General features: G+C 74.9%; 55 protein-coding genes (1 of these 55 running past the window's edge). 42 read left to right on the top strand and 13 right to left on the bottom strand.

Translation table 11 applies throughout. The annotated features are described in order from the left end of the window. From ACRYR8_RS09015 to ACRYR8_RS08995, 5 genes are all read left to right on the top strand, one after another. On the top strand, positions 1-674 hold the 3' portion of the coding sequence (locus ACRYR8_RS09015) for a phosphatidylinositol mannoside acyltransferase (RefSeq protein WP_432484072.1). It extends 274 nt beyond the left edge of the window; the window shows 674 of its 948 coding nt (coding positions 275-948); the start codon falls outside the window, past its left edge; the stop codon is at positions 672-674. Continuing rightward, positions 671-1,816: a glycosyltransferase family 4 protein gene (locus ACRYR8_RS09010; RefSeq protein WP_432484071.1), complete on the top strand. Its 1,146-nt coding sequence runs from the start codon at positions 671-673 to the stop codon at positions 1,814-1,816. The genes ACRYR8_RS09015 and ACRYR8_RS09010 overlap by 4 nt, the downstream gene beginning before the upstream one ends. After that, complete coding sequence (locus tag ACRYR8_RS09005) at positions 1,813-2,406, top strand: hypothetical protein (RefSeq protein ID WP_432484070.1); 594 nt, start codon at positions 1,813-1,815, stop codon at positions 2,404-2,406. Before ACRYR8_RS09010 ends, ACRYR8_RS09005 begins: the two co-directional genes overlap by 4 nt. Before the next feature lie 136 nt (positions 2,407-2,542). Then, on the top strand, positions 2,543-3,418 hold the full coding sequence (gene pdxS, locus ACRYR8_RS09000; protein WP_432484083.1) for a pyridoxal 5'-phosphate synthase lyase subunit PdxS: 876 nt from the start codon (positions 2,543-2,545) through the stop codon (positions 3,416-3,418). Between the two features lie 4 nt (positions 3,419-3,422). After that, positions 3,423-3,950, top strand: coding sequence for an NUDIX hydrolase (locus ACRYR8_RS08995; RefSeq protein ID WP_432484081.1), 528 nt, complete (start codon positions 3,423-3,425; stop codon positions 3,948-3,950). A gap of 3 nt (positions 3,951-3,953) precedes the next feature. On the opposite strand, the gene ACRYR8_RS08990 is transcribed toward ACRYR8_RS08995, so the two are convergent. After that, positions 3,954-4,805, bottom strand: a complete 852-nt coding sequence (locus ACRYR8_RS08990; protein WP_432484069.1) for a PIG-L deacetylase family protein — start codon at positions 4,803-4,805, stop codon at positions 3,954-3,956. Between the two features lie 193 nt (positions 4,806-4,998). Here ACRYR8_RS08990 and ACRYR8_RS08985 point away from each other — a divergent pair, with 193 nt between their 5' ends. The 5 genes from ACRYR8_RS08985 (at position 4,999) to ruvC (ending at position 9,515) form a co-directional block, all read left to right on the top strand. After that, positions 4,999-6,111 (top strand): lysylphosphatidylglycerol synthase domain-containing protein, encoded by a 1,113-nt coding sequence (locus ACRYR8_RS08985; RefSeq protein WP_432484067.1) that lies wholly within the window; start codon positions 4,999-5,001, stop codon positions 6,109-6,111. Beyond that, on the top strand, positions 6,108-7,358 hold the full coding sequence (locus ACRYR8_RS08980; RefSeq protein WP_432484066.1) for a glycosyltransferase family 4 protein: 1,251 nt from the start codon (positions 6,108-6,110) through the stop codon (positions 7,356-7,358). Before ACRYR8_RS08985 ends, ACRYR8_RS08980 begins: the two co-directional genes overlap by 4 nt. A 26-nt stretch (positions 7,359-7,384) precedes the next feature. Then, a complete protein-coding gene (gene pdxT / locus ACRYR8_RS08975) occupies positions 7,385-8,032 on the top strand; it encodes a pyridoxal 5'-phosphate synthase glutaminase subunit PdxT (RefSeq protein ID WP_432484065.1) in 648 nt (215 codons plus the stop codon). Between the two features lie 49 nt (positions 8,033-8,081). Beyond that, on the top strand, positions 8,082-8,843 hold the full coding sequence (locus tag ACRYR8_RS08970) for a YebC/PmpR family DNA-binding transcriptional regulator (RefSeq protein ID WP_432484064.1): 762 nt from the start codon (positions 8,082-8,084) through the stop codon (positions 8,841-8,843). Between the two features lie 63 nt (positions 8,844-8,906). Beyond that, on the top strand, positions 8,907-9,515 hold the full coding sequence (gene ruvC / locus ACRYR8_RS08965; RefSeq protein WP_432484063.1) for a crossover junction endodeoxyribonuclease RuvC: 609 nt from the start codon (positions 8,907-8,909) through the stop codon (positions 9,513-9,515). Positions 9,516-9,559: 44 nt separating this feature from the next. On the opposite strand, the gene ACRYR8_RS08960 is transcribed toward ruvC, so the two are convergent. Both ACRYR8_RS08960 and ACRYR8_RS08955 read right to left on the bottom strand, forming a co-directional pair. Beyond that, the gene (locus ACRYR8_RS08960; protein WP_432484062.1) at positions 9,560-10,618 is read right to left on the bottom strand and encodes a hypothetical protein; all 1,059 of its coding nucleotides are present in this window, start codon (positions 10,616-10,618) and stop codon (positions 9,560-9,562) included. A gap of 96 nt (positions 10,619-10,714) precedes the next feature. Further along, entirely contained in the window at positions 10,715-11,419 is a 705-nt protein-coding gene (locus ACRYR8_RS08955) for a dienelactone hydrolase family protein (RefSeq protein ID WP_432484061.1), read from the bottom strand. A 137-nt stretch (positions 11,420-11,556) separates the two neighbouring features. Between ACRYR8_RS08955 and ruvA the strand changes: the two genes are divergently transcribed. The 7 genes from ruvA to ACRYR8_RS08920 all read left to right on the top strand — a co-directional run bounded on the left by ruvA (position 11,557) and on the right by ACRYR8_RS08920 (position 20,022). Continuing rightward, positions 11,557-12,165: a Holliday junction branch migration protein RuvA gene (gene ruvA, locus ACRYR8_RS08950; protein WP_432484060.1), complete on the top strand. Its 609-nt coding sequence runs from the start codon at positions 11,557-11,559 to the stop codon at positions 12,163-12,165. Positions 12,166-12,196: 31 nt separating this feature from the next. Next, positions 12,197-13,258 carry a Holliday junction branch migration DNA helicase RuvB gene (gene ruvB, locus ACRYR8_RS08945; RefSeq protein ID WP_432484059.1) on the top strand — a complete coding sequence of 354 codons (1,062 nt, stop codon included), beginning with the start codon at positions 12,197-12,199 and terminating at the stop codon, positions 13,256-13,258. A 184-nt stretch (positions 13,259-13,442) separates the two neighbouring features. After that, positions 13,443-13,844, top strand: coding sequence for a preprotein translocase subunit YajC (gene yajC, locus ACRYR8_RS08940; protein WP_432484058.1), 402 nt, complete (start codon positions 13,443-13,445; stop codon positions 13,842-13,844). Positions 13,845-13,972: 128 nt separating this feature from the next. After that, positions 13,973-15,904, top strand: coding sequence for a protein translocase subunit SecD (gene secD, locus ACRYR8_RS08935; RefSeq protein ID WP_432484057.1), 1,932 nt, complete (start codon positions 13,973-13,975; stop codon positions 15,902-15,904). Next, positions 15,904-16,917 carry a protein translocase subunit SecF gene (secF, locus tag ACRYR8_RS08930; RefSeq protein ID WP_432484056.1) on the top strand — a complete coding sequence of 338 codons (1,014 nt, stop codon included), beginning with the start codon at positions 15,904-15,906 and terminating at the stop codon, positions 16,915-16,917. The genes secD and secF overlap by 1 nt, the downstream gene beginning before the upstream one ends. Then, the gene (locus ACRYR8_RS08925) at positions 16,914-17,471 is read left to right on the top strand and encodes an adenine phosphoribosyltransferase (protein WP_432484055.1); all 558 of its coding nucleotides are present in this window, start codon (positions 16,914-16,916) and stop codon (positions 17,469-17,471) included. The genes secF and ACRYR8_RS08925 overlap by 4 nt, the downstream gene beginning before the upstream one ends. A 331-nt stretch (positions 17,472-17,802) precedes the next feature. After that, positions 17,803-20,022, top strand: coding sequence for a RelA/SpoT family protein (locus ACRYR8_RS08920; RefSeq protein WP_432484079.1), 2,220 nt, complete (start codon positions 17,803-17,805; stop codon positions 20,020-20,022). Between the two features lie 35 nt (positions 20,023-20,057). On the opposite strand, the gene ACRYR8_RS08915 is transcribed toward ACRYR8_RS08920, so the two are convergent. Together ACRYR8_RS08915 and ACRYR8_RS08910 are read right to left on the bottom strand one after the other, a co-directional pair. Further along, complete coding sequence (locus ACRYR8_RS08915) at positions 20,058-20,657, bottom strand: type IV toxin-antitoxin system AbiEi family antitoxin (RefSeq protein ID WP_432484053.1); 600 nt, start codon at positions 20,655-20,657, stop codon at positions 20,058-20,060. A gap of 106 nt (positions 20,658-20,763) precedes the next feature. Then, the gene (locus ACRYR8_RS08910) at positions 20,764-22,476 is read right to left on the bottom strand and encodes a DUF349 domain-containing protein (RefSeq protein WP_432484052.1); all 1,713 of its coding nucleotides are present in this window, start codon (positions 22,474-22,476) and stop codon (positions 20,764-20,766) included. Between the two features lie 156 nt (positions 22,477-22,632). Between ACRYR8_RS08910 and ACRYR8_RS08905 the strand changes: the two genes are divergently transcribed. Further along, positions 22,633-23,307 carry an MBL fold metallo-hydrolase gene (locus tag ACRYR8_RS08905; protein WP_432484051.1) on the top strand — a complete coding sequence of 225 codons (675 nt, stop codon included), beginning with the start codon at positions 22,633-22,635 and terminating at the stop codon, positions 23,305-23,307. 17 nt (positions 23,308-23,324) lie between these two features. Here ACRYR8_RS08905 and ACRYR8_RS08900 read toward each other — a convergent pair whose 3' ends face one another. After that, positions 23,325-23,990 carry a pentapeptide repeat-containing protein gene (locus tag ACRYR8_RS08900; protein WP_432484050.1) on the bottom strand — a complete coding sequence of 222 codons (666 nt, stop codon included), beginning with the start codon at positions 23,988-23,990 and terminating at the stop codon, positions 23,325-23,327. Between the two features lie 111 nt (positions 23,991-24,101). Between ACRYR8_RS08900 and aspS the strand changes: the two genes are divergently transcribed. Next, positions 24,102-25,883 (top strand): aspartate--tRNA ligase, encoded by a 1,782-nt coding sequence (gene aspS / locus ACRYR8_RS08895; RefSeq protein WP_432484049.1) that lies wholly within the window; start codon positions 24,102-24,104, stop codon positions 25,881-25,883. Continuing rightward, positions 25,876-26,568 (top strand): phosphatase PAP2 family protein, encoded by a 693-nt coding sequence (locus ACRYR8_RS08890; protein ID WP_432484048.1) that lies wholly within the window; start codon positions 25,876-25,878, stop codon positions 26,566-26,568. The genes aspS and ACRYR8_RS08890 overlap by 8 nt, the downstream gene beginning before the upstream one ends. Here ACRYR8_RS08890 and ACRYR8_RS08885 read toward each other — a convergent pair. The 6 genes from ACRYR8_RS08885 to ACRYR8_RS08860 all read right to left on the bottom strand — a co-directional run bounded on the left by ACRYR8_RS08885 (position 26,552) and on the right by ACRYR8_RS08860 (position 33,539). After that, entirely contained in the window at positions 26,552-26,833 is a 282-nt protein-coding gene (locus tag ACRYR8_RS08885; RefSeq protein WP_432484047.1) for a hypothetical protein, read from the bottom strand. The two genes, ACRYR8_RS08890 and ACRYR8_RS08885, sit on opposite strands and share 17 nt — an antisense overlap. Before the next feature lie 127 nt (positions 26,834-26,960). Next, positions 26,961-29,120 carry an ArnT family glycosyltransferase gene (locus ACRYR8_RS08880; RefSeq protein WP_432484046.1) on the bottom strand — a complete coding sequence of 720 codons (2,160 nt, stop codon included), beginning with the start codon at positions 29,118-29,120 and terminating at the stop codon, positions 26,961-26,963. Then, entirely contained in the window at positions 29,117-30,520 is a 1,404-nt protein-coding gene (locus ACRYR8_RS08875) for a glycosyltransferase (protein WP_432484045.1), read from the bottom strand. The genes ACRYR8_RS08880 and ACRYR8_RS08875 overlap by 4 nt, the downstream gene beginning before the upstream one ends. An 88-nt stretch (positions 30,521-30,608) precedes the next feature. Beyond that, a complete protein-coding gene (locus ACRYR8_RS08870; RefSeq protein ID WP_432484043.1) occupies positions 30,609-32,129 on the bottom strand; it encodes a sensor histidine kinase in 1,521 nt (506 codons plus the stop codon). 49 nt (positions 32,130-32,178) lie between these two features. Then, on the bottom strand, positions 32,179-32,922 hold the full coding sequence (locus tag ACRYR8_RS08865; protein ID WP_432484042.1) for a response regulator transcription factor: 744 nt from the start codon (positions 32,920-32,922) through the stop codon (positions 32,179-32,181). A 101-nt stretch (positions 32,923-33,023) separates the two neighbouring features. Then, positions 33,024-33,539 (bottom strand): STAS domain-containing protein, encoded by a 516-nt coding sequence (locus ACRYR8_RS08860; protein ID WP_432484040.1) that lies wholly within the window; start codon positions 33,537-33,539, stop codon positions 33,024-33,026. Between the two features lie 148 nt (positions 33,540-33,687). Here ACRYR8_RS08860 and ACRYR8_RS08855 point away from each other — a divergent pair, with 148 nt between their 5' ends. From ACRYR8_RS08855 to aroB, 20 genes are all read left to right on the top strand, one after another. Then, positions 33,688-35,085, top strand: coding sequence for a replication-associated recombination protein A (locus ACRYR8_RS08855; protein ID WP_432484039.1), 1,398 nt, complete (start codon positions 33,688-33,690; stop codon positions 35,083-35,085). Positions 35,086-35,217: 132 nt separating this feature from the next. Continuing rightward, positions 35,218-37,899, top strand: a complete 2,682-nt coding sequence (alaS, locus tag ACRYR8_RS08850; RefSeq protein WP_432484038.1) for an alanine--tRNA ligase — start codon at positions 35,218-35,220, stop codon at positions 37,897-37,899. Between the two features lie 91 nt (positions 37,900-37,990). Further along, complete coding sequence (gene ruvX / locus ACRYR8_RS08845; protein WP_432484036.1) at positions 37,991-38,500, top strand: Holliday junction resolvase RuvX; 510 nt, start codon at positions 37,991-37,993, stop codon at positions 38,498-38,500. Continuing rightward, positions 38,500-39,588 carry an endolytic transglycosylase MltG gene (gene mltG / locus ACRYR8_RS08840; RefSeq protein ID WP_432484035.1) on the top strand — a complete coding sequence of 363 codons (1,089 nt, stop codon included), beginning with the start codon at positions 38,500-38,502 and terminating at the stop codon, positions 39,586-39,588. Before ruvX ends, mltG begins: the two co-directional genes overlap by 1 nt. Positions 39,589-39,620: 32 nt before the next feature. Further along, a complete protein-coding gene (locus ACRYR8_RS08835; RefSeq protein WP_432484034.1) occupies positions 39,621-40,505 on the top strand; it encodes a shikimate dehydrogenase in 885 nt (294 codons plus the stop codon). Positions 40,506-40,626: 121 nt separating this feature from the next. Further along, entirely contained in the window at positions 40,627-41,997 is a 1,371-nt protein-coding gene (locus tag ACRYR8_RS08830; protein ID WP_432484033.1) for a type IV pilus twitching motility protein PilT, read from the top strand. Positions 41,998-42,009: 12 nt separating this feature from the next. Beyond that, positions 42,010-43,311: a type II secretion system F family protein gene (locus ACRYR8_RS08825; RefSeq protein ID WP_432484032.1), complete on the top strand. Its 1,302-nt coding sequence runs from the start codon at positions 42,010-42,012 to the stop codon at positions 43,309-43,311. Next, entirely contained in the window at positions 43,308-43,721 is a 414-nt protein-coding gene (locus tag ACRYR8_RS08820; protein ID WP_432484031.1) for a prepilin-type N-terminal cleavage/methylation domain-containing protein, read from the top strand. Before ACRYR8_RS08825 ends, ACRYR8_RS08820 begins: the two co-directional genes overlap by 4 nt. A gap of 215 nt (positions 43,722-43,936) precedes the next feature. After that, on the top strand, positions 43,937-44,398 hold the full coding sequence (locus tag ACRYR8_RS08815) for a type IV pilin protein (protein WP_432484030.1): 462 nt from the start codon (positions 43,937-43,939) through the stop codon (positions 44,396-44,398). Between the two features lie 81 nt (positions 44,399-44,479). Then, on the top strand, positions 44,480-45,721 hold the full coding sequence (locus tag ACRYR8_RS08810; protein ID WP_432484029.1) for a prepilin-type N-terminal cleavage/methylation domain-containing protein: 1,242 nt from the start codon (positions 44,480-44,482) through the stop codon (positions 45,719-45,721). Then, a complete protein-coding gene (locus ACRYR8_RS08805) occupies positions 45,718-46,386 on the top strand; it encodes a prepilin-type N-terminal cleavage/methylation domain-containing protein (RefSeq protein WP_432484028.1) in 669 nt (222 codons plus the stop codon). Before ACRYR8_RS08810 ends, ACRYR8_RS08805 begins: the two co-directional genes overlap by 4 nt. Positions 46,387-46,396: 10 nt before the next feature. Beyond that, the gene (locus ACRYR8_RS08800; RefSeq protein WP_432484027.1) at positions 46,397-47,983 is read left to right on the top strand and encodes a hypothetical protein; all 1,587 of its coding nucleotides are present in this window, start codon (positions 46,397-46,399) and stop codon (positions 47,981-47,983) included. Next, positions 47,970-48,779, top strand: a complete 810-nt coding sequence (locus ACRYR8_RS08795; RefSeq protein WP_432484026.1) for a prepilin peptidase — start codon at positions 47,970-47,972, stop codon at positions 48,777-48,779. The genes ACRYR8_RS08800 and ACRYR8_RS08795 overlap by 14 nt, the downstream gene beginning before the upstream one ends. Positions 48,780-48,894: 115 nt before the next feature. Next, positions 48,895-49,944: a type IV pilus assembly protein PilM gene (pilM, locus tag ACRYR8_RS08790; protein WP_432484025.1), complete on the top strand. Its 1,050-nt coding sequence runs from the start codon at positions 48,895-48,897 to the stop codon at positions 49,942-49,944. Continuing rightward, positions 49,941-50,606, top strand: coding sequence for a PilN domain-containing protein (locus tag ACRYR8_RS08785; RefSeq protein ID WP_432484024.1), 666 nt, complete (start codon positions 49,941-49,943; stop codon positions 50,604-50,606). Before pilM ends, ACRYR8_RS08785 begins: the two co-directional genes overlap by 4 nt. A 19-nt stretch (positions 50,607-50,625) precedes the next feature. Further along, a complete protein-coding gene (locus ACRYR8_RS08780; protein ID WP_432484022.1) occupies positions 50,626-51,336 on the top strand; it encodes a type IV pilus inner membrane component PilO in 711 nt (236 codons plus the stop codon). Between the two features lie 11 nt (positions 51,337-51,347). Continuing rightward, positions 51,348-52,424 carry a hypothetical protein gene (locus ACRYR8_RS08775; protein WP_432484020.1) on the top strand — a complete coding sequence of 359 codons (1,077 nt, stop codon included), beginning with the start codon at positions 51,348-51,350 and terminating at the stop codon, positions 52,422-52,424. Then, positions 52,408-53,838 carry a cell wall-binding repeat-containing protein gene (locus tag ACRYR8_RS08770; protein WP_432484018.1) on the top strand — a complete coding sequence of 477 codons (1,431 nt, stop codon included), beginning with the start codon at positions 52,408-52,410 and terminating at the stop codon, positions 53,836-53,838. The genes ACRYR8_RS08775 and ACRYR8_RS08770 overlap by 17 nt, the downstream gene beginning before the upstream one ends. A gap of 111 nt (positions 53,839-53,949) precedes the next feature. Beyond that, positions 53,950-54,465: a shikimate kinase gene (locus ACRYR8_RS08765; RefSeq protein WP_432484016.1), complete on the top strand. Its 516-nt coding sequence runs from the start codon at positions 53,950-53,952 to the stop codon at positions 54,463-54,465. Further along, positions 54,462-55,580, top strand: a complete 1,119-nt coding sequence (gene aroB / locus ACRYR8_RS08760) for a 3-dehydroquinate synthase (RefSeq protein ID WP_432484014.1) — start codon at positions 54,462-54,464, stop codon at positions 55,578-55,580. The genes ACRYR8_RS08765 and aroB overlap by 4 nt, the downstream gene beginning before the upstream one ends. A gap of 33 nt (positions 55,581-55,613) precedes the next feature. Here aroB and ACRYR8_RS08755 read toward each other — a convergent pair whose 3' ends face one another. Then, positions 55,614-56,159 carry a type IV pilin protein gene (locus tag ACRYR8_RS08755; protein ID WP_432484012.1) on the bottom strand — a complete coding sequence of 182 codons (546 nt, stop codon included), beginning with the start codon at positions 56,157-56,159 and terminating at the stop codon, positions 55,614-55,616. 231 nt (positions 56,160-56,390) lie between these two features. Here ACRYR8_RS08755 and efp point away from each other — a divergent pair, with 231 nt between their 5' ends. Together efp and nusB are read left to right on the top strand one after the other, a co-directional pair. Next, complete coding sequence (gene efp / locus ACRYR8_RS08750; protein WP_432484010.1) at positions 56,391-56,951, top strand: elongation factor P; 561 nt, start codon at positions 56,391-56,393, stop codon at positions 56,949-56,951. 1 nt (position 56,952) lies between these two features. Continuing rightward, positions 56,953-57,363: a transcription antitermination factor NusB gene (gene nusB, locus ACRYR8_RS08745; RefSeq protein WP_432484008.1), complete on the top strand. Its 411-nt coding sequence runs from the start codon at positions 56,953-56,955 to the stop codon at positions 57,361-57,363. Positions 57,364-57,527: the final 164 nt, after the last annotated feature.

The raw sequence follows: 57,527 nt of genomic DNA, 5'->3' as shown, positions 1-57,527 counted from the left end.
GCGAGCGCGTCCTGGCGGACGTGCGCGCGGTCGGTGCCGAGCCGCTGCGCGAGCACCTGCGCTCCGGGCGCGGCGCGGCCGTGTTCCTCGGCCACCTCGGCAACTGGGACCACGGAGCCGCGTGGTCGGCCACCGAGCTCGCGCCCGTCGTGACCGTGGCCGAGCGGCTGCGGCCCGAGGCGGTCTTCGAGCAGTTCCTCGCCTTCCGGCGGCGGCTGGGCATGGAGGTCCTGCCGCTGGGGGACCCGGGCACCTTCCCCGCCCTGGTCCGCCGCGCCCGCGCCGGCGCGCTGGTGCCGCTGCTCGCCGATCGCGACCTCTCCGGCAGCGGGGTCCCGGTGCGCTTCCTGGGGGAAACGGTGCGCATGGCCGCCGGGCCGGCCGTCCTGGCACTGACCGCGCGGGTGCCGCTGTTCCCCATCTCCGTCTGGTACGAGGGCCCGGCGGCCCGCCCCCGCACCCTCGTGGTGGAGGTGGGGGAGGAGGTCCGGCGGCCGCCCGCCGACCCGGCGCGCCCGGCGCGCGAGGACCGGGACGCCGCCGTGGCGGCCATGACGCAGGCCTGCGCGGACGTGCTCGCTGCCGCGGTGCGGGCCCACCCGCAGGACTGGCACGTGCTGCAGCCGGTGTTCGCCGGGGATGCACCCGCGGACGCGCCGGGGGACGCGCCGTGAGGATCGGCATCGTCTGCCCCTACTCCTTCGACGTGCCCGGTGGCGTGCAGTTCCACGTGCGCGACCTCGCCGAGCACCTCATCGGCCTCGGGCACGACGTGCGGGTCCTGGCGCCCGCCGACGACCCGGCCACCCTGCCCCCGTTCGCCGACGCGGCCGGCGGGGTCGTCGCCGTGCCCTACAACGGCTCCGTCGCGCGGCTGTCCTTCGGGCCGCTGACCGCCGCGCGGGTGCGCCGGTGGGTCGTCGAGGGGGACTTCGACGTGCTGCACGTGCACGAGCCGCTGTCGCCGAGCACGTCGCTGCTGGCCCTGTGGGCCGCGCAGCGCTCCGTCGTGGCGACCTTCCACACCGCCAACCTGCGCTCGCGCGCCATGCAGGCCGCCCACCCGCTCCTGCGGCCCAGCATGGAGAAGATCGCCGCCCGCATCGCCGTCAGCGAGGACGCCCGCCGCACCGTCGTCGAGCACGTCGGCGGCGACGCGGTGGTGATCCCCAACGGCGTCTTCACCGACCGGTTCGCCCGCGCAGCACGGCGCCCCGAGTGGTGCGGCACCCCGCAGCGGCCGGTCGTCGCCTTCGTCGGCCGCCTCGACGAGCCCCGCAAGGGCCTGGGCGTGCTGTGCGAGGCCGTGCCGCTGGTGCGCGCCGCCGTCCCCGGGGTCCGCTTCCTCGTCGCCGGCCGCGGCGACGCCGAGGCCGCGCGCGCCGCGCTGGCGGACCCGGGGGCCGTGGAGCTCCTCGGCGCCGTCGACGACGACGCCAAGCGCTCACTGCTGGCCTCCGCCGACGTGTACCTCGCGCCGCACACCGGCGGCGAGAGCTTCGGCATCGTGCTGGTGGAGGCCCTGGCGGCCGGGGCCGCGGTCGTGGCCAGCGACCTGGGCGCCTTCCGCCGCGTCCTGGACGACGGCGCGCACGGGCGGTTGTTCGCCACGGGGGACGCGGCGGGCGCCGCCCGGGCCCTGGTGGAGCTCCTGGGCGAGGCGGACGAGCGGGCACGGCTGGCGCGCGCCGGGCAACTCGCCGCCCACCGGTACGACTGGTCGGTCGTGGCCGCCGACGTGCTCGCCGTCTACGAGACGGTCCGCTCGGGGGAGTCCGCGCACCCGCCGGGCGAGCAGCGCCGGGGGGCCGTGTGAACCCCCTGGGCTGGACGCTGGCGGGGTTGCTGGTCCTGTGCCTGCTGGCCTGGTACCTGTCGGGCACGGCGCAGCGCCTGGACCGCCTGCACCGGCGGGTGGAGACCAGCCGGGCCGCGCTGGACGCCGAGCTGACCCGGCGGGCCTCGGCGGCGCTGGAGCTGGTGACGTCCGGGTTGCTGGACCCGGCCGCCTCCCTGCTGCTGGCCGACGCCGCCACCGCGAGCCTGGACGCCCCCCGCACCCCGGCGGCGCTGCGGGACGCCACGGACGCCGACGACGCGCAGCGCTGGCGCGCCGAGAGCGACCTGACGCGCGCGCTGGCCGCGGCCCTGCCGGCCGCGGGGGAGCGGGCCGGGGCGGCCGGCGGTGCGCTGCCGCAGGGCGGCGAGAGGCTCGCGCGCGTCCTGGCCGCCTCGCAGCGCGTGGGGCTCGCGCGCCGGTTCCACAACGACGCCGTCGTGCAGGCGCGGCGGCTGCGCGCCCAGCGGGTGGTCCGCTGGGGGCGGCTGGCCGGGCACGCGCGGCTGCCCGAGACGGCCGACTTCCACGACGGGACGGCGGACGGCGACGTCCTGCCCGGCTCGTAGGATGCTCCTCGAGATCCGGCTCGTCCGGAGCACCCCCCCGACACGAAGCGCGAGGACCGTGAGCACCGACCAGAGCACCCGCAGCGCCGGCAGCACCGCCCCCCGGGCGGAGACCACCGCCGGCGCGGGGCCCGTCGTGGGCACCGACCGCGTCAAGCGCGGCATGGCCGAGATGCTCAAGGGCGGCGTCATCATGGACGTGGTCACCGCCGAGCAGGCCCGGATCGCCGCCGACGCCGGCGCCGTGGCCGTCATGGCCCTGGAGCGGGTCCCCGCCGACATCCGCGCCCAGGGCGGGGTCTCGCGGATGAGCGACCCCGACGTGATCGACTCCATCGTCTCGGCGGTGTCCATCCCGGTGATGGCCAAGGCGCGCATCGGCCACTTCGTCGAGGCGCAGGTCCTGCAGTCCCTGGGCGTGGACTACATCGACGAGTCCGAGGTCCTCACCCCGGCCGACTACGCGCACCACATCGACAAGCACGCCTTCACCGTGCCCTTCGTGTGCGGGGCGACCAACCTCGGCGAGGCGCTGCGGCGCATCACCGAGGGCGCGGCGATGATCCGCTCCAAGGGCGAGGCCGGCACCGGGGACGTCTCCAACGCGGTGACGCACATGCGCACCATCCGCGCCGAGGTCAACCGGCTGCGCTCGATGGCGCCGGAGGAGCTGTACGTGGCGGCCAAGGAGATGTCCGCCCCCTACGAGCTGGTCCGCGAGGTCGCGGAGAACGGGAAGCTGCCCGTCGTGCTGTTCACCGCGGGCGGCATCGCCACACCGGCGGACGCGGCGATGATGATGCAGCTGGGCGCCGACGGCGTGTTCGTCGGCTCGGGCATCTTCAAGTCCGGCAACCCCGCGCAGCGCGCCGAGGCGATCGTGAAGGCCACCACCTTCCACGACGACCCCGACGTCGTCGCGAAGGTCTCCCGCGGGCTGGGTGAGGCCATGGTGGGCCTGAACGTCGAGGCCATCCCCGAACCGCACCGCCTGGCGCAGCGCGGCTGGTGACCCGCTGAGCGAGCAGGACCCGCTGGGGCCCGAGTGGGCCACCGCGCCCGACGGGACCCGCACCCGCAGCGCGGCCCGCGTCGTCGTCCTGGACGGCGCGGGCCGCGTCCTGCTCGTGCGCGGCACGGACCCCACCGTCCCCGGTGAAGCGTGGTGGTTCACCGTCGGCGGCGGCCGCGCCCCGGGGGAGCCCGCGCGCGAGGCCGCGGCTCGTGAGCTGCTGGAGGAGACCGGCCTGGTCGTCGCGCCCACGGACCTGATCGGCCCGGTGTGGGTGCGCGTCGCCGACTTCCCCTACCTCGGCGAGCGGTGCCGGCAGCACGAGGAGTTCTTCGTCCACCGCCTGAGCGGTGCCGCCGTCCTGCACCGCGACGGGTGGACGCCCCTGGAGGTCGAGACGATCACCGACGTGCGGTGGTGGGACGTGGGTGAGCTCTCCAGGACGGGCGACACCGTCTACCCCGAGGACCTGGCCCGGCTCGTCGCCGGACTGCCGCCCGTGTGGAGCGGCCCGGCGCAGTGCATCGACTGAGGCTCAGCGACCGCGCACCCCGGCGAAGACGTCGTCCAGCGGCCGTCCGCCCGGCGCCCGGCCGCGCTCGACGAACCACTCCCGGCCCAGCAGCCGCCGGAACAGCGGCCGCGGCAGCAGCAGCAGCAGGCCGATGCCGCGCACGCCGCGCACGCCCCCCGTCTCCGACTGGCTGGCGTGCGCCGTCAGCGCCGCCCGCTTCGCCGCGGTGTGCGCCCGCACGTCGACCCGGTGCGTGATCTCCTGCCGCGCCGTGAACCCCTCGCCGACCCGTCGAGCCGTCACCTCGCCCACCACCCCGGGCAGCAGACCCACCACGCGCAGGGCGGCACGCACCAGGGTGCGGTCCACGGTCGCCTCCAGGACGACCGGCGTCCCCGCCAGGGCCGCCGCCGCCGCTCCGCAGCGGTGCACGTGCACGTGGTCCGGGTGCCCGTAGCCGCCGCGTGCGTCGTAGCTCGTGAGGACGTCGGCGCCCTCCTGGCGCAGGACCTGCGCCAGCTCCGCGGCGACCCGCTCGACCGGCAAGCGGCTGAACACCGGCCCGTCGGCCCGGTCGTCGGCCCGGTCCTCGACAGGTGCCGCGTACCCGCTGTCGCGGTGGCCCAGCCGGACCACCCGCGCCACGCCCAGCGCACGAGCGGACCGTTCCAGCTCCCGCGCCCGGCGCTGCGCCAGCTGCCGGCCCCCCGGCCCGTCGGACAGGCCGGCGGCGCCGTCGGTCGCCACGACGAGCACCACGCGGTGACCCTCGGCCGCTGCACGCGCCAGGGTCCCTCCCGTGAGCAGGGCCTCGTCGTCCGGGTGGGCGTGGAAGGAGACCAGCACGAACCGCTCGCCGCCCGTCCGCTCCACCCGGCCAGCCTGGCACAGCCGATCGGCGGACCCGTCTCCCCCCGCGGGTGGACGCGCGGGGGCCGTGGACGGCCGCGGCCCACCCCCGGGGGGGGTGCGCCGTTCAGACCGGGGATCGACGCTCCCGGAACCGGGGGGACGCCACCCTGGTCCGGCAGCTGGGGCGGGACGACAGGACGCGGAGGGTGGTCAGGTGGCGGTGGAGCAGAGCGCGCCGACGGCGGGCGCGGGGTCGAGCCGGGGGGTGCGGGCGGCGCCGGCCCTGCCCGTGGGGCGGTTCGCCGCGGGACTGGCCGCCACCGCCGCCGCCGCGCTCGCCGTCGCGCTCCTGCCGTCGCTGCTCGGCACCACCTGGGGCGACGTGCGGGCGGTGGTGACCGAGCTGCACCCGGCGCAGCTCACCGGCCTGCTCCTGGTGTGGGTCCTGGGCCTGCTGAGCTGCTCGTGGGTGCTCACCGGTTCGCTGCCGGGGCTGTCGCGGCGCCGGGCCCTGCTGCTCAACCTCTCCGGCAGCGCGGTCTCCGGCGCGCTCCCGGCGGGCGGCGCGGTCGGGGTGTGGCTCAACACCGCCATGCTGCGCGGCTGGAGCTTCCGCGGTCGCGACATCGCCTCGTTCACCGTCACGAGCAACGTCGTGGACGTGGCCGGCAAGCTGGCCTTCTGCGTCCCCGCGCTCGTGCTCTCCCTCGCCCTCGGCGGGGTCCCGCAGCTGCCCGGTGCGGGCGCCTGGGCGGCGGCGCTGAGCGCAGCGGGTGCCGCGGGCGCCGCCCTGGCGGTCCTGGCGATCACGGCCCCGGGTGCGCGGGCGCTCGCGGGCGCCGCCGCCGCCCTCTCGCGGGCCCGGCGCGGCCGGCCCGCTCGCGCGGCTGGCGCGGCGACCAGCAGCGACGACTGGCGCGAGCGCATCGACGGCGTCCGTGCCGCCGTCGCCGGACGCCTGCGCACCGCCTGGCCGCAGCTGTCCGTCGCGGTCCTCGTCTACGTGGCGCTCCAGGCGCTGCTGCTCGTGCTGTGCCTGCGGGCCGGTGGCGTGCGGCTTCCGCTGGTGACCGTGCTGGCGGCCTTCGCCCTGGACCGCCTGGCCAGCACGCTGGCCCTGACGCCCTCCGGTGCCGGCGTGGCCGAGGCGGCCGCGTGCGCCGTCCTGGTGGGTGCCGGGGCCCCCGCCGGGCCGGTCCTGGCCGGGGTCCTGCTGTACCGGCTCCTGCTCGTCGTGCTGGAGGTGCCGGTCGGTGCGCTCGTCCTGGGCGGCTGGCTGCTGACCCGGCGCCCCGGCTCGGCCGTGTCCGCACGGGGCCCGCGGTGAACGCCGCGGTGGCGCTGCGCCCGGCCCCGGCGCTCGCCCCTCCCGGCGCCCGGCTGCGGGGGCCGCGCCCCCTGCGCGTCGTCCTGGTCAGCGACAGCTACCTGCCCCGGCTGGGGGGCATCGAGCTGCACGTGCGGGACCTGGCGACCCGGCTGTCCGCCGCCGGTCACGACGTCCACGTGCTCACCGCCACCGGTGACCTGCCCGGCGCACCGGCCGCGCCGTTCGCCGTGCACCGGCTGCAGCCGGCGGGCGTCGCCGCCCCCGTCGACCCGGTGCTGTGGACGGGCGCCGACCGCTCCGCGGTCCCCGGGCTCCTCGCCGGCGCCGACGTCGTGCACGCCCACTCCTCGGTCCTCTCGCCCCTGGCCTGGACGGCCGTGCGCCAGGCGCACCGGCTGGGCGTGCCGGCCGTGGTCACCGTGCACTCGATGCTGCCGCGCGGCAGCGCGCTGCCGCTGGCGGCCGCGCTGAGCCGCCGCCGCGCCGGCGCGGTGCGCTGGACAGCCGTCAGCGGGGCCGTCGCCGCACCGTTGCGTGCCGCCACCGGCTGCCCGGTGGACGTGCTGCCCAACGGCGTCGACCCGCTGCCGTGGCGCGAGGCGGTGCGCTGCTCGTCCCCCGGCGGTGGCGGTACCTTCACCGTCGTCACCGCCGGGCGGTTCACCGCGCGCAAGCGCCCGTTGGCGATGGTGCGGGCCCTGCGCTCGGTGCGGGCCCGGGTGCCCGCGCACGTGCGGCTGCGGGCGGTGATGGTGGGGGAGGGACCCCAGCGCGAGGCCGCCGCCGCTGCCGTCGTGCGGCACGGCCTGGCCGGCTGGGTCGAGCTGCCCGGCAGCGTGTCGCGCGGCGAGCTGGCCCGGCTGTTCGCCGCGGCGGACGCCTACGCCGCGCCGGCGGTGTGGGAGTCCTTCGGGTTGGCCGCCCTCGAGGCCCGCTGCGCCGGCCTGCCGGTGGTCGGCATGGCCGGCAGCGGGCTGGCGGAGTTCGTGACCCACGGCGTGGAGGGCGCGCTGGCCGCCGACGACCGCGACCTGGCGCGGGTGCTGGCGCGCTGGGCCGTGGACCGCGACGAGGTGCGGCGCATCCGCCGGCACAACACCGCGACGGTGCCCGCGGTCACGTGGGAGCGGGTGCTGCCCGCCGCGGTGGCGCAGTACGAGGCGGCGCGCTCCGCCCCGCTCGGGGCGGTGCCGCACGCCGCGGTGCTGCGACTGCCGTCCACGCAGGCCCCCCTGCCGGGGTGAGCGGTGCCGGTCCCTACGCTCGCCCGGTGACCCGCGAGGAACCGACGATCGGTGTGCTGGCCCTGCAGGGCGACGTCCGCGAGCACCTGGCCGCGCTGACGGCCGGCGGGGCGCGCGCGGTGGCGGTGCGCCGGGAGCGCGAGCTGGCCGGGGTGGACGGCCTCGTGCTGCCCGGCGGGGAGTCCACCACCATCGACCGCCTGCTGCGCGCCTTCGAGCTGCGTGAGCCGCTGCGCGAGCGCATCGCCGGCGGCCTGCCGGTCTACGGCTCCTGCGCGGGCATGGTCCTGCTGGCCGAGCGCGTGCTGGACGGTGCGCACGGGCAGCAGACGCTGGGTGGGCTGGACGTCACGGTGCGCCGCAACGCCTTCGGGCGGCAGGTCGAGAGCTGGGAGGAGGACCTGCCGGTGGAGGGGGTCACCGGCGCCGGGCCCGACGTGCGCGCCGTCTTCATCCGCGCCCCGTGGGTGGAGGAGGTCGGTGAGGACGTCCGGGTGCTCGCCAGGGTGGGCTCCGGCCCGGCCGCGGGTAGGATCGTCGCCGTGCGTTCCGGCGATCTGCTGGCGACGTCGTTCCACCCGGAGATCACCGGGGACGACCGGGTGCACCGGTACTTCGTGGACCTCGTGCGTGAGCGGGTCCGCGGCCGGGTGCACGAGGAGCGGCGGGTCTGAGGTCTGCCGGCAGTCAACGAGGCAGCGAGCGAACGGCGGAGGGAACAGCATGTCCGGCCACTCCAAGTGGGCGACGACCAAGCACAAGAAGGCCGTCGTCGACGCCAAGCGCGCCAAGAGCTTCGCTCGGCTGATCAAGAACATCGAGGTCGCGGCCCGCACGGGCGGCGGTGACCCCGCCGGCAACCCGACGCTCTACGACGCCATCCAGAAGGCCAAGAAGACGTCCGTGCCCGCGGACAACATCGAGCGCGCCGTCAAGCGCGGCTCGGGCGCCGAGGCCGGCGGGGCCGACTGGCAGACGATCATGTACGAGGGTTACGGCCCCAACGGCGTGGCGATGCTCGTCGAGTGCCTCACCGACAACAAGAACCGCGCGGCCATGGAGGTCCGCACGGCGATGACGCGCAACGGCGGCTCGATGGCCGACCCCGGCAGCGTGGCCTACATGTTCAGCCGCAAGGGCGTCGTCGTCATCGGCAAGGAGGGCACCGACCTCACCGAGGACGACGTCCTCGCCGCCGTCCTGGAGGCCGGCGCCGAGGAGGTCACCGACCAGGGCGACACCTTCGAGGTCGTCTGCGAGCCCACCGACCTCGTCGCCGTGCGGGAAGCGCTGCAGGCCGCTGGTGTGGACTACGACTCCGCCGACGCCAGCTTCGTGCCCAGCGTGCAGGTGCCGCTGGACGCCGAGGGCGCCGCCAAGGTGTTCCGCCTCGTCGACGCCCTCGACGACTGCGACGACGTGCAGAACGTCTTCGCCAACTACGACGTCTCCGACGACGTGATGGCGGCCCTCGAGGACGCCTGAGCCGCTCCCCGCGCCCGCGGGCCCGGCACGGCCCCCACCTCGCCGCGTGCGAGGCTGGGGGCCGTGCGCGTCCTCGCCGTCGACCCCGGCCTCACCCGTTGCGGGCTGGGGGTGGTGGAGGCCGTCGGCACGGGGCCGGGCGCCGCGAGCGGCCGGCGGGTGCGCATGGTCGCCGTCGGGGTCGTGCGCACGCCCTCCGTCGATCCGGTGCCGCAGCGCCTGCTCGCCGTCGCCGAGGGGCTGGAGCGGTGGCTGGACGAGCACGCCCCCGACGTGGTGGCCGTCGAGCGGGTCTTCGCCCAGGCCAACGTCCGTTCGGTGATGGGCACCGCCCAGGCCGCCGGGCTCGTGCTGGTCGCCGCCGCCCGCCGCGGGCTGCCGGTGGCGATGCACACCCCCAGCGAGGTCAAGGCCGCCGTCACCGGTTCCGGGCGCGCCGACAAGGAGCAGGTGACGGCGATGGTGACCCGCATCCTCGGCCTGGACAGCCCGCCCCGGCCGGCCGACGCGGCCGACGCCCTGGCCCTGGCCCTGTGCCACCTGTGGCGCGGGTCCGCCACGACCCGGCTGGAGGCCGCCGCCCACGGGGCGCTGGTCACCGGGCGCCGCAACGGCTATGCCGAGGCCGCCCGGGCCGCGGCCCGTCGACCGGTGGCTCGCCGGCCGCGCTGAACGCCGCCGGAGCGGTCCGGCGACCGACGGACCGGGAGAGGGGTTCAGCCGCGGCGGTGCGGCAGCGCGGCCGCCAGGGTCAGGGCGGCGGCCACCACGTCCTCCACCAGGGCGGCCTCCACGTCCGGCACCCGCTGCCCGGCCCACGCGCGCCAGGCCGCCCCCGCGTACGAGCCGGCCACGGCGCCCGTCACCCCGGCCAGCGCCGGCAGCACCGCCCGGGCGTGCTCGCGCCGCGCCAGGGCGGCCCCGCCCACCAGGCCCGAGGCCAGTCGGACGGGCAGGCCGGCGGCGCTGAGCCGGCTGGGCGTGGTGGGCAGCTTGTCGGCCAGCAGTTCACCGCCCACCGCCAGGGAGCTCAGCGCCGCCGCCGGCGCGCCGCCGGGCAGCGCGCCGGCACCGGTGGACAGCAGCAGCGGCCCGGCCAGACCCAGGGAGCTGCGCCCGCCCGCCGCCACGCCCAGCAGCGCGCTGCGCAGCAGCAGGCCCGCCGAGGCGTGGGAGCGGCCCTGCGCGGCGGGCTCCTGCCCCCGGGGGTGCCGCGCGGTCGAGCTGCGACCCCCGAGGGACGGCAGGTCCAGGACCGCGGTGCGTCCGGGCCGGGGAGCGGGGTCCAGCGCGCGCAGCGTCGCGTGGGTGGTCAGGCCGTACGCGAGGTGCGGCACGGCGTCGGAGACCCAGTCCGCCCTCGTCCAGGTGCGCAGGTCGGTGACCCCCAGGGCGTGCGCCGGCAGGTCGGTGGCCGCCATCGCCAGCGCCCCGGTGACCACGCCGCCGATCCCGGCGGGCATCCGCAGCCCCGCGGCCCGGGCGAACCCGACGAGCTTGCCCACGCCGACACCGGCGGCGTAGCCGGACAGCGCGCCCAGCGCGGTGGTGCGGTGCTCGCGCTCGGGACCGCGGCCGCCGATCGGCCGGTCCAGGCGCTCGGCGAGGGCGGTGACCGTCTGCTCGGGCACGGTGCTCGGCGCACGGCCGCGCCGGGCCATGTCACCGTACGTGACGGCGTTCAGGACGGTGGTGCCGGCTGCGCCGGCCACGGCACCGGCGAGGACGGTGTGGATCGGACGGCGGGGGCGGGGGCTCGCGGGGTGTCGGCTCACCGCGCCACTGTGCTGCGGCCGCGCGCCGTCGGCCACCCGACCGGAGCCCGCACCGGCGGCGGTGCCGCTGCGGGCTCCGGCGCGGGTGCCGGCCCCTCAGCCGAGCTGCTCGCGCAGGAACGCCGTGGTGCGCGCCCAGGCCAGTTCGGCCGCCTCGCGGCGGTAGCCGGCCCGCTCGTCGTTGTAGAAGGCGTGCGGCGCCGGGTACACGTGGAAGGTCGGCTCCACCCCCGAGTGCCGGCGGATCCGCTCCGCGGCGGCCCGCACCCCCTCCAGCGGCACCGAGGCGTCCTCCTCGCCGAAGTGGCCCAGCACGGCAGCGCGCAGGCCCGAGTAGTCGGTGTCCGGGCCGGGCACGCCGTACCAGGGCACGGCCGCGCCGACCCGCTCGCCCTGCTGCGCCGCCAGGGTCAGCACGAACGCCCCGCCCATGCAGAAGCCGACCGCCCCCACGGTGGGCGAGGTCGTCTCGGGCCGCTCCAGCAGGTACGTCACCGCGCCGGCCAGGTCGCGGGTGGCGCGCTCGACGGGCAGCTCGGTGAGCAGGCGCGCGGCCTCGGCGGAGTCGTGGGTGGTCCGCCCCCCGTACAGGTCGGGCGCCAGGGCGACGAAGCCGTCGGCGGCGAGGCGGTCGACGACGGCGACGACGTGGTCGGTCAGCCCCCACCACTCCTGCACGACGACCACGCCCGGCCCGCTGCCGGTTCCGGGCACGCGCAGGTAGCCGTGCGCGTGGCCGCTGCCGGTGGCCGACTCGAAGGTCACGTTCTGCCGGGGGTTCCGGTGCTGCTCGTGGCTCACGGGGCGATCGTGCCCTGCCTGCTCGTGCTCCGCGCGGGCGGTGTCGGCGCGCCTCGCGGCGCTGTCGGACCCGCTCGTTAACCTCGGCTCGTACAGGTGTTCGCGCGGGCGTGCCCCGCGCCGGGGGTGGAGGTCGTGTGATCGCGTCGGTGCGCGGGCGGGTGCTCGCGGTGCGTCTGGACTCCGCCGTCCTCGAGGTGGGCGGGGTCGGTCTGCTCGTGCAGGCCGCCCCGGCCACGCTCGCGGGGCTGCGGGTCGGCGAGGAGGGCGTGCTCGCGACCAGCCTGGTGGTGCGCGAGGACTCCCTGACGCTGTTCGGCTTCGCCGACACCGACGAGCGGGAGGTCTTCGAGGCGCTGCAGACGGTCTCCGGCGTCGGGCCGCGCCTCGCGCTGGCGATGCTCGCCGTCCACCGCCCGGACGGGCTGCGCGCCGCCGTGGCCGCCGAGGACCACGCCGCGCTGGTGCGGGTGCCGGGCATCGGCAAGAAGGGCGCGCAGCGCATCTGCCTGGAGCTGGGCGACCGGCTGGGCCCGCCCAGCGGTGCGCCGCTCGAGCAGGCCCCCGCCCCCGCCGACGCCGACGACGCCCGCCGCCAGCAGGTCGTCGACGCCCTGGCCGGGCTGGGCTACCCGCTCAAGCAGGCCGGCGACGCCGTCGACGCCGTGGCCGCTCAGGACGCCGGCGGGGTGAGCGACGTGCCCGCCGCGCTGCGGGCGGCCCTGCGCCACCTGTCGGGGCGCTGAGGTGGGCACCGGGACGCGGGGGGAGGACGACGTGAGCGAGCGGATCGTCACGCCGGGCGCCGACAACGGCGAGCGCGCCGCGGAATCGGCCCTGCGCCCGCACGGGCTGGAGGAGTTCGTCGGCCAGAAGGTGGTGCGCGAGCAGCTCTCGCTCGTGCTGGACGCGGCCAGGGCCCGTGGCGGCACCAGCGACCACGTGCTCTTCTCCGGCCCGCCGGGGCTGGGCAAGACGACCCTGGCGATGATCGTCGCCTCGGAGATGGGTGCCCCGCTGCGCCAGTCCAGCGGGCCGGCGATCCAGCACGCCGGCGACCTGGCCGCCGTGCTCAGCTCGCTGGACGAGGGCGAGGTGCTCTTCCTCGACGAGATCCACCGCATGGCCCGGCCGGCGGAGGAGATGCTCTACATGGCGATGGAGGACTACCGCGTCGACGTCATCGTCGGCAAGGGCCCCGGTGCCACCGCCATCCCGCTGGAGCTGCCGCGCTTCACGCTGGTGGGCGCCACCACGCGCGCCGGGCTGCTGCCGGCGCCGCTGCGCGACCGGTTCGGCTTCACCGGCTACCTGGACTTCTACACGCCCGAGGAGCTGGTGCAGGTGCTGCGCCGCTCCGCGGCGCTGCTGGGGGTGCAGCTGACCGCGGAGGGCGCCGCCGAGATCGGGCGCCGCTCGCGCGGCACCCCGCGCATCGCCAACCGGTTGCTGCGCCGCGTGCGCGACTGGGCGCAGGTGCGCGGCTCCGGCCTGGTGGACCGCCGCGCGGCGCGCGCCGCGCTCGAGGTCTACGAGGTGGACGAACGCGGCCTGGACCGCCTGGACCGCGCCGTGCTGGACGCGCTGTGCCGCCGCTTCGGCGGCGGCCCGGTGGGCCTGTCGACGCTGGCGGTGGTGGTGGGGGAGGAGGCCGAGACCGTCGAGACGGTCGCCGAGCCGTTCCTGGTGCGCGAGGGGCTGCTGGGCCGTACGCCCCGCGGCCGCGTGGCGCTGCCCGAGACCTGGGCGCACCTGGGCCTGACACCGCCGCGGGACGCCGCCTGGCAGCTGCCCGTGGACCTCGCCGGCGAGCAGGACGAGGACGCGCCCGGCACGTGAAGCGGGCGCGCCGGTGTCCGGAGCCGTCCGGGTGATCCGTCTAGACTGCGCGGGCGGGTCGGACGGCCGGCGCCGGCCGGGTGCGGAACCCGCGACGGGCGCGCACCGTCGGCCCGTCGTGCCGGCACCGGGTCGGCGCGTGTGCCGGTGAGCCGTCGAACCCACCGGTGCGGAGAGGGATGTCGTGGGTGGTGGCGGCGGTAGCCAGCTGATCTTCCTTCTGCTGATGGTCGGCCTGCTGGTCTTCATGTTCAGCCGGACGCGCAAGCAGCAGCGGGCCCAGGTGGAGATGCAGAGCAGCGTCGGCCCGGGCGCGGAGGTCATGACGACCTCGGGCACCTACGGCACGGTGGTCGCCGTCGACGGCGACGTGGTGGTCCTGGAGCTGGCGCCGGGCGTGCAGACCCGATGGGCGCGCCGCGCCGTCGCCCGCGTGGTGACCCCTGGCGTCGGCCCGGTGGACCCGGCCGGCCCGATCCCCGGTGCCACCGCGGCCGGCCCCGGCGGCGAGGGTGGGCTGGACCTGCGCAAGCCCGCCGCGGGGTCGGACGACGACCCGGCCGACGGTGGCGCCCATCGCCCCTGAGGCGTCCGCGCTGTCCCCGGTCCGCTCACAGCGGTCACTGGTATGACAGTGGCTATCGACCAAGAGTGACAAGATTGCGCTGACCGGGTGACGATCGTCTCCGGGTGAGCCCCGTCCCGAGGTACCCAGTGTCCAACGACAGGCCCCCGCGCGTGCGCCGCAGCGCACCCCTCCGCCGTCCTCGCCCCGGCCGCACCCTGGTGCTGCTGGTGGTCCTGGTGGCTCTTCTGTTCGGTGCCGTCGGTGCCGGCTCGATCTGGGGGAGCGCACGGTGGGCCCCGGGCCTGGCCCTCGACCTCGAGGGCGGCACCCAGGTCGTGCTCACCCCGCTCGCCGTCGACGGCGGTGAGGTCGACAGCGAGCAGGTGCAGCGCGCCGCGAACATCATCCGCCAGCGCGTGGACGCCACCGGCCTGTCCGAGTCGCAGGTGCAGGTGCAGGGTGGGCAGAACATCACCGTCTCCATCCCCGGCCAGGCCACCCGCGAGCAGCTGGACCTCATCGCCCGGTCCGCGCAGCTGCGCATGCGCACGGTGCTGTACGCCGAGCCGGTGACCGCCGCGATGGAGCCCGAGCCCAGCGTGGAGCCGAGCACGGAGCCCACCGCTGAGCCCACCGCTGAGCCGACCGACGCCGCCACGGCGACCCCCGAACCCACCCAGAGCGCCGACGGCGCCGCCGCACCGGCGGCGCTGCAGCAGGCCACCACGGCTCCGGCCGAGCCCGCGGTGCCCGCCACCCCGGCGCCCACGCCCCCCTCGCTGACCGAGCTCGCCACCCCCCGGCCCACCCCGGGGCCGGGTCAGCCCAGCGCGTCCCCCACCCCGGCGCCCACCGACGCCAGCGACGACGCCTGGCTCTCCAGCCCCGGCCTGGTGGAGGTCTTCCAGAACCTCGACTGCTCCGACCCGGAGCAGCGCAGCGGCGGCCTCGTGGACGACCCCGACCTGCCGCTGGTCACCTGCGACCAGGACGGCACCGAGAAGTACGTGCTCGGGCCCGCCGTGATCGAGGGCACCCAGCTCACCGACGCCACCGCCGGCCAGGAGCGCAACGACCAGGGCTACGCCACCGGCGGCTGGGCCGTGCAGCTGTCCTTCAACGCCAGTGGTGACGCGGTGTTCGAGGAGCTGACGGCGCGCATCTCGCAGCTGAGCGAGCCCAAGAACCGCTTCGCCGCGGTCCTGGACGGACTGGTGGTCACCGCACCGGTGGTCGGTCAGACGATCGTGGGCGACCCGGAGATCACCGGCAACTTCACCCAGGAGAGCGCGGACGCGCTGGCCCAGCAGCTGAAGTTCGGCGCCCTGCCGCTGTCGTTCGAGGTGCAGACGGAGGAGCAGATCTCCGCGACGCTGGGCGAGGACCAGTTGCGCAACGGCCTCATCGCCGGGCTCATCGGCCTGCTGCTCGTCGTCGTCTACTCGCTGGTGCAGTACCGGGCCCTGGGCCTGGTCACGGTCGGCAGCCTGGTGCTGGCCGCGGCGCTCACCTACGGCGTGATCCTGCTGCTGAGCTGGCTGCAGGGCTTCCGGCTCAGCCTGGCGGGCGTGGCCGGCCTCATCGTCGCCGTCGGCATCACCGCCGACTCGTTCATCATCTACTTCGAGCGCGTGCGCGACGAGATCCGCGACGGGCGCGTGCTCACCTCCGCGGTGGAGGCCGGCTGGCGCCGGGCGCGCCGCACGATCCTCGTCTCGGACGCGGTGAGCCTGCTGTCGGCGGTCGTGCTGTTCGTCCTGGCGGTGGGCAACGTGCGCGGTTTCGCCTACACCCTGGGCATCACCACCCTCATCGACCTCCTCGTCGTCGTGCTCTTCACGCACCCGGTCGTGGCGCTGCTGGCGCGCACGAAGTTCTTCGGCGGCGGCCACAAGCTGTCCGGTTTCGACCCCGAGCACCTGGGCTCGGTCGTGGCGCGCCACGCGCTGCACCACGGGGCGCACCGGCCCACGGTCGCCGAGCGGCGCGCCGCTGAGCGGGCCCGCGCCGACGGCGGCGAGCAGCAGGACGACGCGGTCACCACCACGACCGCCGCGGACGACAGGAGCGACGCCTGATGGGCATGGCAGACCTGGGCAACCGGCTCTACACCGGTGAGTCCTCCTTCGACTTCGTGGGCCGGCGCAAGCTCTGGTTCCTCGTCGCCGCGCTCTGCGTGGCCGTCTCGGCGGTGCTGCTGGTCAAGCCCGGCCTGAACTTCGGCATCGAGTTCGAGGGCGGCTCGCAGTTCCGGGTCAGCGAGTCCAGCGACACCCAGGCCGCCCGCGAGGCCGTCGAGTCGGTGCTGCCCGGCACCGTGCCCGAGGTGACGCAGGTGGGCACCGACGGCGTGCGCGTGCAGACCGAGACGGTCAGCACCGCGCAGCTTGACCAGATCCGCCAGGAGCTGGCCACCGCGCTGGACGTGCCGCTGGAGAACGTGACGTCCTCCGCGGTCGGGCCGAGCTGGGGCGCCGACGTGACCGACAAGGCCCTCACCGCTCTGGTGATCTTCTTCGTCCTCGTCTCGATCATCATGGCGCTGTACTTCCGCACCTGGGCCATGGCGCTGGCCTCGATGGTCGCCCTCGTGCACGACCTCGTCATCACCGCCGGCGTGTACGCCCTCGTCGGCTTCGAGGTCACCCCCGCCTCGGTCATCGGCTTCCTCACCATCCTGGGGTACTCGCTGTACGACACCGTCGTCGTCTTCGACAAGGTGCGCGAGAACACCACCGAGGCGTTCGAGGACCGGGACGCGACCTTCGCGCAGGCGGCGAACCTCGCGGTCAACCAGACCGTGGTGCGGTCGGTGAACACCACCGTGGTGGCGCTCCTGCCGGTGGCGGCGATCCTGTTCATCGGCGACCTCCTGCTGGGCGCCGGCACGCTGCGCGACATCAGCTTGGCGCTGTTCGTCGGCACGCTCGTGGGCGCCTACTCCTCGATCTTCGTGGCCACGCCCCTGCTGGTGGCGCTGCGCTCGCGCGAGCCCCGCGTGCGTGCGCTGGAGGCCGACGTGCGCGAGCGGGACGCGGCCGGAGTCGAGCAGGGTGGCAGCGGTGCGACGACCGCCGGGGGCACCGCGTGAACGGGCCCGTGCCGGTCGTGCCCGACGCCGAGCGCGTGGCCGGGATCGTCGAGTCCGGTCTGCGCACCGTGCCCGACTTCCCCAGTCCAGGCGTGCAGTTCAAGGACATGACGCCCCTGCTGGCCGACGCCGCCGGTTTCGCGGCGGTGGTGGCCGCGCTGGCGGAGGTGGCGCGCAGCTCGGGCGCCGGTGCGGTCGCCGGCGTGGAGGCGCGCGGGTTCATGCTCGCCGCCCCGGTCGCCGAGCGCTGCGGGCTGGCGTTCTGGCCGGTGCGCAAGGCGGGCAAGCTGCCCGGGCCGGTGCTGCGCCGCGAGTACGCCCTGGAGTACGGCACGGCGGCGCTGGAGCTGCGCGGCGACCTCGTGACCCCCGGGCAGCGCGTGCTCGTGGTCGACGACGTCCTGGCCACCGGTGGCACGGCCCGGGCCGCCTGCGAGCTGGTGGAGGAGGCCGGTGCGCACGTGGCGGCGCTGGTCGTCCTGCTGGAGCTGAGCGCGCTGGGTGGTCGCGCCCAGCTGGGCGAGCGCCCCGTCGTGGCGCTCAGCACCTCCTGACGCTCCGTCGCCCGTCCCGGTCCGCGCACGGTCCCGCCGGCTCTTAGACTGGCCGTTCGCGGACGGGAGGATCGCCATGGCGGACGGCACGGGCACCGAGGGCCGAACTGCTGGGGTGCGCCCCGCGGGCACCGGCGATGCGACCGTGCCCTCGGGTGCTGCGGCGGCCGCCCCTGCGGCGCCCTCGCCCGCACCGTCATCCGTGCTGCCGGCGTCGGCGGCCGCCGCCCACCCGGCCCCGTCCGTCGCGCGGCCCGCCGGCCCGGAGCGCCGTCGCACCGGCGGGCGGCAGGCCGAGGTGCCCCACACCGGCCCCGTCACCGCCAGCCGCATGCTCTCCCGCCTGGCCCGCTTCGGCCAGCACCGGCAGTCCAACGTCTCCCCGGTGCTGGAGCCGCTCCTGCGGACCGTGCGGATGACCCACCCCAAGGCGGACCTGAGCGTCGTCGAGCGCGCCTTCGACCGCGCCGAGAACGCTCACGACGGTCAGCGACGCAAGAGCGGTGACCCGTACATCACCCACCCCGTGGCCGTGGCGACGATCCTCGCCGAGCTCGGCATGACACCCTCGACGCTGGCCGCGGCCCTGCTGCACGACACCGTGGAGGACACCGACTACTCCCTCGAGGACCTGCGCCGGGAGTTCGGTGCCGAGATCGCCCAGCTCGTCGACGGCGTCACCAAGCTCGACAAGGTCACCTACGGCGAAGCGGCCCAGTCCGAGACGGTCCGCAAGATGATCGTGGCGATGGCCAAGGACATCCGCGTCCTGGTCATCAAGCTCGCCGACCGCCTGCACAACGCCCGGACCTGGCGGTACGTCCCGGCGGCCTCCGCGGAGAAGAAGGCTCGCGAGACCCTGGAGATCTACGCCCCGCTGGCCCACCGGCTGGGCATGAACACCATGAAGTGGGAGCTGGAGGACCTGGCGTTCGCCACGGTCTACCCCAAGGTCTTCGACGAGATCGTGCGGCTGGTCGCCGATCGAGCGCCCGCCCGCGAGGAGTACCTGGCCGGGGTGCGCACCCAGATCGAGGAGGACCTCAAGAGCGCCCGGGTGCGGGCCACCGTGACGGGCCGGCCCAAGCACTACTACTCGATCTACCAGAAGATGATCGTGCGGGGCCGGGACTTCGCGGAGATCTACGACCTGGTCGGCGTGCGCGTCCTGGTCGACTCGGTGCGCGACTGCTACGCGGTCCTCGGTGCCCTGCACGCGCGGTGGAACCCGGTGCCCGGCCGGTTCAAGGACTACATCGCGATGCCCAAGTTCAACATGTACCAGTCGCTGCACACGACGGTCATCGGGCCCGAGGGCAAGCCCGTGGAGATCCAGATCCGGACCTTCACGATGCACCGCCGCGCCGAGTACGGCGTCGCCGCGCACTGGAAGTACAAGGACGACCCGAACGCCACGGGCGGTAAGCGCGACAACGAGATGGAGTGGCTGAAGTCCGTCGTGGACTGGCAGCGGGAGTCGCCCACCAGCGACTTCCTGGACGATCTGCGCTTCGAGATCAACGCCGGGCAGGTGTTCGTCTTCACCCCCAAGGGTGACGTGCGCGAACTGCCCGCCGGGTCCACTCCGGTCGACTTCGCCTACGCCGTGCACACCGAGGTCGGCCACCGCACCATGGGCGCCCGGGTCAACGGACGTCTCGTGCCGCTGGACTCCACGCTGGACAACGGCGACCTGGTGGAGATCTTCACCTCCAAGGCCGACGGCGCCGGCCCCAGCCGTGACTGGCTGCAGTTCGTCAAGTCGCCCCGGGCGCGCAACAAGATCAAGCAGCACTTCTCCAAGGAGCGCCGCGAGGAGGCGATCGACCTCGGCAAGGACGAGATCGCCCGCGCCATGCGCAAGCAGCACCTGCCGCTGCAGCGCCTCATGTCGCACGACTCGCTGCTCGCGGTGGCCCGCGAGCTGAACCTCGCCGACGTCTCGGCGCTCTACGCCGCGGTCGGGGAGAAGCACGTCTCCGCCCAGCACGTGGTGGAGAAGCTCATCGTCGCCGTCGGCGGCGAGGCGGCCGTCGAGGAGGACCTCGCCGAGGCCACCACCCCCGGTGCGGCGCGCAGCGGCCGCGCCGGCGGGGACGCGGGCATCGTCGTCAACGGCAGCGACGACGTGTGGGTCAAGCTGGCCCGCTGCTGCACGCCGGTGCCCACCGACCCCATCGTGGGGTTCGTCACCCGCGGAGCCGGGGTGTCCGTGCACCGCCAGGACTGCGAGAACGTCACGCGCCTGCGCCGCGAGCCGGAACGCATCGTGGACGTGGAGTGGGCATCGGCCACCTCCACCTCCGGCGGCTCCCGGTTGTTCCTGGTGCAGATCCAGGTGGAGGCCCTCGACCGCGCGCGGCTCCTGTCCGACGTGACCCGTGTCCTGTCGGACAACCACGTGAACATCCTGTCCGCGACTGTCAGCACCAGCCGCGACCGCGTGGCGGTGTCGAAGTTCTCCTTCGAGATGGCCGAGCCGAACCACCTGGGGCACGTGCTCAACGCGGTGCGCCGCGTCGACGGCGTCTTCGACGCCTACCGGGCCTGACGCGCGCCGGCACAGCACGAGCGCTCCCGCCCGTCTCACGTAGGCGCCGCCAGGACCCGGCGAGCGGTGCGCACGTGTGCCCGGCCCCGGGCGCGCGCCGCGGCCGAGGCGACGTCGTCGCCGCTCAGCCCGGCCGCCGACAGCAGTTCGCGCAACCGTGACGCGCTGCGGGGGTCCCGGGCGGCGACGTCCAGCAGCGTGCGGGCCGGTGTGGTGAGCGCCAGGCCCGCCACCTGACCGACGTCCTCCTCCTCCAGCCGGCAGCGCGAGGACACCAGCCTGACCCCACCCGCGGACGCGTGGCGCGCTGCACTGCGCCGCACGATCTGCACCTGCTGCGGAGGGGGCAGCGGCGCACCGGCGTGCACCCACGCCGCCGCGGTGCCCACGACCACGGCCCCCGCCGGCACCAGCAGCGCCAGCGCACGGGACCGCACCACGGCGTCCACGCGGACGTCGGTGCCGACGACCACGTCACCGACCAACCGACGCAGCAGCCCTTCGCGCACGTCCCGCGACACCGCCGCCCGCGCGGCCGGTGACGCGCCTGGCAGCCACGGTTGCGCGGGGTCCGGGCAGCGACCGCGCACCAGCAGGTCGCTCAGCCAGGCGGGGGAGGTCTCGAGGACGGGCACCGCGCCAGTGCACCGCACCCGCCGCGGCACCGGCTCGGCGCCGCGCAAGCCTGTGGACGGGGCCGGGACGCCACGGGCCTGTGGGCACCGCGGCGTCCCGACGGGGTCAGCGCCCCGTGTCGCGCAGCGCCGCCTGAGCGGCGTCCAGCCACGCCCGCCGGGCCCGGAGGGCCTCCTCGGCGCGGGCCAGGGCACGGGCGTCGCCACGGGAGCGGGCCTGCTCCACGTCGGCCTCCAGGTCCCGGATGGCCGACTCGAGCTGGCTGGCCAGCCCACCCGCGCGGGCCTGCGCCTCGGGGTTGCTGCGGGCCCAGCGGGCCTGCTCGGCGTCGCGCACCGCGGTCTCCACCGCCCGCAGACGGCCCTCGACCCGGTTCAGGTCCGCGCGCGGCACCTTGCCGGCGGCCTCCCAGCGGTCCTGGATGCTGCGCAGGGCGGCCTTCGCGGCGCCCAGGTCCTTCACGGGCAGCAGCGCCTCGGCCTCGACGAGCAGCTCCTCCTTGACGGCCAGGTTGTCGCGGAACTCCTCGTCCACCGCGTCGTTCGCGGCGCTGCGCGCGGCGAAGAACACGTCCTGGGCGGCGCGGAAGCGCTCCCACAGGGCGTCGTCGTCCTTGCGGCCCAGTCGGCCGGCGGCCTTCCACCGGTCCATCAGCGTGCGGTAGGCGGTGGTGGTGCCGCGCCAGTCCGTCGACGTCGACAGCGCCTCCGCCTCGGCGACGAGCTTCTCCTTCTCCGCCCGCGTGCTCGCGCGCTGCTCGCCCAGGGCGGCGAAGTGGTGCCGGCGCACCTTGTCGAAGGCGCTGCGGGCGTGGCTGAAGCGCTTCCACAGCTCGTCCTCGCTGCGCTTGTCCAGCCGGCCCTCGCGCTGGGCGGCCTTCCACTCCTCGAACAGCTCCCGCAGGCGCTCACCGGCGGCGCGCCACTGGACCTTCTCGGGGTCCTGGGCGGCGATGCCCTCGGCCTCCTCCACGATCGCCACGCGCGCCGCGCGCAGCCGCTCGCGGTTGGCCGCCCGCGCCCGGTCGGCGGCGGCGCGCGCCTCGTCGGCGATGGTCGCCAGCGCCTCCACGCGCGCGGTCAGCGCGTCCAGGTCGCCCACGGCGCGCGTCTCGGCCAGTGCGGTGCGCAGGGCGCTGACCCCGCTGACGATGTCCTTGCCGGCCAGCTCGGTGCTGCGCAACCGCTGCTCGAACAGGTCGACCTGGGCGACGAGCTCCTCGTACTTGCGCACGAAGTACGCCACCGCCTCCTCGGGCGTGGCGTCCGGGTACTGCCCGACCTCGTGCTCGCCGTCTGCCCGGCGCACCCAGACCGTGCCGTTCTCGTCGACGCGGCCGAAGGCCGCCGCGGCCTCGCGGTCCACGGACGTGGCGTGCACGGCCTCCACGGCCGGCGGCTCGGCGGCCGGGTCGTCGGGCAGCGCGCGCGGTGCAGCGGGCGGCACCGGGCGGGGGGCGGGCCGGCCGGCCATCGCCGCGGGGGAGGGGCGCGCCGCCGCGGCGTCGGCGGCGTCGCGAGCGCCGGTCACGGCGTCCTCGGCGAGCTCGGGCGCCTCCGCGCTGACGGCGGGCACCGCCTCCTCGGTGGGGTCCTCCGCGCTGACGGCGGGCTCGGGCGCCTCCGCGCTGACGGCGGGCTCGGGCGCCTCCGCGCTGACGGCGGGCACCGCCTCCTCGGCGGGGTCCTCCGCGGGGCTCTGCGCGGGTTCGCCGGCGGCGACCTGCGGCTCCTGGTCCGCGCCCTGCGTCGTCGTGGGGTCGCTGGGGGTGTCCTGAACGTCCTGGGGGGACGCCGGCTCCTGGGGCTGCTCGCTCACCCGCCGCAGTCTAGGTGCCGCGCTCCCCGGACGGCGCAGGCGATCACCCCGAGTCCCCGTCCGATCGCCGCGGGTGGTCGTGCACGGGGTGCGCGGTGGGCGCTGCGCGGGCCTTCGGCCTGGCCCGGTCCCCTCCCCGGTCCTAGGCTCGGCGGCGTGCTCGTGGAGACCGTGGAGGCGGCCGTCGCCGGGACGAACTGCTACGTGCTCGCCCCGGCGGCCGGGGAGGAGTGCGTGGTCGTCGACCCCGGCGTCGACGTCGTCGACCGGCTCGCCGAGGTGCTGCGCCGGCACCGGTTGCGCCCGGCGGCCGTGCTGCTGACCCACGGGCACTTCGACCACACCTGGTCGGTCACCCCGGTCTGCGGTGCGCACGGCGTCGCGGCGACCATCCACGCCGACGACGCCCACCGGCTGCGCGACCCCCTGGAGGGGATGGGCCCGCAGCTGCGCGCGGCCCTGCAGGCCTCGGGCGCCGGGGCCTGGCGCGAGCCCGACGACGTGGTGACCGTCGGCGACGGCGCCCGCCTGGACGTGGCCGGTCTCGACGTCACGGTCAGCCACGCCCCCGGGCACACCGAGGGCTCTGTGCTGTTCGGCGTGGCCCGCCCGGGCGAGCCGGACCTGCTGCTGGCGGGGGACGTGCTGTTCGCCGGGTCCGTCGGGCGCACCGACCTGCCCGGAGGGGACGGCGAGGCGATGCTGCGCAGCCTGGCCACCCGGGTCCTGCCGCTCGACGACGCCACCGACGTCCTGCCCGGTCACGGGCCGGCCACCACGATCGGCCGCGAGCGCGCCGCGAACCCCTGGCTGCGGCAGCTGCGGGGCTGACCGCGCCGCCGCCCGGCTCAGTCGGCCACGGAGATCCCGAGGTGGTCCGCCAGCAGCGGCGCCAGGCGCAGCAGTTGCACGCCGGAGACGACCAGCCCCCGCAGCCCGTCCACGCCGCTGACGCCCTCCAGGTCGCTGTCGGACACGTCCACGTCCGCCAGGCGCGCCGAGGACGCCTCCAGCGCACCCAGCCGGCAGTCCTCGAAGCGCACCCGTTGCCAGCGCGCGCCGGTCGCGTCCACGTCCCGCAGGTCGCAGCCGGTGAAGGTGACGTCGGTCAGGCGCGACTCGCGCAGGTCCGCGAAGTCGACCCGCCCGCCGGTGAGCGACACCCGCGTGAGCGTGGCGCCCGGCGCCGACAGGGCGCCCACCCGCACCTGCTGCAGCGCGCACTCCTGCCAGGAGGACGAGCGCAGCGACAGCGACGTGGCGGCCAGTCCGCTGACGCGGCAGTCCACGAACCTGGCCCCGGTCAGCACCGCCCCGTCGCCGCGGCAGTCCTGCAGCAGGCAGCTCAGGAACCGGGCGTCGGTGGCGTCCACCCCCGACAGGTCCAGCCCCTCGAGGAGCAGGTCGTCGTGGGCGGCACCGGCCGCGGGCGGGCCGCCGGCCGGCAGCAGGTCGGCGGCGGCGGGCAGGTCCGGGTGCGCGGGCGCCGGGCGGCGCGGTGCGGTGCGGCTCACGGGGGCCAGCGTGGCGCACGCCACCGACGCACCGCCCGCCGCCGCGCGTGCCCGCACGTCCGTAGGATCGTCGTCGCGCACCACCGCGCACTGACGACGAGAGGACCCCCCGTGCTCCGCACCCACGAGGCCGGCGCCCTGCGCGCCGGCCACGCAGGCCAGACCGTCACGCTCACCGGCTGGGTGGCGCGGCGGCGCGATCACGGCGGCGTGGCGTTCCTGGACCTGCGCGACGCCTCGGGCGTCGTGCAGGTGGTCGCGCGCGACGAGATCCTCGACGCGGGTGGCGCCCACGAGCTGCGCAACGAGTACTGCGTGCGCATCACCGGCGAGGTGCGGCTGCGCCCGGAGGGCAACGAGAACCCGGCCATCCCCACCGGTGCGGTCGAGGTCGACACCACCGCGCTGGAGGTCCTCAGCGAGGCCGCGCCGCTGCCGTTCCAGATCGACGACACCCTCAACGTCGGCGAGGAGGTGCGGCTGAAGCACCGCTACCTGGACCTGCGCCGCAGCTCCCCGGCGCGCGCGCTGAAGCTGCGCAGCGAGGCGAGCCGCGCTGCCCGCGCCGTGCTGGAGGAGCACCGCTTCACCGAGGTGGAGACGCCGACCCTGACCCGCTCCACCCCCGAGGGCGCGCGCGACTTCATCGTCCCGGCGCGGCTGGCGCCCGGTTCCTGGTACGCGCTGCCGCAGAGCCCGCAGCTGTTCAAGCAGCTGCTCATGGTCGGCGGCGTGGAGCGCTACTACCAGATCGCGCGCTGCTACCGCGACGAGGACTTCCGCGCCGACCGGCAGCCGGAGTTCACCCAGCTCGACATCGAGATGAGCTTCGTCGAGCAGGACGACGTCATCGCCCTCGGCGAGCAGATCGTCGCCGCGCTGTGGCGGTTGATCGGCCACGAGGTCCAGCTGCCCCTGCCGCGCATGACGTACGCCGAGGCGATGGCCCGCTACGGCAGCGACAAGCCCGACCTGCGCTTCGGCGTGGAGCTCGTCGAGTGCACGGAGTTCTTCGCGGACACGCCGTTCCGGGTGTTCCAGGCCCCCTACGTCGGGGCGGTTGTCATGCCCGGCGGGGCCTCGCAGCCGCGCAAGACGCTCGACGCGTGGCAGGACTGGGCCAAGCAGCGCGGGGCCAAGGGCCTGGCGTACGTCCTCGTCGGCGAGGACGGCGAGCTGTCCGGGCCGGTGGCCAAGAACCTGTCCGAGGCCGAGCGGGCGGGCATCGCCGCCCACGTGGGCGCGAAGCCCGGCGACTGCGTCTTCTTCGCGGCGGGCCCGGTCAACGCCCAGCGGGCCCTGCTGGGCGCCGCTCGCGGCGAGATCGCCCGGCGCTGCGGCCTGATCGACGAGTCGGCCTGGTCGTTCCTGTGGGTGGTGGACGCTCCCATGTTCAAGGCGGCCGCCGAGGACGACGACGTCTCGATCGGCGCGGGCGCCTGGAACGCGGTGCACCACGCGTTCACCGCGCCCAAGCCCGAGCACCTGGACACCTTCGACACCGACCCCGCCTCGGCGCTGTCGAACGCCTACGACATCGTCTGCAACGGCAACGAGATCGGTGGCGGCTCGATCCGCATCCACCGCCGCGACGTGCAGGAGCGCGTCTTCGGCGTCATGGGGATCGACGAGGACACCGCTCGCGAGCAGTTCGGCTTCCTCCTGGACGCCTTCGCCTACGGCGCCCCGCCGCACGGCGGCATCGCGTTCGGCTGGGACCGCGTGGTGGCGCTGCTGGCCGGTGCCGACTCCATCCGCGAGGTCATCGCGTTCCCCAAGTCCGGCGGGGGTTTCGACCCGCTGACCTCCGCACCGGCACCCATCACCGCGCAGCAGCGCAAGGAGGCCGGGGTGGACGCGAAGCCCGAGGAGCGCAAGACCCCCGGTGCCTGAGCGCGCTCGCCGCGGTCCGCGGGCGGCGCTGGCCGCGGCCGCCGTCGGCGCGGTCGCCGTCGCGGTGCTGACGGCGCTCGTGGTGTCCGGGGCGAGCGCGGGGCTGGACGGCCCGCTGTCGCGGGCCGCGGTCTCCGCCGCCCTGGACGCCCCCGCGCTGACCCGAGCGGCGCAGGTCGTCGAGCACGTCACCGAGCCGGTCTGGGTCTACCTGGCAGGGCTCGCCGGGGTGGTGGCGTGCGCCCGCTCTGGCCGGCGCCGCGACGCGCTGTGCGCGCTGGTCGTCGGTGTGGTGGCGGCCCTGGCCTCTCCGCTGCTGAAGCTGCTGGTGGGCCGGGTGCGCCCGGCCCTGGAGGCGGGGCTGACGGGCTCGGACGGCGGGTCGTTCCCCTCGGGGCACGCCTTCGCGTCCGGCACCGTCGTGCTGGGTGCGCTGGTGCTGCTCGCTCCGCCGGCCCGTTCGGCGGGCCGCCTGGTGCTGCGGGCGGGCGCGGGGGCGCTGGTGCTGCTCCTGATCGGGGTGGACCGGGTGTGGCTGGGGGCGCACTGGCCCACCGACGTGCTGGGCGGCTGGCTGATGGCCGCCGTCCTCGTCTGCCTGGCCGCGGCGGTCGCGGCGCGCGGGCGCCCCGCCGCGGGGCGCCCGGTCGGTCCCCGGGGGCGGGACCTCAGAGGGAGACGGTGACGACGTACGTGCCGCGCTGAGCGCCCGCGCCGCCCGGCTGGGCAGGCAGGGCCGCCGGGGAGGCCGCGGCCACCGGGACCGTGACGGGCGTGCGCAGCCCGGACTCGACCGTGCTCACCGGCGCCGCCGCGGAGGCGGTGCTCGCCGTGGCGACGGTCAGCCCGACGGAGGAGACGCCGGCGATGAGGCCCGCGGCGAGCATCCGGCGGTGCAGGGACGCGGAGCTGCGGGAGGACTTGCGGGTGGCGGTGCGGTTCGTCGTCATGGCAGCAGAGTGCTCCCGGACCCTGTGGCGCCCCTGTGCTGCGCGGCGTCCCGGACTGTCGGTTCCCTGAGTGGTCCCTGAGCGCGCCAGGGCCCCCGGGGACACCCGGGGGCCCTGGCGCGGGGCGTCAGGCGCCGCTGGTGCTCGTGCCGCCCGTCGTGCCACCGCCCGTGGTGGCGGCGCCCAGGTCGTACACGGTGGTGCCGTCCACGTCGGTGGTGGGGAAGTTCTGCGCCACCCACTGCGCGATCTGCGCGGCCGCGTCGCTGCCCCCGGTGTCGGTGGAGGCCATCGAGCTGCTGGCGACGTAGTAGTGGATGCGCCCGGCGGCCACGTGCGCCTGGAACTGCTCCAGGGTCGGCGTGGGGTCCGTGCCGTTGAACCCGCCCACCGCCATGACGGGTTCCTGCGTCGCCAGCTGGTACCCGGCGGCGTTGTTGGACCCGGTGACGGCGGCGACCCACGTGTAGGAGTCGGCGTCGGCCGCGAGCAGCGCGGTCAGTTCGGCGCTGGGCTCGGAAGCGCCCAGCAGGCCGCCCATCCCGCCGCCCACCCGGCCGCCCGTGCCACCGGCTCCGCCGAACCCGCCGAACCCGCCGCCCCGCCCGGTGCCCTGAGCGGGGGTGCCCTGACCAGTCGCGGTCCCGGGGGCCTGCGCCCGGCCGGGCGCGGTGCCGCCGGCCGGGGGTTGCCCGCCGCCGGGGAACCCGCCCGCACCGGCGCCGCCGGGGGCACCGCCGCCGAACCCGGCGGTGGTGCTGGGGCCGGCGGAGACGATCGCACCGGTCTGCGCGGTGGAGGCCGTCTGCACCGAGTACGCCAGCGGCCCGGCCAGCGCGGCCACCAGGCCCGCCGCGGCGCCACCGCGCGCCAGCGCCAGGGCCACCCGGCCCCGCAGCGCCCGCGCGAGCACCAGCAGCGCCCCCGCGACCACCCCGATCGCGAGCACGGTGCCGCGCAGCCACGGCAGGAACTGGGGGCTGCGGCCGAGCAGCACCCACGCCCACACGGCGGTGCCCGCGATCACCACGCCCAGCAGCGGCAGCGCCCAGCGCGTCGCACGCGCCGCCCACAGCTGCACCGCCCCCGGGCCCGCCAGGGCGGCGACCGCGGGCGCCAGGGCGACGGCGTAGTAGGGGTGGATGATCCCGGACATGAAGCTGAACGCCGTGAACGTCACCGCGCCCCACCCGGTCCACGCCACCAGCGCGGCGCGGCGCACGTCGGTGCGCGGTGCGCGGGCGGTCAGCGCGAACCCGGCGACCGCCAGGACCGCCGCGGCCGGCAGCAACCAGGAGATGTTGCCGCCGAACTCGGCGTTGAACATCCGCCCGATGCCGGTCTCGCCCCAGCCGTTGCCGGCGCCCACGCTGCCGGTCTCCTCGCCGGTCAGCCGCCCGAGGCCGTTGTAGCCGAACGTCAGCTCCAGGAAGGAGTTCGTCTGCGACCCGCCCACGTAGGGGCGCCAGGACTCCGGGACGAGCTCGACGACCGCCACCCACCAGCCGGCGGAGACCAGCAGCGCCAGCCCGGCCAGCAGCAGGTGCTTCACGCGCGCCGCCGGGCGGTGCGGCGCCGCCCACAGGTACGCCAGCGCCAGGCCGGGCAGCACGAGGAACACCTGCAGCTGCTTGGTGAGGAACCCCAGACCGCAGAACACCCCCGCCCACACCAGGAACTTCGCGCGGCCGGTGTCCACGGCCTTCAGCACGCCCCAGGTGGCCGCGACCATCAGCAGGACCAGCAGCGCGTCGGGGTTGTTGAAGCGGAACATCAAGGTGGCCACGGGGGTCGTGGCCAGGACGAACCCGGCCAGCAGCGCCGCGGCGGGGGAGGCGTACCGGCGCACCGTGGCGTGCAGCAGCGCCACGGCGGCCACGCCCTGCAGCGCCTGCGGCACGAGGATCGACCAGGACGACAACCCGAACAAGCGCACCGACAACCCGGTGATCCACAGCGCGGCGGGAGGTTTGTCGACGGTGATGGCGTTCGCGGCGTCGGAGGAACCGTAGAACCACGCCTCCCACGACACCGAGCCGGCCTGCGCCGCCGCCGCGTAGAACGGGTTGGCCCACCCGGAGGCGGACAGCCCCACCAGGTACAGCGCGGCGGTGCCCGCCAGCAGGGCCAGCAGCGCGGGCCGCGCCCACCGCGGGTCGTCCGGCCGGCCCCGCCAGGCGCGGGCGGCGAGCACCCGCGGGTGCACCGGCAGCGACCGGGCGCGGCGCGGGCCGGAGCCGGGACCGGAGCGTTCCAGGGCGGTGCGGGTCCCGGGGACGGCGCTCACGGCGTGGTGTCCCGGGCGCCGTGCACCGGCACCACCGCGCGCGCCGCGCCGGGGGACCGGGCGTCGTCAGACCGCGTGCCGGGGGACTGCGCGCAGGAGCGGTCCTCCTGGTGGCCGGGCCGGTGGTGGCGGCGGTCGCGGAACACCCACGAGCGCAGCAGCAGGAACCGCAGCACGGTGGCGGCCAGGTTCGCGGCCGTCAGCACGGCCAGTTCCGCGCCCCGGGTGGCCCCCGGTGCGGCGGAGTGCAGCACCGCCAGGCTGCCGGAGGTCAGCGCCCACCCCAGCAGGAACACCAGCAGCCCCTGCACCTGGTGGCGCCCGGCGCCCTCGGACCCGCGCACCCCGAACGTCAGGCGCCGGTTCAGCGCCGTGTTGCCGACGGCGGTCAGCAGCAGCGCCAGGAAGTTCGCGGCCTGGGCGCTCGTCACCTCCTGGAGCAGCAGGTACAGCAGCGCGTACGCCCCGGTGCTGGCCAGGCCCACGCCGACGAACCGGCCCAGCTGCCCGGCCAGGCTGGTGGAAACCCCGGCCACCGCGGCCGGCTGGGGGCCGCGGCCCAGGCTTTCGCGGACCTCGCGCAGCGGCAGCTTCCCGGTGGCGATCGCGGTGGCCAGGCGCCGGATGCCGCGCAGGTCCGCCAGCGCGGTGGCGACGATGTCGACGCGGCTGTCGGGGTCGTCGACCCAGTCGACGGGGATCTCCTGGATCCGCAGGCCGGAGCGCTCGGCGAGCACCAGCAGCTCGGTGTCGAAGAACCAGCCGGTGTCCTCCACCAGCGGCAGCACGGTGCGCGCCACGTCGGCGCGGATCGCCTTGAAACCGCACTGCGCATCGCTGAAGCGCACGCGCAGGGTGCCGTGCAGCAGCAGGTTGTAGCAGCGCGAGATGATCTCGCGCTTGGCGCCGCGCACGACGTTGGAGCTGCGCGCCAGGCGCGAGCCGATCGCGACGTCGGAGTGCCCGGAGACCAGCCCGGCCACCAGCGGCAGCAGCGCCGCCAGGTCGGTGGACAGGTCGACGTCCATGTACGCCAGCACGGCGGCGTCCGAGGTGGACCACACGTGCTTCAGGGCCCGCCCGCGCCCCTTCTGCTCCATGCGCACGCTGCGCACCCCGGGGATCTCCGCGGCGAGCGCGGCGGCCACCTGCGCGGTGGCGTCGGTGCTGGCGTTGTCCGCGACGGTGATGCGGCAGGCTAACGGGAACGAGGCCAGGTGCGCGTGCAGGCGCCGCACGCACGGCTCGAGGTCGACCTCCTCGTTGTGGACGGGAACCACGACGTCCAGCACCGGGGGGGCCGGGCGCGGGTCCCTCGCGGGCCCGGTCCCGGGATCGGTTCCCGGGGCCGGGCGCGGCCGCGGCGGGACGGGCGGGGAGCCGGGAGGCGTGGCTGTCATGCCCGGAGGTTCGGCGCTGCGCCTTCCGGGCACGTGGGGACCGGCTGTGCTGGGCCTGTGGGTGCGGTGCCCGGTGCCGGCCGGTGGGTCAGGAGGCGCGGGCCGGCTCGCCCGCCGCGGCCAGCGGCAGGTCCACGCGGAACGCGGTGCGCCCCGGGACGCTGTCCACGCTGACGCGGCCGTCGTGGGAGGCGACCACCGCCTGCACGATCGCCAGGCCCAGGCCGGTGCTGCCGGCGGCTCGCGAGCGGGAGGAGTCCCCCCGCGCGAACCGCTCGAACACGTGCGGCAGCAGCTCCGGGGAGATCCCGGGCCCGTCGTCCACGACGTCCAGGTGCACGCGCCCGCCCCGGGTGCGCAGGTGCACGGTCACCGTCGTGCCCGCAGGGGTGTGGCTGCGGGCGTTGCCCAGCAGGTTCACCAGCACCTGGTGCAGCCGGGCGCCGTCACCGGGGACCTCCACCGCCTCCTCCGGCAGGTCCAGGCGCCAGGTGTGCTCGAGACCGGCCACGCGCGCGTCGCTAACCGCGTCGAGCACCGTCATGGTCAGGTCGACGTGCTCGCGCTCCAGCGGCCGCCCGGAGTCCAGGCGCGCCAGCAGCAGCAGGTCCTCCACGAGCCCGGTCATGCGCACCGCCTCGGACTCCACGCGCCGCAGGGCGTGGGCCACGTCCGCCGGCACGCTCTCGCGGTTGCGGCGGGCCAGCTCGGCGTAGCCGCGGATCGCCGCCAGCGGCGTGCGCAGCTCGTGGCTGGCGTCGGCGACGAACTGGCGCACCCGCTGCTCGGAGGCGTGCCGGGCGCTCAGGGCGGAGCCGACGTGGTCCAGCAGGCGGTTCAGCGCCGAGCCGACCCGCCCCACCTCGGTGCGCTCGTCGGTGTCGCGCGCGGGCACGCGCTGCTCCAGGTCCACCTCCCCGCGGTCCAGCTCCAGCTCCGACACGCGCGCGGCGGTGGCCGCCACCCGCTGCAGCGGGGCCAGGTCGCGGCGCACCAGGACGGTGCCGGTGACCGCGGCGGCGGCCACGCCCAGCAGGATCACGGCGGCCTCCACGCCGACCACCGTCCACAGGGTCGTCTCCACGCCCGTCAGCGGCACCCCGGTGACCTGCAGCGCACCGGTGGGCAGGGTCGCCGCCACCACGCGGTAGGTCCCCAGCCCCGGCAGCTCCACGGTGCGCGCGTCGCCCAGGTCCACCTGCCGCAGCGCCTCGGCCTGCGCGTCGCCCAGCGCCACGGCGCACTCCTGGCCGCCGCTGCTGCTGGTGTCGATGACCCCCGACTGCCCGGCCACCAGCTCACCGCCGGAGAAGCGCGCGCCCACGGTCCCGTCCACCTGCCCGGGACCCACGAACGCCGGCCGGGTGCCCGAGGGGCAGGTGCTGGCCTCCTCCTCGTCCGGGCGCGGGCCGGCCCGGCCGCCGAACTCGGAGCGCTGGGCCAGGTCCACCGACTCGGCGAGCTGACCGTCGACCTGGTCCATCAGCTGGTCCCGCAGCGCGTAGGTGGTCACCACGCCGATCACCAGCCCCACCGCCACCAGCAGCGCGGTGACGGTGGCGATGAGCCGGCCGCGCAGCGTCTGCGGGCGGTGCAGCGGTGACCTCACCCCTCCACCCTCGCGCCCCCGGTGCGGTTCGTCACGTCAGGTGCGCCGCTCAGCCGGCCGGGTCGACGGCCGGCTTGAGCACGTACCCGGCGCCGCGCACGGTGTGGATCATGGGGGAGCGCCCGGCGTCGATCTTGCGGCGCAGGTAGGAGACGTACAGCTCCACGATGTTCGCCTGGCCGCCGAAGTCGTAGTTCCACACCCGGTCCAGGATCTGCGCCTTGGACAGCACGCGGCGCGGGTTGCGCATCAGGAAGCGCAGCAGCTCGAACTCCGTGGCCGTCAGCTTGACCTCCTCACCGCCGCGGAACACCTCGTGGCTGTCCTCGTCCAGGACGAGGTCGCCCACGCTGAGCACCGGCTCCTGCTTGGCGGCGGCCAGGCCGGAGCGGCGCACCAGGCTGCGCAGCCGGGCCACGACCTCCTCCAGGCTGAACGGCTTGGTGACGTAGTCGTCGCCGCCGGCGGTCAGGCCGGCGACGCGGTCCTCCACGGCGTCCTTGGCGGTCAGGAACAGCACCGGCACCTCGGTGGAGTCCGCGCGCAGCCGGCGCAGCACCTCCAGCCCGTCGATGTCCGGGAGCATGATGTCCAGCACGACCGCGTCGGGCCGGAAGGAGCGCGCGGTGCGCACCGCCTCCAGGCCGTCGGCGGCGGTGCGCACGTCCCAGCCCTCGTAGCGCAGCGCCATGCTCAGCAGCTCGGACAGGGTGGGCTCGTCGTCGACGACGAGCACGCGCAGCGGGCTGCCGTCGGGGCGCTGCAGGTCGGTGCGGGTGGTGGTGGCGGTCATGGCCCCATCGTCGGTGTCCCGGCTGCGACGCTTCAGGGGAAAGGCTGAGAACAACCTGTGCGGCTGCGGGGCCGTTCACCCGTTCGGCCCAGCGCGGTCGCTCAGGAGGTGGCCAGCTCACCCTCAGCCACCGGCCGGGCCAGGTCCAGCACGCGCTGCACCACGGGTCGCGCCGGCGACGTCGTGCAGCTGCCGCCGGCGTGCGCCGCGGCCCGCCGCAGCCGTTCCAGGAACCGCACGGCGGTGGCGTCCACGGCCGTGACGGCGCGCACGTCCACGTGCACCCGGGCGCGCGGACGGGCGGCGCAGTGCCCGCGCACCTGCTCCTCCACCAGCGCCAGCTCGCCCGCCAGGGCCAGGTCCACGTCACCGGTGAGCACCACGTGCAGGGCACCGGCCTCCTCGCGCGTGACGACGGTGGGGACCGCCACGCGCCCACCGTCGCGCGCGGGGTCCAGCGGCCCGCCCACCGGCGGTGCGGGCAGTTCCGCACCGCGCGGCTCGCCCCGCAGGGTGCGCGCCACCACGTGGATCCGCACCGGCGGCGGCTCGGGGCCCGCCCCGGACGGCGGGCCACCGGGCGTGCTGCGCGGGGCGGGGCTGTCGTCGGGGATCACGGGGCACCTCCGCAGGACGGGGACGGGTCCCGGCCAGCCTCGGTGGGCCCGGTGGGATCAGCCGGGGGAGCGGCTGTGCACCGGCTGGCAGTGGCGCTCGCCGCGGTGGCCGCCGCCGCGGGGTCCCGCGGGGGTTAGCGTGCGGGCCGTGGCCGACCTGTTCTCCGCCGACGCCGACCCCGCCGGTGACCCCGCCGCCGCTCCGGACGACTCCCGCGGCGGGCGCGCCGTGCTGGCCGGCGCCCCCCTGGCGGTGCGGATGCGCCCGCGCGGCGTGGACGAGGTCGTGGGCCAGCAGCACCTGCTGGGAGCGGGCTCGCCGCTGCGGCGCCTGGCGACCGAGGGCGACCTGGGGCGCGCCGGGCCCGCCTCGGTGGTGCTGTGGGGACCGCCCGGCACGGGCAAGACCACGCTGGCGCACGTCATCGCCCGCTCCGGCGGGCGGCGCTTCACGGAGCTGTCGGCGGTCACCGCGGGCGTGAAGGACGTGCGCCGCGTCATGGAGGAGGCGCGCGAGACGCGCGACCTGCACGGCCGCCAGACGGTGCTGTTCCTCGACGAGATCCACCGCTTCACCAAGGCGCAGCAGGACGCGCTGCTGCCGGGGGTGGAGAACCGCTGGGTGGTGCTCGTGGCGGCCACGACGGAGAACCCCAACTTCTCCGTCGTCACCCCGCTGCTGTCGCGCTCGCTGCTGCTGACGCTGCGTCCCCTGGACGACGACGACGTGCGCGCCCTGCTGCGCTCGGCGGTCGCGGACCCCCGAGGACTGGCCGGGGAGGTGGAGCTGGGCGAGGAGGCGCTGGAGCACCTGGTGCGGGTGGCCGACGGCGACGCCAGGCGCGCGCTGACGGCCCTGGAGGCCGCCGCGGGCACCGCCTTCGACACCCCCGTCGCCTCGGGCGGGCGCCCGGTGGTGACGCTGGAGCACGCCGAGCGCGCCCTGGACCGGGCCGCGGTGCGCTACGACCGCGCCGGCGACCAGCACTACGACGTGGTCAGCGCGTTCATCAAGTCGATGCGCGGCTCCGACGTGGACGCCGCCCTGCACTACCTGGCCCGCATGGTCGAGGCGGGGGAGGACCCCCGCTTCATCGCCCGGCGCATCGTCATCGCCGCCGCCGAGGACGTCGGGATGGCCGACCCCTCCGCGCTGCAGACCGCCGTGGCCGCCATGCACGCCGTGGCGCAGATCGGCATGCCGGAGGCGCGCATCGTGCTGGCGCAGGCGGTGGTGCACAACGCGACCGCGCCGAAGTCCAACGCCGCCTACAACGCCGTCAACGCGGCGATCGCGGACGTGCGGGCGGGGATGGCGGGGCCCGTGCCCGCGCACCTGCGCGACGCGCACTACTCCGGGGCGCAGCGGCTGGGGCACGGCAAGGGGTACGTCTACACGCACGACACCCCCGCCGGGGTGGCCGCGCAGCAGTACGCCCCCGACGAGCTCGTCGGCAAGGACTACTACGTGCCCACCGACCGCGGCTTCGAGGCGCAGGTGCGCGAGCGCCTGGGCCGCCTGCGCCGCATCCTGCGCGGGCGCTGACCCCCTGACCACGGCGGGGCGGGGGAGCAGCGGGCGCCGCCGGGTAGGGTCGAGGGCCGAGCGCCGGTGGTCACCGCCGGCACAGCGCCGGGTGGGCGACCCGGCAGGACCGCACGAGCAGGAGGCACCTCGATGCAGACGGCCGAGATCCGTCGGCGCTGGCTGGACTTCTTCGAGCGCAAGGGCCACACCGTGGTCCCCAGCGCCTCGCTGGTCTCCTCCGACCCGAGCCTCATGTTCACCGTCGCGGGCATGGTGCCGTTCATCCCGTACCTGACCGCCCAGGTGCCCGCGCCGTACGAGCGCGCCACCAGCGTGCAGAAGTGCCTGCGGACCCTCGACATCGAGGAGGTCGGCAAGACCACCCGCCACGGCACGTTCTTCCAGATGAACGGCAACTTCTCCTTCGGGGACTACTTCAAGCGCGAGGCCATCGCCTTCGCCTGGGAGCTGCTGACCACCCCGGAGGCCGAGGGCGGCCTGGGCTTCGACCCGCAGCGGCTGTGGACGACGGTGTACCTCGACGACGACGAGGCCTTCCAGCTGTGGCGGGAGGTCGGCGTGCCCGCCGAGCGCATCCAGCGCCGCGGCAAGGCCGACAACTACTGGAACACCGGCCAGCCGGGCCCCGGCGGCCCGTGCTCGGAGATCTACTTCGACCGCGGACCCCGGTACGGCGCGGACGGTGGCCCCGAGGCCGACGAGGACCGGTACCTCGAGATCTGGAACCTCGTCTTCATGCAGCACCAGCTCTCCGCGGTGCGCTCGAAGACCGACTTCGACATCGCGGGCGACCTGCCGGCCAAGAACATCGACACCGGCATGGGCCTGGAGCGAGTGGCGTTCCTCAAGCAGGGCGTCGACAACATGTACGAGATCGACGAGGTCCGCCCCGTCCTCGACAAGGCGGCCGAGCTGTCGGGCAAGCGCTACGGCGCCGTCCACGAGGACGACGTGCGCATGCGGGTCGTCGCCGACCACGTGCGCAGCGCCCTGATGCTCATCGGCGACGGCGTCACCCCCGGCAACGAGGGCGCCGGCTACGTGCTGCGCCGCCTGATCCGCCGCGCCGTGCGGGCGATGCGCCTGCTGGGCGTGGAGGAGCCGGCCCTGCCGCACCTGCTGCCCGCGTCGATGGAGGTCATGAGCGCCTCCTACCCGGAGCTGCGCACCGGGTTCGAGCGCATCTCCCGCGTCGCCCACGCCGAGGAGGACGCCTTCCGCCGCACCCTCGTCTCGGGCACCACGATCTTCGAGACCGCCGTGGCGGCCACGAAGGCCTCCGGCGGCACCGCCCTGTCGGGCGAGCGCGCGTTCGCGCTGCACGACACCTACGGCTTCCCCATCGACCTGACGCTGGAGATGGCCGCCGAGGCGGGCGTCAGCGTCGACGAGGCCGGCTTCCGCGCCCTCATGGCCGAGCAGGTCGGCCGCGCCAAGGCCGACGCGCGCGCCAAGAAGACCGGCGGGGTGGACCTGTCCAGCTACCGCACCACCCTGGAGGGCATGCCCGGCCCGGTGGTCTTCACCGGCTACGAGCACGCCACCGGCGAGGCGCGCGTCGTCGTCGTGCTGCAGGGCGGGGTCAGCACCCCCTCGGCGCCGGCGGGCACCGACGTGGAGGTCGTGCTGGACCGCACGCCCTTCTACGCCGAGGGCGGCGGCCAGCTCGCCGACCACGGCACCATCACCACCGCCTCCGGCGCGGTGGTGCGCGTCGACGACGTCCAGCAGCCCGTGCGCGGCCTGTACGTGCACAAGGGCACCGTCACCGGCGGGGAGCTGCTCGCCGGCGACGCCGCGCACGCCGAGGTCGACGCCCAGCGCCGCCGCGCGGTCAGCCGCGCCCACACCGCCACCCACCTGGTGCACCAGGTGGTGCGCGAGCACCTGGGCGACACCGCCACCCAGGCCGGCTCGGAGAACGCCCCCGGCCGGCTGCGCTTCGACTACTCCGCCACCGGGCAGGTCGGCGCGGACGTGGTGCGCCAGATCGAGGGGGTCGTCAACGAGCGCATCGCCGACGACCTCGAGGTCGGCGCCACGGTCATGGACCGCCAGGCGGCGCTCGACTTCGGCGCGATGGCCCTGTTCGGCGAGAAGTACGGCGACCGCGTGCGCGTGGTCACCATCGGCGGCGACTGGTCCAAGGAGCTGTGCGGCGGCACCCACACCCTCACCTCCCAGCAGGTGGGGCTGGTCTCGATCGTCTCGGAGGGCTCCATCGGCTCCGGCGCCCGCCGCATCGAGGCGCTGGTGGGCACCGACGCCTACGACTTCCTCACCCGCGAGCACCTGCTCGTGAACCAGCTCACCGACGTCGTCAAGGCCCGCCCGGAGGAGCTGCCCGAGCGCGTCGGCTCGCTGTTGACGCGGCTGCGCGACGCCGAGAAGGAGATCGCCCGGCTGCGCGCCGGGCAGGTGCTCGCGCTGGCCCCGCGGATCGCCGCCAGCCCGGAGGACGTCTTCGGCGTCAGCGTCGTCGCGCACGACGCCGGGCAGGCCTCCGCCGAGGACCTGCGCACCCTCGCGCTGGACGTGCGGGCCCGCCTCGGCGGCGAGCGGCCCAGCGTCGTCGCGGTCGCCGGTGTCGCCAAGGACCGCCCCGTCGTGGTCGTGGCGACCAACGAGGAGGCCCGTCGCTGGGGCGTGAAGGCCGGTGAGCTGGTGCGCGGCGCCGCCGGGACCCTCGGCGGCGGCGGGGGCGGCAAGGACGACGTGGCGCAGGGCGGTGGTCAGGACCCGGCGAAGGTCGGCGAGGCGCTCGCCGGCGTGCGCGACGCCGTCGGCCGGCGCGTCACCGGCTCCGCCTGAGCCGGGCGCGGCCGCGGTGCGAGCGGGGGTCAGGATCGCCGTCGACGTGGGGAGCGTCCGCGTCGGGGTCGCCGCGTGCGACCCTTCCGGGGTGATCGCCTCGCCCGTGCGCACCCTCGCGCGCGACGAGGAGGCCGACACCGACGTCGCGGACGTCGCCGCGCTGGTGCTCGAGCGCGCGGCCGTCGAGGTCGTCGTCGGCCTGCCGCTGTCGATGGACGGGTCCGAGGGCCACGCCGCCTTGCGCGCGCTCGAGCACGCGCGGAAGATCGCTGTGGCCGTCGAGCCCGTGCCGGTCCGTCTCGTGGACGAGCGGCTCAGCACGGTCGGCGCCCACCGGGCGCTGCACGCAGCGGGCCGGCGGGAGAAGCAGTTCCGCGACGTCGTCGACCAGGCGGCCGCGGTGGTGCTGCTGCAGGCAGCCCTGGACGCCGAGCGCTCCAGCGGCCGGGCACCCGGGCGGGTGCTGCCGGCCGCGGAGCGCCCGGGCCGCGCGAAGCGGCGCAAACCCAGGCACGGCACGACCGCGCGCCCCGCCGGGGCGTCCGCGGCGCACGACCCGGACGAGCGTCCCGAGGCCACGGAGGGCGAAGAAGCGTGATGGACCTGATGGACCTGCCCGGCACGAGCGAACGGCGTCCCCGCCGCCGCCCCGGACTGGCCGTGGCCGTGCTGCTGGTGGCCGTGGCCCTGGTGGGCGGCGGTGCGTGGGCCGCCTGGGGCACCCTGGAGCCGCTGGTGAGCCGGCTGACCGCCACCGACGACTACGAGGGCGCGGGCACCGGGACGGTCGACGTGAAGGTGGAGGCCGGGGACACCGGCACCGCCATCGGCCGCACCCTGCAGGAGGCCGGCGTCGTCAAGACCACCGAGGCGTTCGTCTCGGCCGCCGCCGCGAACGCGGGCATGGCGAGCATCCAGCCGGGCACGTACCGGCTGAGGCACGAGATGTCCGCCGCGTCCGCCGTGGCGCTGCTGCTGGACCCCGCCTCCAAGATCACCACCCGGCTGACCGTTCCGGAGGGCCTGCGCGTGCGGCAGGTCGTGGCGCTCATCGGGGAGCAGACCCCCGTCGCCGCCGCGGACGTCGAGGCCGCCCTCGCCGACCCCGCCGCGATCGGCCTGCCCGCCTCCGCCGGCGGCAACCCCGAGGGGTACCTGTTCCCGGCCACCTACGAGGTGGACCCGGACGAGACCGCCGTGGAGCTGCTGACCTCCATGGTGGACCGCACGAAGCAGGCGCTGACCGAGCTGGGCGTGCCGCCCGAGCGCGAGCACGAGGTCGTCGTCATGGCGAGCATCGCGCAGAAGGAGGCCCGCACCCCCGAGGACATGGCGAAGGTGACGCGGGTGCTGCTGAACCGCATCGAGGACGGCATGAAGCTGCAGCTGGACTCCACCGTCAGCTACGGCACCGACGGCACCACCGTCACCACCACGGCCGAGCAGCGCGCCACGGACACCCCGTGGAACACGTACATGCACCCGGGCCTGCCCGCCGGGCCGATCAGCAACCCGGGTGAGGCGGCGCTGCGCGCGGCGGTGAACCCCGAGCCGGGCCCGTGGATGTTCTTCGTCACGGTGGACCTGGCGACCGGCGAGACCCGCTTCGCCACCACCGGCGCCGAGCACGCCGCGAACGTGGAGCTGTTCCGCCAGTACCTGAGGGAGCACCCGGAGTCCGAGTGAGCGCAGGAGCGAGCGCAGGAGTGAGCTCAACGGTGAGAGCAGCGGTCTGCGGCAGCCCCATCGCGCACTCCCTGTCCCCGGTGCTGCACCGTGCCGCCTACGCGGCCCTGGGGCTGCACGGGTGGGAGTACGACCTGCTCGAGGTCGACGAGGAGCGCCTGCCGGCGGTGGTGGCGTCCCTGGACGCCGGGTGGGCCGGGCTGAGCCTGACGATGCCGCTGAAGCAGGCGGTGGTGCCCCTCGTGGACGAGGTCAGCGACTTCGCCCGCGCCGTGGGTGCCGTGAACACCGTCGTCGTGACCCCCCGCGGCACCGGTGCCCCGGGCCGCGCCGGGGTGCACCTGCACGCGGAGAACACCGACGTGCACGGGCTGCTGGCGGCCCTGGCGGAGGCGGGCGCGCACCGGGTGGAGCGCGGCGCGGTGGTCGGCGGAGGGGCCACGGCGCGCTCGGCGCTGGTGGCGCTGCTGCGCGCCGGGTGCCCGCGGCCGGTGGCGGTGGTGCGCAGCGCCCAGCGCGCGGGGGAGCTGCGCGAGGTCGCGGCCCGCCTGGGCGGCGAGGTGGAGGTGCGCGGCTGGGCGGACCTGCCGAGCGTCCTGGACGCCGACGTCGTGGTCTCCACCGTCCCGGCCGGTGCCTCCGATGCGGTGGCGCAGGTCCTCGGGGCCCGCCCCGGCGCCGGGCCGCTGCTGCTGGACGTGGTGTACGCGCCGTGGCCGACGCCGCTGGCGCGCGACTGGGGCGGACCGGTCGTGGGCGGCTTCGAGATGCTGCTGCACCAGGCGGCGGCGCAGGTGCAGCTCATGACGGGCCGCGCGGCGCCGCTGGCGCAGATGCGGGCGGCGGGCCTGGCGGAGCTGCGGGCGCGCGCCGGCGCGTCGGCCGCGGCCGGTGCTCGCCCTCGCCCGAACGGCTGACGCGGCCCCGCCACGGGTGATCGCCACCTCAAGGCGGACCCTCCCCGCGCCGACACGGTGGGGACGGTGCCGACCGACGGCGCCGCCGTGCGCCGTGGCGGGCGCCGTGGAGGGGAGCGAGATGAACGACGCGGGTGCCGCTGGCCGGCCCGTCGACGCCTACGTGCCGGTCAACCTGCGCCCGGACGGGACGCCCGCCCCGCGCCGTGACGTCAGCGCCCTCCTGGCCAAGCTGACCGGCGACACCCCCGTGCCGGAGACCGCCGCCGCGGAGGTGCCCGGCCCGCGCGCGGTGCAGCCGCCGCTCACGCCCGGGCTGGCCGGGGAACCGGTGCCTCCCGCCGTGCCGGCGCTGGCCCCCGACCCCGTCGAGGTGCCCCCGGCCACCGAGGTCCCCGTCACCGCGGGGGGCGGCGACAGCCGGCCGGCGTTCAAGGTGAACGACGTCCTCGTCGCCGGCCTGCAGGCCGGCGCCTCCGACGTCCACCTCACCTCCGGCGCGGCGCCCACCGCGCGCCTGGCGGGCGAGCTCACCCCGCTGGAGGGGTTCGGCAAGCTCACCCCGCACGTCCTGCAGCAGGCGGTCTACGCGATCCTCACGCAGAAGCAGCGGGAGCAGTTCGAGACCGACCTGGAGCTGGACTTCGCCTACGCCGTGCCCGGGCACTCCCGGTTCCGCGTCAACGTGTACCGCCAGCGCGAGTCCCTGGGGGCGGCGTTCCGGCGCATCCCGTACGAGATCAAGCCGCTGGAGGACCTGGGCGTCCCGCCCGTGGTGGGCTCCTTCGCGGGCCTGCAGCGCGGGTTCGTGCTGGTGACGGGCCCGACCGGCTCGGGCAAGTCCACGACCCTGGCGTCGATCGTGGACCTGGCGAACCGCACCCGCAAGGACCACATCATGACGGTGGAGGACCCCATCGAGTTCCTCCACCGCCACAAGAGCTGCCTGGTCAACCAGCGAGAGGTGGGGGAGGACACCAAGTCCTTCGCCAGCGCGCTCAAGCACGTGCTGCGCCAGGACCCCGACATCATCCTCGTCGGCGAGATGCGCGACCTGGAGACGATCTCGGTGGCGCTGACCGCCGCCGAGACCGGCCACCTGGTGTTCGGCACCCTGCACACCCAGGACGCCGCGCAGACCATCGACCGCGTCATCGACGTGTTCCCCCCGCACCAGCAGCAGCAGATCCGCGTCCAGCTCGCCGGCGCCCTGCAGGGCGTCGTCTGCCAGACGCTGTGCAAGCGCGCCGACGGCGGGGGCCGCGTCGTCGCCACCGAGGTCCTCGTGGCCACCCCGGCCATCCGCAACCTCATCCGCGAGGGCAAGACCCACCAGATCGGCTCCGCGATGCAGGCCGGCGCGCAGTTCGGCATGCACACCCTCGACCAGCACCTCGCGGAACTCGTCCGCACCCGCCAGATCACGTTCGAGCACGGCCTGGAGAAGTGCCACGCCGTCGACGAGTTCCGCCGCCTGACCGGCCGGATCTGAGAGGACTGACCGATGGCCACCGCCACCAAGGCGCCCGCCAAGGCCGCCAAGGCCGCCAAGTCCGCCAAGTCCGCCGGAAGGTCCGCCAAGCCGGGGCAGCGGACCTTCGACTACGCCGCTCGCGACCGCGCCGGCAGGCTGGTCAAGGGGACCCTCGAGGCGCCGGACCGGCAGGCCGTCGTCGGGCGCCTGCAGAGCCAGGGACTGGCCCCCGTCTCCGTCGCGGAGTCGAAGGCGGGCCAGGGCCTGCAGATGGAGATCAACCTCCCGGGCAGCAACCGGGTGAAGCTGAAGGACCTGGCGCTGATGTCGCGGCAGTTCGCGACGATGGTGTCCTCGGGCCTGACGCTGCTGAAGGCGCTGTCCATCCTCGCGGAGCAGACGGAGAGCAAGAGGCTCGCCGCGACCCTGCAGGAGGTCCGCACGGAGGTCGAGTCCGGCACGTCGCTGTCGAGCGCGCTGGCCAAGCACACGGACGTCTTCCCGCCGTTGATGATCAACATGGTCCGTGCCGGTGAGGTCGGCGGTTTCCTGGACCAGGTGCTGCTGCAGCTGGCGGAGAACTTCGAGTCCGAGGTGAAGCTGCGGGCGAAGGTGAAGTCGGCGATGACCTACCCGGTCGTCGTGTTCGTCATCGCGATCCTCGCCGTCGCGGGCATGCTGCTGTTCATCGTGCCCATCTTCGCCACCATGTTCGACGACATGGGCGGTGAGCTGCCCCTGCCCACCAAGGTCCTCGTCGCGCTGTCGCACGGGCTGCGCTTCGCCGGCCCGGGGATCGTCCTCCTGGCGATCGTGCTGCCGATCGTGTGGCGCAAGGTCAGGAACGAGCCGCAGGTCCGCGACGTCGTCGACCCGCTCAAGCTCAAGGTGCCGATCTTCGGGCTGCTGGCGCAGAAGATCGCCCTGAGCCGCTTCACCCGCAACCTGGGCACCATGCTGCGCTCGGGCGTCCCCATCCTGCAGAGCCTGGAGATCGTCGGCAACGCCTCCGGCAACGTCGTCATCGAGCGCGCCTCGATGGACGTCATGGAGAGCGTGCGCTCCGGCAAGTCGCTGGCGGCGCCGCTCGCCGAGCACGCGGTCTTCCCGGCGATGGTGGTGCAGATGATGAGCGTCGGTGAGGACACCGGTGCCCTGGACGCCATGCTGCACAAGATCTCCGACTTCTACGACCAGGAGGTCGAGGTCACGACGGAGGCGCTGACCAGCCTCATCGAGCCGCTGATGATCGCGTTCCTCGGCGGCGTCATCGGCGCGATGATCGTGGCGATGTACATGCCGATCTTCGGCGTGTTCGACCTGATCCAGTGAGCCGCCGGCCGCGCCGGCGCCGGGAGGACGGGTTCACGCTGGTGGAGCTCCTCGTCGTGGTGGCCGTCGTCGCGCTCCTGGCGGCGGTCGCCGTCCCCGTGTACCTGCACCAGCGCGACGGGGCCGTCGCCGTCGCGGTGAAGCAGGACCTCAAGGCGGTGGCGCTGGCGGAGGAGACGCACATGACGGACGAGCGGGCCTACCTGGCCGTGCCGGCGACCACGTCACCGGTCATCGGCACCCCGGTCGAGGTCGACGACGAGACGACCGTCGCGGTGGTCCTCAACGCCGACGCCTCCGCCTACTGCGTCACGGCCACCCACCCCGACCTCAGCGGTGCGCGGGTCCTCGTCAGCACCCGGGGAGGGCTCCAGGACCCCGGGGTCGGTGGGTGCCCCGCCTCGTTCTGAACGTCCTCAGGACGGCCCGTGAGCGTTCCGCTCACGGTTCGTCCTGCTCCTCGACGCTCCCGCGCCCGGTGGATGGGCTGTCCGGGTGATCGCGTGAGCGACGACCTCAAGGGGTCGGGGGTGCCGTCCGATGCCCTGGGTACAAGAGCCGCCACACCGGATGCCCGGTGCGCGACCAGCGAGCGGCTCCGGAACTCACTGAAGGGGAGCGTCGAATGCTCGCTCGCATCCGCAAGGCGATGGAGGAGAAGGACCAGGGCTTCACCCTGATCGAGCTCCTCGTCGTCATGATCATCATCGGCATCCTGTCTGCGATCGCCATCCCGGTCTTCCTGAACCAGCGCGAGAAGGCCGCGGACACCGCGACCAAGTCCGACATGCGCACGGTCGCCAACGAGGTCGAGTCCTTCTTCACGGACAACCAGGACTACCCGACCGTCGATGCCACGACCGAAACCGCCACCATCGGTACCGGCGGCAACACCGTGGAGCTGAGCGACGGTGTCAGCATCCAGGTCAAGCGGGAGAGCGCTGCGGGCGCCGCTGTGACCAGTGGTGCAGCCACGGGCTTCTGCATCGTCGGCTTCAACACCAAGGGCAGCAAGGACGCCTCCACGAACGCCTACTACTACGACAGCCTGGCCGGTGGATTCCTCACCGGTACCGCCACCTGCTGACATCCCGCTCGACTGGCCCTCACCACACCAGTGGTGAGGGCCAGTCGTCGCCCACCCGCTGAGGACAAGGAGCAGGAGCGCATGATGCTGGCCAAGCTCGGCAAGCGTCGCGGTGACGACGGCTTCACGCTCGTCGAGGTCATCGTCGCTCTCGCGCTCCTGGCTGTCGTCGCCACCGCCACCCTCACCTTCTTCGTCCGCGGAACGAGCGCCACGAGCGCCCTCCAGCGCAAGCAGTCCGCCATCGCGGTCGCGAACACCGCTCTCGACCTGGCGCGCTCGGTGGCCCCCGCCAAGCTCCTCTCCGGCCGCTCGGCCGCGGACGTGGCCGCTCGGTGGTCCGCTTCCAGCGCGCCCGACCTCGCCCTGACCTGGCCCGCCGACGACGGCGCCTCGCCCGCGGCCACCGTGCAGACGATCCCGGTCACCGCGACGCAGGAGGTCTCCGGCCAGGAGTACGAGGTGTCCACCCTCATCGGTGTCTGCTACCGGCAGCGCGCCGTGGGCACCACCACGGGCACCACCTCGTCCTGCGGCAAACCCGCCGGCTCCGACGCGTCGACGACGCCGGCGGGGTACGTGAAGGTCTACCGGGTCGTCGCGGAGGTCACCTGGCGCACACCCGGGCAGGTCAGCGGGTGCAGCGCCGGCGTGTGCGTCTACCGCGCCAGCACGCTCATCGACGACAACAAGGACGCCCGGTGGAACGTGGCTGCCGCGCCGATCCCGAACACGACCCCCCGGAGCGTCGCCGCACAGACCGGCACCACCACGGCGGTCGACCTCGAGGTGCTGGAGCTGGCCAGCAACGTCAGCGCCGACAGCAAGTTCGTCATCACCTCCACCAGCGGCGTGACGCAGGGACAGCTGCACGTGGACGGCAGCCCCTACAACGCGGCGAACAAGTACTCCGGAGCGGTCCTGACGTACACCCCGCAGGCCAACGTCCTCGGCACGCACACCCTCACCTACTACCTCCTCAACGGTGACGGGCAGACCTCGGACGTGGTGGCCCTGACGATCAAGGTCGTCCCCGTCGCCGTGCCCGACTCCTTCACCGGCAAGCGCCGCAACTCGACCTACACGGAGAACTTCGGGAGCAACGACAAGCCGAACAACTTCGGCGGGACGGTCGAGGTGAAGTCCATCAGCCTGGTGTCCGGACCGTGCACCGACGAATCCGTCGACACCAACGGGAACGTGCGGTTCAAGACCCTGAACAGCAAGGGCACCTGCACCTTCAGCTACCAGCTGAAGGGCAGGGGTGCCGACTCCGCCCTCGTGTCCGACGCCACGACGATCACCGTGACGGTGACCTCGTGACCAGGGCGGCCCGGCGCGCACCGGGCTCCGCCGGTGAGGACCGCGACGGCGGTTTCACGCTGGTCGAGCTCGTCGTCGCCATGGGCATCTTCACCCTCGTCCTGGCCGTCTTCATGAGCGGCGTGCTCGTCATGTACCGCGACACCAACCGCTCCCAGGCCGTCGCCTCCACGTCCGACGCGCTGCGCAAGACCTTCATGACCATGGACCGCCAGGTTCGCTACGCCGAGGGTGTCAACTACCCGGGGCTCGTCGACGGCCGCTACTACGTGGAGTTCCGCTCGCCCTCGGACGGTGGCGAACCAGCCACCTGCTACCAGTGGCGCTACGACGCTTCGGCAGGCACCCTGGCGTACCGGACGTGGGCGGCGACCGGTTCTCCCGGGTCGTCCTGGGTCCAGACGGCCGACGGCTTGCTCACCGGCCTCTCGTCCTCCCCGTTCACCATGCTCAAGGCCGAGGTCACCACGGAGACCACCAAGGTGTCCTACACCCGCCAGCGGCTGCAGGTGCAGCTCGCCGGCGCCCGTGCTGGGGGAGCGGAGCAGACGTCCACGACCTTCGTGGCGACCAACTCCAGCGTGGACTCCCCGGGCAACAAGGCCGTGAACGCCGCCGGTGTCAGCGACAACCCGGTGTGCTCCCCCAGCACCACGAGGACCTGAGGTGATGAACGTGCGCGAGCGGATCGCCCACACGCTGCGGGCCCGTCACCGGACGGCGTGCGGCCCCGATGACGGCGTGGCGATGCTGCTCGTCATCATGACGACGATGATCGCCGCAGCTCTGAGCATCCTGCTGCTCGGCATCGTCATCGCCCAGGTGGCACCCACCCAGCTGCAGCAGAAGAGCACGACGACGATCGCCGCGGCGCAGGCCGGCGTCGACGCCACCCTGTCGGAGATCCGCACGGCCACGGGCGCGGCGAACGTCGCGGGCAACGTCTTCGGTGACACGAGCAAGCTGCCGTGCACGCTGACCGGCACGGTCGGCGGAACGACCTCCGGTGCGGGGTACGCGGTGACGGTGGAGTACTACGACACCGACCCCACCGACCTCGACGAGACCCAGCGCGCAGGACGGGACATCGACTGCAAGGTGGGCTCGGGCACGGCTGTCGTGCCCTCGTTCGCGCTCATCAGGTCCGAGGGCACGGGAAGCGCGCTGCCCGGACGCAGCGCGGACAGCGGTGACCGCTCCATCCAGGCGCTGTACGCCTTCGAGATCACGAACGAGAACGTGCCCGGTGGGCGCATGTACACGGTGAGTGAGAAGTACTGCCTGAAGGCGGATTCCGCCGCCGTCGGCAGCTCCATCAGGTACACGGCAGCGGCCAACTGCACCGCCGGAGATGCGCTCATGACGTGGCTGTACGACACCGATTACGCGATCAAGCTGGCCAGCAGCGCGACAGCTGGCGCACCCCTGTGCATCTCAGCACCGAACACCAGTGCCGGCGACGCGACGCTGCAGACGTGCGATCCCACGGACTACGAGCAGCAGTGGAGCTACGAGGGCGGTGCCCGCTTCCGCGACCAGGTCCACAAGGACAACGGCACCGCGAACAGCTCCACGTACGGCAGCTACTGCCTGGCCGCGGCCAGCACCAGCAGCAACGCCCTGGAAGGGTCACCGCTGCGGTCGGGGAGCTGCACGTCGAACACCGAGTACGGGTCCTTCAGCCCCGAGCCGAAGGTCGGCGCGGGAGCGGCGTCCTACGCGACGAACCAGATCGTCAACTACCTCGAGTTCGGCCGCTGCATGGACGTCACGAACCAGAAGATCGGCTTCGAGTACATGATCGTCTACCCGTGCAAGCAGGACCCCAGCGGCGGGACGCAGCTCAACTGGAACCACAAGTGGTACTACACCGAGGCCACCGCGACCCAGCCCACGACCACCGCGCAGGAGATCTACGTCAAGGTCAACAACTCGACGAAGTACTGCCTGCGGACCCCGGAGTCCACGGCGGTCAACGGGTACGTGGTGTTCACCAGCAGCTGCTCGTCCACCGATGCCCGGCAGAAGTTCTACCGGACGTACAAGGTGGAGGGTGACTACTCGGCCAGCTACACGATCAAGGACGCCTACGGCCGCTGCCTGTCGCTGGGAGCCAAGCAGACCCCGTCGGGATCGGCGAAGTGGTCCACCATCACCGCGGCCGCGTGCACGGGGGGCACCGAGCAGAAGTGGAACGCGCCCGCGGGGGCGCAGGCGTCCACCGTGACGGACACCCGTGAGACGACCTATGACAAGCCCTGACCCCCTGGCCGTGGTCTGCGCGCTCAGCGGCGTGCTCGGCCTGCTCGTCGGCTCCTTCCTCAACGTCGTCGTGCACCGGGTGCCGCGAGGGGAGTCCGTCGTCTCCCCGCCCAGCGCGTGCCCGAGCTGTGGTCACCGCGTGCGTGCCCGGGACAACGTGCCGGTGCTCTCGTGGCTGGTCCTGCACGGCCGCTGCCGGGACTGCCGGGAGCCCATCAGCCGGCGCTACCCCCTGGTGGAGCTGTTGACCGGGGCGGTCTTCGCGCTGGTGACGTGGCGGGTCGGGATCACCGCCGCGCTGCCGGCGTACCTGTACCTGGCGGCGATCGCGGTCGCCCTGGCGCTCATCGACCTGGACGTGCGGCGACTGCCCGACGCCATCGTGCTCCCCTCCTACCCCGTCGCGCTGGTGCTGCTGGCAGCGGCCAGCGCGGGCGGCGGGGACTGGGGCGCGCTGGCGCGCGCGCTCGCCGGCGCCGCCGCCCTCTTCCTGCTGTACGCGGCCCTGTGGTTCGCGCACCCGCGCGGCATGGGGCTGGGGGACGTGAAGCTGGCGGGCGTCCTCGGCCTCTACCTGGGGTGGTGGGGGTGGGACGCCCTCGCCGTCGGCGGCTTCGCGGCCTTCCTGCTCGGTGGCGCTGTCAGCCTGCCCCTGCTGCTCGTCGGCCGCGCGGGCCGGAAGTCGTCGATCCCGTTCGGGCCCTGCATGCTCGTCGCCGCGCTCGCGGCGTTGTTCTGCGCCGCACCGCTCGCCGGCTGGTACCTCGACCTCGTCGGACTGGGTGCAGCCGTTTGAGCGGAGCGGGTGACCGTTGGCCACCGCGGCTCAAGGCGGGACCGTCCATGCCCGATCCACCACCGTAACCACACGATCACCGGTCTTGCGCCGGTAGGACGCAGGAGGAGGCGACGTGCCTGGACGTACCGCCATCGGCCTCGACATCGGGACGTCGGGGGTGCGCGCCGCTGAGCTGTCCTTCGGCAAGGGCGGCATCACCCTCGAGAAGTTCGGCCAGGTGGCCGTTCCCGAGGGCGCGGTCCGCGACGGGGAGGTCGTCGACCGCAGCGCCGTCGTCGACGCCCTGAAGGCCCTGTGGAAGGGCAGCGGGTTCAGCGGCCGGAAGGTCGCCCTGGGGGTCGCCAACCAGCGGGTCGTCGTGCGGCAGGTCGACCTGCCGTGGATGACGGAGGCTGAGCTGAAGAGCTCCCTGCCGCTGCAGGTGCAGGACTACCTGCCGATGCCGGTGGAGGACTGCGTCATCGACTTCCACGCCGTCGAGGAGATCCGCCAGGAGGACACCCGCCTGCTCCGGGGTCTGCTCGTCGCCGCTTCCCGCGAGATGGTGATGTCCAACGTCGCGGCGGTGCAGGCAGCCGGCCTGAGGCCGATGTCGGTGGACCTGAGCTCCTTCGCGGTCCTGCGCGCGGTGGGCCGCCCCCACGCGGCCGACGTCGCGACCGAGGCGATCCTCGACATCGGTGCCCGGATCAGCAACCTCGTCATCCACTCCGCCGGTGTGCCGCGCTTCGTGCGCGTGCTGCTCACCGGGGGCCAGGACGTCACCGACGCCGTCGCGGAGCGGCTGGGCGTCCCCTCCGCGCTGGCGGAAGCCGTCAAGCGCGGCATCGCGGAGGACGTCCCGGCGGACGAGCAGGAGCTGGCCGGCACGGCCGTGGACCTCATGCTGGAGGTCTTCGTCGACGACATCCGGTCCTCCCTCGACTACTACTCGGCGGCGAACCCGCAGTTCCGCCCCGAACGGGTCGTGCTGTCCGGCGGCGGGTCGCTGCTGGAGGGCATCGCCGACCGCCTCGCGGCGGCCGTGCGCCTGCCCGTGGTCGCCGGCGACCCCATCTCCCCGCTGCACGTGGGCCGCACCGGCCTGGACGAGCAGCAGCTCGGCCTCGTGCAGCCCCTGGCCGCCGTCCCCGTCGGACTCGCCCTCGGAGTGATCTCATGAGCTTCCAGACCCTGGAGGCCCTCGCGACGCGCAACACCGTCGCCCGCGTCAACCTCCTGCCCGACGGGCTCGACGCCGCACGGGACTTCCGCCGTCTGCAGGCCGGCCTGGGCGCGGGCCTGCTCGCCGTCGTCGGCCTCGTCGGGGTCGCGTACGGCATCGGCGCCGGGCACGTCGCCACCGCCGAGGAGGCGGTGGCCGACGTGCAGGCGCAGACGCTCCGGCTGCAGGCCGAGCAGCGGCAGTACGCGGACGTCCCCGCGCGGATCGCGGAGGTCGAGGCCGCCGAGGCCGCGGAACGCGCCGTCAGCGCGTACGACGTCTCGTGGTTCGCCATGCTCGACGCGCTCGCCGTCGCCACCCCGCAAGGGGTGTCCCTCGGGTCCGTGTCCCTCGCCCTCGACGCGGCGGCGATCGCTCCCGACGGCACCGGGACCACCACCGCCGGCGACCCGTTGAGCGTCGCCGGCCTCGGGACCGTCACCCTCACCGGCAAGGCGTCCTCCCAGGCCCTCGTGGCGGACGCCCTGGAGGCGGTCGACACCGTCGAGGGTGTGGACGCCCCGTTCGTCAGCGGGACGAGCTGGGACGAGACCACCCGGGCCGCCACCTTCACCCTGTCCGCCGTCATCACCGACGCCGCGCTGGTCAACCAGCGGTGACCCACCACGGGAGTCCTCGATGAGCACGAGCAAGACCAGGGTGTGGGTGGCCGGCACGGCTGTCGTCGCCCTGCTGATCCTGGTGGCCGGCTGGTTCCTCGTCCTCGCCCCGCAGCGGGCCGAGGCCGGCGACCTCGCCACCCAGGCGAACCAGACCGAGGCGCAGAACGCGCAGATCGCCCTGAAGACCGAGCAGCTGGCGGCGCTGGCCGCCCAGCTGCCCGAGAGGCAGGCCGACCTGGCGCGCATCACGGCGAGCCTGCCCGCGGAGGGCGAGCTGCCGCAGCTGATCCGCGCGCTGAGCGCCGCCGCGACGTCCGCGGGTGTCGTGCTCAACGGCATCACGCCGGCGACGCCGGAGCTGTGGGACACCACGGCCGAGGCCGCCTCCGGCGACCTCGTCGTCGTCGCCGTCCCGCTCTCCCTCGAGGTGAAGGGGTCCTTCACCGAGATCGAGCTGTACCTCAAGCAGCTCCAGGCCGACGCCACCCGGTTCTTCCTCGTGGAGAACGTGGAGGTGTCCGCCGGCTCCGCCGACACCTCGACGGGCGACGACCTGAGCGCCACCGTCTCCGGCAAGGTGTTCGCGCTGCGCGACGCCACTGCTGCGGGCACGGAGACCACCGACGCCGCTGCGGCCGGCGGGAGCACCGCCGCGCCCACCGCGTCGACGACCGCCGACGCGGCCGCGACCACCACCCCGACCGCCGACCCGACCGCCACCCCCTGAGCGAGGGCATCATGAGCTTCCCCAGTTCCCCGTTCGGGGCCGCGCAGGAGCCGGCTCCCCAGCCTCCCGTCGAGGAGGAGCGCCCCACCCGCGAGGTCGACCCCCGCGTGGTGAAGTCGCTGCTCGCCGGTGCCGCCGTCGTGGCCGTCCTCGGCGCCGGCACCGCCGGCCTCCTGTGGCTGAGCAGCACGCCTTCGGGCGCGTCCGCCGAAGCCGCGCTCGGCGGTGCCCGATCCACCCCCTCGGTCACCGGTTCCGCGGCCGAGGTCGCCCGTGCCGGCGCCATCGACTTCAGCGGCCGGGACGCGTTCGCCGCCACGGTCGGGGTGCAGCCCGAGAGCGAGTCCGCGGACGTCGCAGAGGGTTCCTCGACCGGTACGACCTCCGCCGCGGCCGCAACCGTCGCCAGCACGTCGTCCAGCACGCCGCCCAGCACGTCGTGGAGCGGTTCCACGACGCCTCCCGCGAACGGTGCCCACCCCTCGACCACCACGCCCAGCAGTGCTCCGAGCACGTCGACGTCGGCGAGCGCCAATCCCTCGGACACCCGTTCCACCGCTCCCGGCTGGACGGTCCCGCAAGTCTCCTTCGTGACGGGCACGGACGGCTACGGCGTGTTCCGCATCGCCGGTGAGGAGGTGCGCATCACCGAGGGCGACCTCGTCTACCCGCTCGGGATCCGGTACGGAGGTGTCGTCGCGGCGGAATCGGACGCGTCCGTCCCCGTCGACGGCACGGTGGGCGCGGTCCAGGGCGTCTTCACCGCGGAGAACGACGCGGCGACGGGGTGGGTGATCACTTCCGACCCGGAGGGGAAGGTGCTGCTCCCCGGCGCCGTCGTGGGCGCACCCCAGGGGCGCGCCCGCGTCTACGGCGTCCTGGCCGACAAGTTCTGGGTACGTGTCGACAGAGGGCAGGGGGTCCTGTACGCCGTGGGCGACACCGTGAGCGGTACGGGCCTGACCTTCCTCGGTACCGAGCCGGACGACGCGACGCTGCCCGAGGCCGGCGTCTACTTCCAGGACGGCGCCGGCGTCGTCTACTTCGGCACGTTCGGTGGAGGTGAGTCCGATGGCGTCTCGTTCTGAGCGCCCCAGCGCCCTGCGGCGTGCCGGTGCGGTCGCGGCGCTCGTGGGTCTGGCGACCGTGGCCACGGCGGCGACCGCAGTGGCGACCCCGACGCCGGTGACAGCGCACCGCGCCTACGGCGTGGACCGGTACGCGACCGCGGCGACCCTCGAGGACCCCGCCCGCGACGTCGCCTACGTCGTCACGGGGACCGGCTTCGCCGACGGCGTGACCGCCGGCGCGCTCGCGGGGCACTGGGGGGCGAACATCTTCCTCACCCCCCGCGAACAGCTCACCGACGACGTCCGCGCCGTCATCGGCTACTACCGCAAGGTCGTCGTCGTCGGCAGCGAGTCGGCCGTCGGTCCGGACGTCGTGACGTGGCTGCGGCAGAACACGCGGGCCGAGCTGTCCCGGGTCGGTGGTGCCGACCGCTACGAGACGGCCGCGAAACTGTCGGCGACCTCGTTCGCGCCGGGCGTCGCGGACGTCATCATCGCCACTGGTACCGAGTACGCGGACGCTCTCGCCGGTTCTGCGGCCGCGGCATCGGTCAGTTCCCCCGTGCTGGTCGTGGAACACGGACGCATCCCCGACAGCGTGCGCGCGGAACTGGCGCGTCTGCAACCCGGGCGGATCACCGTCCTCGGTGGCGAGAACGCCGTCAGCGCACCCGTCGCCGCCGAACTCGCGCAGTACACCGACGGGGAGGTCCGCCGGCTGGCGGGCGGTGACCGCTACGAGACCTCGGTCGCCGTGAGCCGGGCCTACTTCCCCACGGGGTCGAGCTGGGTGGAGCTCGCCAGCGGATCCGCCTGGCCGGACGCCATCGCCGCAGGCGCGTCGGCGGGTCGGCGCGGGTCGCCGGTCCTGCTGAGTCCGCAGCACTGCCTCCCGCAAGCGGTGAACCTGGAGATCGAGCGACTGCGGCCGAACTCGCTGCAGGCTGTCGGTGGGAACAGCTCGTACTCCGAGGTCGCGGCGAAGCGCACGTCCTGCGGCGCGGGGGAGAAGAAGTACCTGGACGAGTTCGAGCAGCCGGAGGGCAACGCCACCCACGTGCAGTCGCACGCGACCATCGGCGGGGTGTTCTACCCGCGCACCGCGGCCTTCTCCACGTACGTGCCCACCAGCACCACGGACATCCGCAACGCGGAGTACCGGGTGTGGGACATCGGTACCGGCTACTCGCGGTTCACCGCCGTGGCCGGTGTCGCCGACGCGGTCACCTCGGGTCTGACCGCCCGCGTCGAGGTGTTCGGGGACGAGCGGCTGCTCGGCAGCTACGACGTGGCCGTGGGACAGCCGGCGACCATCGACGTCGACGTGCGAGGCGTCCGCAACCTCAAGCTGGTGACGACCTCCTCGGGGCGCACGTCGACCGGCGACGAGAGCGACCACGTCGTCTACTTCGGCGACTCCGCGGTGCGCTGACCGCACCCGCCACCGGGCAGGGCCCGCACCCCCACCGGGGGTGCGGGCCCGCTGCGCGTGCGGCCGGCGCCTAGGATCGGTCCTCCCGTCCCCGGCAGCAGGAGCCCCACCGTGATCGTCCTCGTCGGTTTCATGGGCGCGGGAAAGACCACCGTGGGCCGCCTGCTCGCCGAGCACCTGCGGCTGCCGTTCACCGACACCGACCACGTCGTCGAGGCCCGCGCGGGCCGGCCGGTCCCCGAGGTCTTCCGCACCGACGGCGAGGAGGCGTTCCGCGACATGGAACAGGCCGCGGTCGCCGACGTCCTCGCCGGCGAGGAGGCCGTGGTCTCCCTCGGCGGCGGTGCCTGCGGTCGCGCGGCCACCCGCGAGCGGCTGCGCGCCCACACCGTCGTGCACCTGCGCGTCAGCCTGGAGCAGACCCGCGCCCGCACGGCCGGCGACACGACCCGCCCCGTCCTGCAGCGCCCCGACCTGCCCGCCCTGCACGCCGCGCGTCAGCGCCTGTACGACGAGGTCGCTACCGTCGCGGTGCCCACGGACGGGCGGACGGCCGAGGAGGTCGCCCGCGACGTCCTCGGGCGGATCGAGACGCACCACGCCGCGCGAGACCCGGAGGACCGATGACGCAGGAGCACGACACCACCGATCCGAGCGCCCCGGGCGGGCCGACCCGGATCACCGTGCCGGGCGACGCCCCCTACGACGTCCTCGTCGGCCGCGGCCTGCTGGGCGCGCTGCGCGGCGTGCTCGGCGAGAAGGCCGCCAAGGTCCTCGTGGTGCACCCGCGCGCGCTGCGCACCACCGGCGAGGCGGTGCGCGACGACCTCGTCGCGCAGGGGCTGGAAGCGGTGCTGGCGGAGGTGCCGGACGGCGAGGAGGCGAAGACCGCGGAGGTCGCCGCGTTCTGCTGGACGGTGCTGGGCCAGTCGGGCTTCACCCGCTCGGACGCGGTCGTCGGCGTCGGCGGGGGAGCGGTCACCGACCTCGCCGGGTTCGTCGCCGCCACCTGGATGCGCGGCGTGCGGGTGGTGCAGGTGCCCACGACGCTGCTGGCGATGGTCGACGCGGCCGTGGGCGGCAAGACGGGCATCAACACGGCCGAGGGCAAGAACCTCGTCGGGTCCTTCCACCCGCCGGCCGGGGTGCTGTGCGACCTGGACGCCCTGGCGACGCTGCCGCCGAACGACCTGCGCGCCGGTCTGGCCGAGGTCGTCAAGTGCGGGTTCATCGCCGACGAGCGCATCCTGGAGCTCGTGGAGGCCGACGTGGCCGCCGCCACCGACCCGCGCTCACCCGTGCTGGCGGAGCTCGTGGAGCGCGCGATCCGCGTCAAGGCCCGGGTGGTGGGGGAGGACCTCAAGGAGTCCGGCCTGCGGGAGATCCTCAACTACGGGCACACCTTCGCCCACGCCGTGGAACTGGTCGAGCGCTACCAGTGGCGCCACGGCGCCGCCGTCAGCGTCGGCCTGGTGTACGTGGCGGAGCTGGCCCGCATGGCGGGGCGCCTCTCCGACGCGGACGCCGACCGGCACCGCGAGGTCCTCGCGTCCCTGGGCCTGCCGGTCACCTACCGCGGGGACCGCTGGCCGCAGCTGCTGGACGCGATGAAGCGCGACAAGAAGTCCCGCGGCGCGCTGCTGCGCTTCGTCGTCCTGGACGGCATCGGCCGGCCCGGCCGGCTCGAGGGCCCGGACCCGGCGCTGCTGCAGGCCGCGTACGCGCAGATCAGCCGGGACTGACGCTGCCGGGGCTCGCACCCCCGGGGGCCGGGCTCAAGCGCAGGGCGTCGTCGACGGCACTCCCACCGCGGAGGAGAGGTACCAGACGCTGCCGCGCCCGTCGGCGTCCCGCCCACCCAGGCAGTAACCGGCGGTGTCGGCGAACAGGACCACCACCTCGCTGTCGGGCTCGGCGACGGTGAGCGCGGCCGGGTCCGGCGCGTAGGTGCCGTGACCGCCGTAGAAGCCCTCCTGCGCGACCGCCACCGCCTGCAGGTCGCTCCTGACCCTCGCGTCGACGGCCCGCGCGCGCTGGTCCAGGAAGACCGGCAGCACCACCGCCGCCAGCAGGGGCAGGGCGGTGAGGGCGCCGCCCCCGGCGATGAGGACCTTGCCCCACGCGGGCACGGGGATCCGGCCCGGCAGCACCACCGGTGCGGGTGCGGGCGCCGGGCCCGCACCGGGGAGGGAGCGCCCCCCACCACCGGGTGCGCCGGTGACGCGCTGCGGCGGTGTGGCGTAGAAGTCGGCGTTGGGGTCGAACGAGCCGGGGCGGGCGCTGAAGCGCGGGTCGCCGCCGCTGGGGGGGAACGCGGTCACCGCACCAGGGTCGGCCCTCCGGGCGCGCCACCCCAGCGGTCTCACCCGCCCGGGCCGCACCCGTCCGTGCACCGCCGCCCGCCCGGGGCCGCGGAGCTGCACCCGGAGCGGGCGCCCGACCCGCGCGGGGACCCGGGCGCTCGCCACCGTCGCTACGATGGCGTCACCACACCCGCGCCCGGACCCGGCTCGCGGGACGCGCACGGACGACGAGACGGACTGAGAGACGACGTGGCATCGACGAACGACCTGAAGAACGGCACCGTGCTGAACCTCGACGGCAACCTCTGGTCGGTGGTCGAGTTCCAGCACGTCAAGCCCGGCAAGGGCGGTGCCTTCGTGCGGACGAAGCTGAAGAACGTCCTGTCCGGCAAGGTCGTGGACCGCACCTTCAACGCCGGCGCCAAGGTCGACACCGCGACCGTGGACAAGCGGGACATGCAGTACCTCTACCGCGACGGTGAGGACTTCGTGTTCATGGACTCCTCGACGTACGACCAGATCAACGTCTCGGCCGCCACGGTGGGCGACGCGGCGAACTACATGCTGGAGAGCCAGGAGGTGATCGTCGCCACCCACGAGGGCACCCCCCTGTACGTGGAGCTGCCCACCTCCGTGGTGCTGGAGATCACCTACACCGAGCCGGGTCTGCAGGGGGACCGCTCCACCGGCGGCACCAAGCCCGCCACCGTGGAGACCGGCGCGGAGATCCAGGTGCCGCTGTTCCTGGAGCAGGGGACCAAGGTCAAGGTGGACACCCGCACCGGGGACTACCTCGGTCGCGTGAACTGACGTGGCGGCCCGCCGCAAGGCCCGGCGCCGCGCGCTGGAGGTCCTCTTCGAGGCCGACCAGCGCGGTCTGGAGCCGCTGGCCGTGCTCAAGGACAGGATCGTGCGGGCCGACCCGCCGGTCGGGGAGTACGCCGTCACCCTCGTGGAGGGGGTGGTGGCCGAGCTGACCCGCATCGACGAGGTGCTGTCGACGTACTCGATGGGCTGGACGGTCGACCGCATGCCCGCTGTGGACCGGGCGGTGCTGCGCATCGGCGTGTGGGAGGTCCTGCACGCCGACGACGTGCCCGACCACGTCGCCATCAGCGAGGCCGTGGAGATCAGCCAGGAGCTGTCCACCGACGAGTCGCCCAGGTTCGTCAACGGCCTGCTGGGGCGCATCGCCGAGCTCAAGGAGACCCTCACCGCCTGAGCGGCGCCGACACCGCCCGACCGGCGCCGGAACGGCCCGCGGGGCCCCGCGCACGCCGGCGCACCGCTCCACGAGCGCGGTGCGCCGGCCTCCTGCAGGGCGCCGACGGGTGCGTTCCCGGTGGGCGGCAGCACGACGACGGCCCGGTCACCCCTGCAGGGGTG

This window comes from Kineococcus esterisolvens (assembly GCF_050871405.1).
Lineage (GTDB): Bacteria > Actinomycetota > Actinomycetes > Actinomycetales > Kineococcaceae > Kineococcus.
The sequence above is the reverse complement of the archived record's forward strand: the minus strand, read 5'-3'. Positions and strand labels throughout refer to the sequence as shown.

Bases quoted from the DNA above. Each gene is read 5' to 3' on its own strand.
- ACRYR8_RS08875 (WP_432484045.1), bottom strand. From the start codon at position 30,520: ATGACAGCCACGCCTCCCGGCTCCCCGCCCGTCCCGCCGCGGCCGCGC.
- mltG (WP_432484035.1), top strand. From the start codon at position 38,500: ATGGACCTGATGGACCTGCCCGGCACGAGCGAACGGCGTCCCCGCCGC.
- ACRYR8_RS08770 (WP_432484018.1), top strand. From the start codon at position 52,408: ATGGCGTCTCGTTCTGAGCGCCCCAGCGCCCTGCGGCGTGCCGGTGCG.
- ACRYR8_RS08785 (WP_432484024.1), top strand. From the start codon at position 49,941: ATGAGCTTCCAGACCCTGGAGGCCCTCGCGACGCGCAACACCGTCGCC.
- ACRYR8_RS08795 (WP_432484026.1), top strand. From the start codon at position 47,970: ATGACAAGCCCTGACCCCCTGGCCGTGGTCTGCGCGCTCAGCGGCGTG.
- secF (WP_432484056.1), top strand. From the start codon at position 15,904: ATGGGCATGGCAGACCTGGGCAACCGGCTCTACACCGGTGAGTCCTCC.
- ACRYR8_RS08970 (WP_432484064.1), top strand. From the start codon at position 8,082: ATGTCCGGCCACTCCAAGTGGGCGACGACCAAGCACAAGAAGGCCGTC.
- ACRYR8_RS08825 (WP_432484032.1), top strand. From the start codon at position 42,010: ATGGCCACCGCCACCAAGGCGCCCGCCAAGGCCGCCAAGGCCGCCAAG.
- aroB (WP_432484014.1), top strand. From the start codon at position 54,462: ATGACGCAGGAGCACGACACCACCGATCCGAGCGCCCCGGGCGGGCCG.
- ACRYR8_RS08810 (WP_432484029.1), top strand. From the start codon at position 44,480: ATGATGCTGGCCAAGCTCGGCAAGCGTCGCGGTGACGACGGCTTCACG.
- ACRYR8_RS08830 (WP_432484033.1), top strand. From the start codon at position 40,627: ATGAACGACGCGGGTGCCGCTGGCCGGCCCGTCGACGCCTACGTGCCG.
- ACRYR8_RS08885 (WP_432484047.1), bottom strand. From the start codon at position 26,833: ATGACGACGAACCGCACCGCCACCCGCAAGTCCTCCCGCAGCTCCGCG.
- ACRYR8_RS08815 (WP_432484030.1), top strand. From the start codon at position 43,937: ATGCTCGCTCGCATCCGCAAGGCGATGGAGGAGAAGGACCAGGGCTTC.
- ACRYR8_RS08865 (WP_432484042.1), bottom strand. From the start codon at position 32,922: ATGACCGCCACCACCACCCGCACCGACCTGCAGCGCCCCGACGGCAGC.
- ACRYR8_RS08775 (WP_432484020.1), top strand. From the start codon at position 51,348: ATGAGCTTCCCCAGTTCCCCGTTCGGGGCCGCGCAGGAGCCGGCTCCC.
- ACRYR8_RS08780 (WP_432484022.1), top strand. From the start codon at position 50,626: ATGAGCACGAGCAAGACCAGGGTGTGGGTGGCCGGCACGGCTGTCGTC.
- alaS (WP_432484038.1), top strand. From the start codon at position 35,218: ATGCAGACGGCCGAGATCCGTCGGCGCTGGCTGGACTTCTTCGAGCGC.
- ACRYR8_RS08920 (WP_432484079.1), top strand. From the start codon at position 17,803: ATGCTCTCCCGCCTGGCCCGCTTCGGCCAGCACCGGCAGTCCAACGTC.